Source organism: Bradyrhizobium sp. WSM1253, from assembly GCF_000244935.1.
Taxonomy (GTDB): Bacteria; Pseudomonadota; Alphaproteobacteria; order Rhizobiales; family Xanthobacteraceae; genus Bradyrhizobium; species Bradyrhizobium canariense.
This window is the reverse complement of the sequence record NZ_JH600073.1, coordinates 4,675,562-4,729,192: the sequence shown is the minus strand read 5'-3', so window position 1 is coordinate 4,729,192 and position 53,631 is coordinate 4,675,562. Positions and strand designations below refer to the sequence as shown.

Here is a 53,631-nt window from a genome sequence, read left to right as displayed (position 1 = left end):
ATCAGCTTCATCAATGCCGAGCTCGACCGGATCAAGCGCCCGGCGATCCCGCGTGAGCGGTTGGTCGATACGCTGCTGCTGGCACGGCGTAAGCATCCCGGCGTGTCGAACCGGCTCGACGATCTCTGCTCGCGCTATGCGATCGACAATTCACGCCGCACCAAGCACGGCGCGTTGCTCGACGCCGAGCTGCTTGCGGAAGTCTATGTGGATCTGGTCGGGGCGCGGCAATCGCAGCTGCTGCTGGCCTCGGAATCCGAGGAGACTCGCGCCAACGGGGCTGCTGATGCGCCACGGCGGCAGCGGCCAGCGCCGCTCGCGCCGCGGATTTCAGACGCCGAGCGCGAGGCCCACCGGGCCTTCATCGCAACGCTCGGCGACAAGGCGATCTGGAACGAGTTCTTGCCCGCTCCAGCTGTCGCTTCGGCCGGTTAGGCCTGACCGCTCGGCTGAGCGGCCATTTGCCGCTCCATGTTCTGACGATAGAGGCCGACGAAGTCGACCGGGTCCAGCATCAAAGGCGGGAACCCGCCGTCGCGCACGGCCGTGGCGATGATCTCACGGGCGAACGGGAACAGCAGGCGCGGGCATTCGATCATTACCAGCGGATGCAAATTGTCCTTCGGCACGTTGGAGATGCGGAACACGCCGGCATAAGCGAGCTCGAACGAGAACATGATCTTGCCGGCGGTCTCGGCCTTGCCCTCGACCGACAGGGTCACCTCGAACTCCTGTTCGCTGAGGTTGTTGGCGCTCACATTGATCTGGATGTTGATCTGGGGCGGTTGGCTCTGCTGCTGGAGCGAGCTGGGCGCATTCGGATTTTCGAACGAGAGGTCCTTGGTATATTGCGCCAGGACGTTGAGCTGGGGAGCCTGGGCCGCCTCGGGAGGGGTGCCGTTACCGTTGGTCATAAGAGTGTCTCCTTACCCGATTGGGCTGAATTTCGCGGCGGTTGGCTAACATAGGGCTACCTCGTTCCACAAGGACGAACGGTCCCGGATGGGGAATTCCGGCCACGGCCACAACTGCGGCGTTCATCCCGCCGATCCAGCGCAACTGCGCCTTAAACGATTGAAGATGCGCGATTTCCGGCCAGGATCGGGTTTCCCCTTAAGCATAAAACGCGCTACACTCGGTGCTGTGCCAAAAGGCGCCATTGGCCGGGCAAGATTTCGTGCCTACATCCCACGGACCTGACGCGCGGACCCGAAATGGTGATGTGGACTTGCCGTTCCGGTATGGAACGGTCTACTGGCCGGATCGATTTTCCCGGCACGATCCTTTCGAGACGGCCCCTTCTACAGACGACCAGAAAGCGAATACGACGTGGACATCTACACCATCATCTTCCTGGCGCTGGCGGTCTTCATCTTTCTGAGGCTGCGCAGCGTGCTGGGGCAGCGCACCGGCAACGAGCGGCCGCCGTTCGACCGTAACGCGCTCCAGGGTGCCCAGGACAAGAACGTCGTCACCATGCCGGGCAAGGTCATCGACCAGGCTCCGTTGGCGCCGACGGCCGAGCCGGCCCCGCCCTCCGACCGCTGGAAGGGCCTGACCGAGCCGGGCACCGTGCTCGCCCAAGGTCTCGATTCCATCGTCGAAAAGGACTCCACCTTCGATCCGCGCCATTTCATCTCCGGCGCCCGCGGCGCCTATGAGATGATCGTGCTGGCCTTTGCCAATGGCGACCGCCGCGCGCTGCGCGACCTGCTGTCGTCGGAGGTCTATGAGAGCTTCGATGCCGCAATCAAGGAGCGTGAGAAGAACGAGCAGAAGACCGAGACGCGCTTTGTCTCGATCGACAAGGCCGAACTCGTCGGCGCCGAGCTGCGCGACCGCACCGCCCAGCTCACGATCCGCTTCGTCTCGCAGATGATCTCGGCCACGCGTGACAAGGCCGGCAACATCGTCGATGGCAGCGCCGACACCGTCGCTGACATCACCGACATCTGGACTTTCGCCCGCGACATCACCTCTCGCGATCCGAACTGGAAGCTGGTTGGCACCGGAAGCGCGAATTAAGGCTTTCCTGAAGACCAGCGCGACGGCGCTCTGCGCAGGTGCCGTCGCGCTGTCGTCGTTTTCACTTGGCGCCGAGGCGGCGCGGCGCCACTATCGCAGCCATCACCATCATCTCCCGGAATTGCCTGCCGCGCCGCCGCGCGCCTTGCCGTATCCGCAGCTTCCCCTGCCGTTCGAGATTCCCGGCGCGCAATATCTGCCGCTGGCCTGGGCCGACGTGAAGGGCTGGGGCGACGACAATCATCTCGCCGCCTACCGGACCTTTCGCGCGAGCTGCCGTCCGATCAGCGCCCAGACCGGCGCGCCCGAACCGAAGGCTTTGGGCGCCTCTCTGGCCGAACCCTGCCGGGTCGCCAAATCGCTCGAGCTTACCGACGACGCCAGGGCCAAAACCTTTTTCGAGGAAAATTTTGCGCCGCTACGGATCTCTCGCCTCGGCGAGCCGGATGGTTTCGTCACCGGCTATTACGAGCCGGTGCTGGAGGGATCGCGCACGCAGACCGACGTCTACAACGTCCCGGTCTATCGCCGCCCGTCGAACCTGTTCGTGCGCGGCTACAAGCAGGATTCGGTCAGCCTGCCCAACAAGGGCCCGGTCTATCGCAAGATCGGCCGCCGCAAGCTGGTCCCCTATTACGACCGCGCCGAGATCGAGGACGGCAAGATCGCCGGCCGCGGACTCGAGATTGCCTGGCTGAAGGACCCGACCGATCTGCTGTTCGCCCAAATCCAGGGCTCGGCGCGGATCAAGTTCGACGATGGCGGCACGGTCCGGCTCAACTACGACGCCTATAACGGCTATCCCTATACAGCGGTCGGTCGCATCCTGATCGAGCGCGGCATCATTCCGAAGGAAGAGATGTCGATGCAGAAGATCAGGGAGTGGATGGCGCAGACACCAGACGGTGCCAAGGAGCTGCGGCGCCAGAACCGCTCCTACATCTTCTTCCGCGAGGTCAATCTGTCCGACAAGGAGGAGGCCGTCGGCGCGCAGGGCATTCCGCTGACGGCCGGCCGCTCGATCGCGGTCGACAAATCGCTCCACGTCTACGGCACGCCGTTTTTCATCGAAGGCGAGTTGCCGATCGATTCCGAACGCGCGAAGACGCCGTTCCATCGGTTGATGATCGCGCAGGACACCGGCTCGGCCATCATCGGTCCGGCGCGCGCCGATCTCTATTTCGGCGCGGGCCAGGAGGCCGGCCGCGTCTCCGGGCGGCTGCGCCATGCCATGCATTTCGTGATGCTGGTGCCGAAGGGTCTCGATCCCACGGCGCGTGCCGCGCGGCTGCCGGTGCCGGACCCGCGGCCGTCGGAGAAGATCGCGAAGCTGTTTCCGCAAACAGAGCCCGCGAAGGACAAGCCGGCGGCAGCCGAGGCGCAAAGCAGGAGCGAGACGGTCGCTGTCGCCGGTCCAGTCCCGCTGCCGGTGCCGCGTCCCGTGATCGAGCCGGTTCAGGAGCCGCGGCGGCCGGTGAAAAATCGTTCCCATCGGCAGCAATGAAGCGATCGTCCCGTCCGCCCGTGCTGGAGCCTCGTCCCTCGCCGCGCCGTCGCGCGCTGAGCGAAGAAGAGCGCGCGCTGTGGGATACGGTCGCAAAGCAGGTCAAGCCGCTGAGGAAGCCTCGTGCGGTGAAGGCGCAAGCTGCGCCGCGCACCGAGCCTTCCCCCGCAGCGCCCCCCACGCGGCCTGCGCCATCACCACGTCCGATTGCCGCTGCCCCGGCACTGCGTGCAGCGAAGCCGGCGGTGCCGCCGCTGGCGCCGCTCGGCAAGCGCGAGCGCACAAAGTTGTCGCGCGGGCGCAGCGAGATCGAGGCGCGGCTCGATCTGCACGGCATGACCCAGATGCGCGCGCATCGCGCACTGACCGGATTTCTGCACCGCGCTCATCATGACGGCCTGACCTTCGTGCTCGTCATCACCGGCAAGGGCCGAAGCGGCGGCGAAAGCGGCGTGCTGCGCCGCCAGGTGCCGGAATGGCTGAGCCTGCCGGAATTCCGGGCTTTTGTGGTCGGCTTTGAGGAAGCCGGTATCGGCCATGGCGGCGAGGGCGCGCTTTACGTGCGGATCAGGCGGGCGAGATTCTAACCGCGGGCTCGCTGCAACCTCTCCCGCGTGCCTTGCGGGTGAGGTTTCGGAGCCCGCGGGACGATCGTCTGCTTCACTATTCTGCTGAAGACGTAGCGACCAACCCATCACTCCCGAATGCTGCACCGCGAACGGAGGACGCCGCTCGCGGCATTCGCCTATTTGACGGCTTCCCTTTTGCCGCGCTTGCCGCTTTCGTTTCGGCCGCTTACACAGTCATGTGAACGTCATATGGCGCTGCTAGCGCAAGCGATCATTTTTGACGGCCCAAGAGAACGGCCAAGGGAGGTTTACTTGATGGCTCTTAGACACTTTGGAGCGGCTGCCGCTATTGCGCTCACGGTTGGACTATCGGCCTCGCCGGCCTTGGCCGTGACCGAAATCCAGTGGTGGCACGCGATGACCGGCGCCAACAACGACGTCATCGTCAAGCTCGCCACCGATTTTAACGCGTCGCAGAGCGACTACAAGGTGATCCCGACCTACAAGGGCAACTATCCCGATACGATGAACGCCGGCATCGCGGCGTTCCGCGCCGGCAACGCCCCGCACATCATGCAGGTGTTCGAAGTCGGCACCGCGACCATGATGGCCGCGACCGGCGCCGTGAAGCCCGTCTACAAGCTTATGGCGGACGCCGGCGAAAAGTTCGATCCCAAGATCTACCTGCCCGCCATCACCGGCTACTATTCGACGTCGAAGGGCGAGATGCTCTCATTCCCCTTCAACTCGTCCTCGACTGTGATGTGGGTGAACCTCGACGAGCTGAAGAAGGCGAACGTGGAGATTCCGAAGACCTGGCCCGAAACGTTCGAGGCCGCCAAGAAGCTGAAGGCTGCGGGTCACGACACCTGCGGCTTCTCCGGCTCCTGGGTCACATGGGTCAATCTCGAGCAGCTCTCGGCCTGGCACAACGTGCCGCTCGCCAGCAAGGCCAACGGCCTCGACGGCTTTGACACCGTGCTCGAGTTCAACGGACCGCTTCAGGTCAAGCATCTCGAAACCCTTGTCGAGCTGCAGAAGACCAAGACCTATGACTACGCCGGCCGCACCAACACCGGCGAAGGCCGCTTCACCTCCGGCGAATGCCCGATCTACCTGACCTCGTCGGCGTTCTTCGGCAACGTCAAGGCGCAGGCCAAGTTCAACTTCACCGCCGTGCCGATGCCGTATTATCCCGACGTCAAGGGCGCGCCGCAGAACTCGATCATCGGCGGCGCTTCGCTCTGGGTGATGGGCGGCAAGTCGGCCGAGGAATACAAGGGCGTCGCGAAATTCCTGACCTTCCTCTCGGACACCGATCGCCAGGTCTATATCCACAAGGCGTCAGGCTATCTGCCGATCACCAAGGCGGCCTACGCCAAGGCAAAGGAAGAGGGCTTCTACAAGGATCAGCCCTATCTCGAGACCCCGCTGCTCGAGCTGACCAACAAGGAGCCGACCGAGAACTCGCGCGGCCTGCGCCTCGGCAACATGGTGCAGCTGCGTGACGTCTGGTCGGAAGAGATCGAGCAGGCGCTGGCCGGCAAGAAGACCGCCAAGCAGGCGCTGGATTCCGCCGTCGAGCGGGGCAACACGATGCTGCGGCAGTTCGAAAAAACCGCCGTCAAGTGAGGCAATGAGCGGCAGGCCGCGACCCGGCCTGCCGCTCTGCTGGCATCATGCAAAAGCAAGCCATTTTCCAGTCAAGGCTGTTACCGTACGCGCTGGTTGCGCCGCAGCTCGCGATCGTCCTGATTTTCTTCTATTGGCCGGCCCTGCAGGCGGTGATCCAGTCCTTCCTGCTCCAGGATGCGTTCGGTCTGTCGACCACCTTTGTCTGGTTCGAGAATTACATCGAGCTGTTCAAGGACGCGGCCTATTTCGAGGCGATCGCCCGAACGTTCTTCTTCTCGTTCGCCATCGCCGTCTCGTCGCTGTCCTTCGCGCTGCTGCTCGCCGTGATGGCGGACAAGCCGCTGCGTGGCTCGATGCTCTACCGCACGCTCCTGATCTGGCCCTATGCGGTGGCGCCGCCCGTGGTCGGCGTGCTCTGGATCTTCATGCTGCATCCCTCGCTCGGCGTGCTCTCGCGCTATCTGCGCAACGTGGGCATCGACTGGAATCCGCTGCTCGACGGCGACCAGGCCGCGGCGTTGATCATCCTCGCCGCCGCGTGGAAGCAAATCTCCTATAATTTCCTGTTCTTCCTCGCAGGCCTGCAAGCGATCCCCAAGAGCGTGTTCGAGGCCGCCGCGATCGATGGCGCCCGTCCGATGCGGCGGTTCTGGACCGTGACTTTCCCGCTGCTATCGCCGACCATCTTCTTCCTGCTGGTGGTCAACATCGTCTACGCCTTCTTCGACACGTTCGGCATCATCGACACTATGACCCGCGGCGGACCCGGAACGTCGACGGTCACGCTGGTCTACAAGGTCTATTCCGACGGCCTGCTTGGCGGCAATCTCGGCAGCTCGGCGGCGCAGTCGGTGATCCTGATGGTCATGGTCATCGTGCTCACCGGAATCCAGTTCCGGTTCGTCGAACGCAAGGTGACCTACTGATGGTCGAGGAAGAGGGCTTCCGGCGCTACATCGCCCATATCATCCTCTGGATCGGGATCGCGATCGTCGCTTTCCCCGTCTACATCGCGTTCGTCGCTTCGACCCAGGACAACGCGCTGATCGCCAACGGACAGATGTCACTGCTGCCGGGCGGTCATTTCTTCGAGGTTTACTACCAGACCATTTTCGTCGGCACGAGCGGATCGACCCGCGAGCCCGTCGGCAACATGATGCTGAACTCGCTGGTGATGGCCTTGCTGATCGCGGTCGGCAAGATCGCAATCTCGATCATCTCGGCCTACGCGATCGTCTATTTCCGCTTTCCGTTCCGGATGCCGATCTTCTGGATCATCTTCATCACGCTGATGCTGCCGGTCGAGGTCCGCATCTATCCGACCTACAAGATCGTCGCAGATCTGCACATGCTCGACAGCTATGCGGGCCTGTCGCTGCCGCTGATCGCCTCGGCCACCGCGACGCTGCTGTTCCGCCAGTTCTTCATGACGGTGCCGGACGAGCTGCTGGAGGCCTCGCGCATCGACGGCGCCGGTCCCCTGCGCTTCTTCTGGGACACGCTGCTGCCGTTGTCGCGCACCAACATGGCGGCGCTGTTCGTGATCCTCTTCATCCTCGGCTGGAATCAATATCTCTGGCCGCTGCTGATCACCACCCGCGACGACATGCAGACCATCCAGGTCGGCATCCGCAAGATGATCACCACCACTGACGCGCTGACCGAATGGCCGATCGTGATGGCGACCGCCGTGCTCGCGATGCTGCCGCCGGTGTTCGTCGTCGTCGTAATGCAGAAATTGTTCGTGCGCGGACTCGTGGAGACGGAAAAGTAAATCCCATGGCTAACGTCACTCTGCGCAACGTCCGCAAAACCTATCCCGGCGGCTTCGAGGCCATCAAGGGCGTCAACGTCGATGTCGGCGACGGCCAGTTCTGCGTGCTGGTCGGTCCCTCCGGCTGCGGCAAGTCGACATTGCTGCGCATGGTCGCGGGCCTCGAGACCGTCACCGGCGGCGAGATCGACATCGGCGGCCGCATCGTCAACCAGATCGAGCCCGCCGACCGCGACATCGCGATGGTGTTCCAGAACTACGCGCTCTATCCGCATATGAGCGTCTTCAACAACATGGCCTACGGCCTGCGCAACCGCGGCATGAAGGAGGCCGAGGTCAAGACCCGCGTCGACGAAGCCGCGCGCGTGCTCGAGCTCACCTCGATGCTGGAGCGCAAGCCGCGCCAGCTCTCCGGCGGCCAGCGCCAGCGTGTCGCCATGGGCCGCGCCATCGTGCGTCAGCCAAAAGTGTTTCTGTTCGACGAGCCGCTGTCCAACCTCGACGCAAAACTCCGCATCGCGATGCGGGTCGAGATCCGCAAATTGCAGCGCCGGCTCAACACCACGTCGATCTACGTCACCCACGACCAGCTCGAGGCGATGACTCTCGCCGACGTTCTCGTGGTCATGAATGGCGGTCAGGTCGAGCAGGTCGGCAATCCCCTGGCGATCTACGAAAAGCCGGCCACGACCTTCGTCGCCTCCTTCATCGGCGCGCCGCCGATGAACCTGATGTCGATTCGCGCCGATGAAATCAAATCGCAGCTCGGCAGCACTAACGCCGGCATCCTCGGCATCCGCCCGGAAGACTTCGTGATCACCGACCAGACCCCGGCCGGCGGCGTCACGCTCCCGCTCACCGTGGAAGCGATCGAGCGCGTCGGCGCCGAAACCTTCGTCTACGGCACGCGGGCTCAGGACGAGCAGCGCATCGCTGCCAATCCCGGCGAGCTGCCGGCCGGCGAGGTCATCGTCCGCATTCCCGGCTCAGAGGCACCGCCGATCGGCGAGAAGATCCGCGTCGCAGCGACGCGCCAAAAGCTGCATCTGTTCAGCGGCGACGGCCGGACGCGGATTGAGGCCTGACCGGGTTCCGCGGGGCCGCCGATTAAAAAACGCGAAAACAACCCCATGCACCATAGAAGGGGGTTTGTTTTCGTTGAGAAAAATCGCGCCGCAATTTCGTCGTGCCGGGCTTGTCGCAGGCGTTTCGCGCCATGACGACAAGTCGGCATTTGTGCATGGCAGAGTAAGTGAGCTGCCAATCCACAGCCCCCGGCTACGTCCTTGAACCTACAAGCGGATATGCCCATATTGCTGATCAAGGGGTGCCTGTACGGGGCCCTGATGCACCAAAGTCGCTTCGAGAGGACTTTGTAAACTATGTCTCGTGTTCCCACGCTTTCCAGTCCGTTCCTTCTGGGCTTCGACGAGATCGAGCGCGTGCTCGATCGGGTCGTCAAAGGCGCCGACGGTTACCCTCCCTACAATATCGAGAGGTGCGACCGGTCGGAGGGCCAGCCCGAGCGGTTGCGGATCACGCTGGCGGTCGCCGGATTCACCCGCGACCAACTCGATGTAACCATTGAGGAAAACCAGCTCGTCATTCGCGGACGGCAGCAGGACGACAAGACCCGGCAATACATCCATCGCGGCATTGCCGCGCGCCACTTCCAGCGCACTTTCGTGCTGGCGGAGGGGATGCTGGTGCTGGGTGCGGATCTGAAGAACGGATTGCTGGCGATCGATCTTGCCCGGCCGGAACCGGAGAGGATCGTTAAGACAATCGCTATCAATGAGCACGAATAATGGAACGAGTAGCGGACTCGACCGCTTAGTTTCTGTGAAGGAGTCGAGACCATGAGTGAAGGTCACGTTGCGTTCGAATACGAAGCCAAGAACGTCTCGCCCGAGACGCTGGCAACCCTCGGCGAAGGCCATATCGCCTATGTGAAGCAGATCCGCTCTGAGGATGTGCCGGGCCTGTTTCCCGAAGCGCCGAAGATCGCGCCGGGCCTCAAGCTCTTCGCGCTCCACGCCGCCGACGGCACGCCGATCATGCTGACCGACAGCCGCGAAGCCGCGATCGCCAACGCCTGGAGCAACGAGCTGCAAGCGGTGAGCGTGCACTGAGCACGCGCGCGTCGCACGAATAGAGTTTCAAGCGGGCATGCCTTCGAAGGAAGGGGTGCCCGCTTTGCTTTTAACGTACACTTGGTCCAAGTCCGGGGTCGCTTTAGATTGGCTCGATCGAGCCACGCGCTCCCTCAACCTCTCCCGCTTGCGGGGGAGGTCGGCGCGAAGCGCCGGGTGGGGGCTTTCTCCTCGCGGGGGTACTCTCCACCATCTCAACAATCCCAACGCGGAGACACCCCCACCCCAGCCCTCCCCCGCAAGCGGGAGAGGGAGCACACTGTCTTCGCAGCAGAGATTGAGCTTCATCAGATCACAACGACGACGGAGATCGCGGAATGCCCAAACCCGAAGAGATCAATCAAGATTGGGCACAAGCGATGGCTGCCGACTCGAACAGGATGTCGACGTCACCAAACCTTAGCGATCCAAATGCTCAGCCGACCGGTGGAGATATTGTCGTTGCACTCGCGAATTCGCCACTCGTAGGGATCGAAATTGCTCGACTATCCATTCGACCCACGGTGCGATCAGAACCACGAGATATGGACGAGTGGTTTTAAGTTACGCCGCAGTCGCCGGCGGCAGCGCGAGCACCGAATAGATCGCCTGGGCATCGCGCGAGGCGCGGAGTTTTTTCGCGATGTCCTGGTCGCGGAGCAGGCGGGCGATGCGGGCTAGTGCCTTCAAATGATCGGCGCCGGCGCCTTCGGGGGCGAGCAGCAGGAAGACGAGATCGACCGGCTGGCCGTCCATCGATTCGAAATCGATCGGACGATCGAGGCGCGCGAACAGTCCGAAGATCTTTTCCAGCTTGGGCAGCTTGCCGTGGGGAATGGCGACGCCGTAGCCGACCGCGGTGGTGCCGAGCTTCTCGCGTTGCAGGAGCACTTCGAACACGGAACGCTCGTTCTGCCCGGTCAGCTCGGCGGCCCTGGCCGCGAGTTCCTGAAGCGCCTGCTTCTTGCTGTTGACTTTCAATGCCGGGAGAATCGCCTCGGGCGCGACCAGATCGGTAATCGGCATGGAAGTCTTCCGAGGTGAATGAAAACGTCAGGTTCCGAATTGGCCAGCCTGGACAAAGAACCTGGGCGGGCCGACGTCAAGAAGATGAAGCAGGAGGCGGACTTAGCTCGCCCCTGATGTGGGGGGCTTCTACTCCAACGCAATCCCGGTGCCAACTCCCGCGTGCAGCTTTGCCCCGGTCATTGTTAAGGCGGAAAGGAGCCCCCGCGCCGGGCCGCAGGGGCGTCGTCCGACGGCCTCAGGCCTTGCCAGCCACCTTGCCGTCCGCCTTGACCCCCGGGGGGTCGATCCAGCCGACATTGCCGTCGGCCCGGCGGTAAATGATGTTCACCCGGCCCGAGGAGCCGTGCTGAAACACCAGGCAGGGCGCCCCGCTGAGGTCGAGTTCCATGACTGCTTCGCTGACGGACAGCGGCTTCAGCGAGGTGGTGGCCTCGGCGATGATGACGGGGCTGTAGCCGGTGATTTCGTCCTCGTCCTCACCTTCGCCCGGCGCCTCCAGCACGTAGCTGGTGGCATCCATGGCGGCCAGCGCCGCGGAGGCGACATGGGCCTTGCGGGCGGAGCGGTCCTTGAGCCGGCTCTTGTAGCGCTTGAGCCGCTTCTCGATCATCAGCAGCGCCTGGTCGGCACTGGCATAGGCATCCGGTGCGTTCGAATCGGCCTCAAGCGTAATTCCCGAATCAAGATGCAGCGCACAGTCGGTGCGGAAGCCGAAGCCGTCCTTGCTCAGCGTGATGTGGCCGGAATAATTACCGTCGAAATATTTGCGCAGGACCTCTTCAGTCCGGTCGGTGACGCGGCCGCGCAGGGCCTCGCCGACGTTGACGCTCTTTCCCGAGATGCGGAGAGTCATGTGAACCTCGCTTGGTTCGTGCCTGGCCAGGATCGGGCCCGATAGCGGATCGAGAGTAGCGCGATTTGGCGCCGACGCAATCAGGCCGGTTCGGGATTGCGGGAGCGATCGGCCATGGCGGTGGAGAGGACGTTACCAAGAGCGCTCTGCTTGTCGCGACGGCGTTGCACCGAGGAAGGAATGCGCATGGCTTCGCGGTACTTCGCGACCGTGCGGCGGGCGATATCAATGCCCGAGCCGCGCAAGCGTTCCACGATGGTGTCGTCGGATAGGATCGCGGACGGCGCCTCCGCATCGATCAGCAGCTTGATGTGGTGACGCACGGCTTCGGCCGAATGCGCCTCGCCGCCATCGGCCGAGGCGATCGAGGCCGTGAAGAAATATTTCAGCTCGAACGTGCCGCGATTGGTCGCCATGTATTTGTTGGCGGTGACGCGCGACACCGTGGATTCATGCATCTGGATGGCGTCGGCGACGGCCTTCAGATTCAGCGGTCGCAGATGCGCCACGCCATGGGTGAAGAAGCCGTCCTGCTGGCGCACGATCTCGGTTGCGACTTTCAGGATGGTGCGAGCGCGCTGGTCGAGCGCACGCACCAGCCAGGTCGCGTTCTGAAGCGCGTCGGTGAAATACGATTTGTCGCCGTCCTTGCCGATCTTCTTCGAGAGCTGCGAATAGTAGGTCTGGTTGACCAGCACGCGCGGCAAGGTGTCGCTGTTGAGCTCGACATGCCAGCCGCCATCGGGGCCCGGGCGGACATAGACATCGGGCACCATGGTCTGGAGCCGGGCTGTACCGAACTTCATGCCGGGCTTGGGATTGAGCCGGCGGATCTCGCCGATCATGTCGGCGATGTCCTCGTCGTCGACGCCGCAGAGCTTGCGCAAGGCCGCGACGTCGCGCTTGGCGAGGAGATCGAGATGCTCGACCAGGGCCTGCATCGCGGGATCGTAGCGGTCGAGCTCGCGGAGCTGGATCGCCAGGCATTCGCTCAAATTGCGCGCGCAGACGCCGGGCGGATCGAATTTTTGCAGCACGGCAAGAACGTTCTCGACATCCTGCTGCGATGCGCCCAGCCGTTCGGCGGCCTGGCCGAGATCCGGGGGCAGATAGCCGGCCTCGTCGACGAGGTCGATCAAATACTGGCCGATCATGCGCTGCGCTGCGCCGGTGAAGGCAACCGAGAGCTGCTCGGCGAGATGGTCGCCGAGCGTGGTCTCCGCGGCGACGAAGGCTTCGAGATTGTAGTCCTCGTCACCGGAGGCGCCGCCGCCCCATTCGGTATAGGTGGTCGGCGCCGCATCCTGGGCGTTGCGCGCGGCCGCTTCGGCGGGTTCCTCGGAGAAGACGTTGTCCAGCCCGGTGTCCATGGTCTGCTCGATCTCGGCGCGGGTGCCGAGATCCTTGCTCATCCACTCTTCCTGGCCGGGCTCGAAGGCTTCGCCCGGGCCGCCGCCCGGCTCGTCGTTGTGGCCGCCATCGCTGTCGTTGAACTGGCCGGTCTCGGCCGGGCCCTCGCCCACGGGCGGCTCGTCGTTGGCCCGTTCCAGCAACGGGTTACGCTCGAGTTCCTCTTCGACGAACGTCGTGAGATCGAGGTTGGACAATTGCAGCAGCTTGATCGCCTGCATCAACTGCGGCGTCATGACTAGCGACTGCGATTGCCGGAACTCTAATCTCTGCGAAAGCGCCATGAAGCAAGAACCGATCCCAAAAAGTTGGTCCGATTTTTGCTTATCTTAGTCCGAGCCCGATGTACACGTCTTGACGAAATGGAAAAACGGGCTAGAGGCGGAATTCCTCGCCAAGGTAAAGGCGGCGCACGTCCGGATCGGCGACGATCTCATCCGGGCTGCCCTCGGTCAGGATTTCCCCGGCATAGACGATGTAGGCGCGATCGGTGAGGCCGAGCGTCTCGCGCACATTGTGGTCGGTGATCAGCACGCCGATGCCGCGGTTGGTGAGATGGCGGACAAGGTCCTGGATGTCGCCGACCGCGATCGGATCGATGCCGGCAAAGGGCTCGTCGAGCAGCATGTAGTTCGGACGCGTCGCCAGCGCGCGCGCGATCTCGACGCGGCGCCGCTCACCGCCGGACAGCGCGATCGACGGCGATTTCCGCAGGCGCGTGATGTTGAATTCGTCGAGCAGCGAGTCGAGCTGCTGCTCGCGCTTCTTGCGCGAGGGCTCGACCACTTCGAGCACGGCGCGGATGTTCTGCTCGACGGTGAGACCGCGGAAGATCGAGGCTTCCTGCGGCAGATAGCCGATGCCGAGCCGTGCGCGCTGATACATCGGCAGCTTGGTGACGTCGTGGCCGTCGAGCTCGATGGCGCCGCGATCGGCCTTGATCAGGCCGGTGATCATGTAGAACACGGTGGTCTTGCCGGCGCCGTTGGGCCCGAGCAGGCCGACCGCTTCGCCGCGGCGCACATAGATGCTGACGCCGCGCACGACTTGGCGGCTGCCAAAACTCTTTTCCACGCTATGCACAGCCAGGAAGCCCGGCCGCTTCAAGAGCTGAGGCCCGCCGGAACCGTTGGCCCTGCCGGCGGCCCTCACGGGATGAACCGCCTGGGCCCGGGGCGGCTCGGCCTCATAGTCGCCTTGGAACTGATCGGGCGCATGCATCGGCTGGTTCCGGGCGATCGGCGGCGCGTCCCTGACTGGGCTGGCCACGAGGCCGCCGACGCTGTCACCGAGCGCGGTGATGTCCTGGCGTGCAAATCCTGGCCGGCCGCGTTTGGCGGGGTGCCGACGGAACATGCTGAAGAGATCGACCATCCCCGCCTTCTAGCCTTTCGCGACGATCCTGCGCGATCTTCGCGCGATCTGCCGCGCCGGCCTCAGGATTCGCCGACGCAGCATGAATGAAGGCATGTCTCATGCCCAGTGAAACACGCCCGAAAAGCGGCGAACCCCGCTTCGAAAGCCCTTCGCGCTAGATACAGTCTCGGCGGGCAAGCTTCAACCTCGGATCGGGATCATCCAGATCAAGGCGTTGAAATCGCGAACGGAATTTACTTTGGCTTGTTCCCGCCGGGCAACTGCAAAGGCGGGGCCGTGCCCGGGGCCACCGGCGTCCCGCATTTGCCGTTCTGTCCGCCCTGGGACTGGATGAACAGGCCTTGCACCCTTCCGCTGTCCGACTCCACCCGGGAGACGCCGGTGGTCATGTCGACCAGGAGGCGGTCGCCGCGCAGCACGTTCTGGCACTGCGTCAGCACGACCTGGCTCCCAGCTCCGCCGAGCATGGTGATGAGATTGGTCTTCGTATCGAACACCGCGGTCTCGCCGGTCACCACCTGGTCCTTTTGGGTGACCACGACATTGCCGCGTGCCTCCAGCCGCTTGATCGAGGAGCTACCGCCCGGGCCCGGTGTCGCCGACTGGATCGGCGCGGCCTTCGCACCCTTTGCTGCCGCAGGCTGCGGCGTCGCCGGCTTGTCGCCGCCCGAGTCGTAGAACACCACCAGCGTCTTCGAGGTCATGGTGGTATCGCCCTGCACGACCTTCACGTTGCCCGAGAAGGTCGCCTCCTTTTTCTTATCGCGCATCTCGAGCGATGCAGCGTCGATCTGGATCGGCTGATCGCGGTTCTGCGAAAAACCCTGCATCGCGTTGGGCACGCTCGCCGAGCTCTGTGCGTGCGCCGCATCTGCAGTGAGCAGCAAGAGACCGGAGACAAGCGTCGCTACACTGACAGCAATGCGACGCTTGCTCAGATGAAGATGGGTCATGAGAATCATTTTGAATTCGCGGATTTGTTCTTGGACTTCGCCGCCGGCGGCGGCGTGGGCTCGACCGGCGCGGGCGCGCTGGCGGCGGGATCGTCCAGCTTGTCGAGGTGCATCACCACATTGCCTTCGAAGCGGATGACGTCGCCGCCCTCCGTGATCCGCAGCCGATCGGCGGTCAGCGTTCCGTTGGTCAGCTTGACGTCGACATGCTCATCAGAGGAGACCGTGCCCTTGCCCATGTCGACGAAGGCCGAGTTCAGCCGCGCCTCATAGCCGGTCGAGGTGCGCAGGAAGATGTCCTTGTGCAGGTCGAGCTGCTGCTGCTTGTTGTCGAATCTTCCGGTGCGGGCATCGAGAAACAGGGTCGATTGGTCTTCCATCAGCACTTTCGCGCGCAAATCATGGAGATCGACATGATCGGGATCGGTGATGTCCTGGGTCGCGGTCTTGGCCCAGAGCTCGTAGGGCCGTTGGTCCGGAGTAAAGCCGGACATATGCGGCGATTCCATCGTGATCTTGGTGCCTGTGACCACGAGATTTCCGGAGTCGAGCTTCACGGGGATCTGGAACGGGTTGAAAATGGTCGAGATAAGGACGAGCAGACCCATTGCCGCAGCCACTGTCGCCGGCACCGCGACGCGCAGAATCCGCACCAGGCGGCTGTGGCGCGCCGCGCTGGCGAACTTCGCCGCAAGCGCGGCATCATAGGTGACATTATGGGCCGAATTCACCTGGGCTCCTGAGGTGTCGCTCGCCTGGTCCGGCTGGCGGGCGCCCCATTGTAGCCGGCAACGCCAAAATATGCAGCCAGCGACAGGCCGTTACGAAAGTGTCTGAAACGGGGCGACCGCCCCAACCCGGCCGCGACGCGAAACGCTAGGAATGCGCGAAAATGTCCTCTTCGGCCCAGCCCTGGAGATCGAGCAAAGCACGGGTCGGCAGGAAGTCGAAACAGGCCTTGGCCAGCGCGGTGCGGCCTTCCCGCGCCAGCATGGCATCGAGCCGCTCGCGCAAGCCGTGCAGATGCAGCACGTCGGAGGCGGCGTAGGCGAGTTGCGGCTCGGTCAGGCTGTCGGAACCCCAATCGCTCGATTGCTGCTGCTTGGAGAGGTCGACATTGAGCACCTCGCGCACGAGGTCCTTGAGGCCATGGCGGTCGGTATAGGTGCGGATCAGGCGGGAGGCGATCTTGGTGCAGTAGATCGGCCCGGTCATGACGCCAAACGTCTGGTACAGCACCGCGACGTCGAACCGCGCAAAGTGGAAGATTTTCGTGTTCGCGGGATTGGCCAGCAGGGCCTTCAGGTTCGGCGCGTCGGTATGCCCCTTGGGGATCTGCACCACGTCTGCGCTGCCGTCGCCGGGCGAGAGCTGCACCACGCAGAGCCGGTCACGATGCGGGTTCAGGCCCATGGTCTCGGTGTCGATCGCCACCGCTCCGGTGTAGCGGGACAGATCGGGCAGGTCGCCGCGGTGCAGGCGTACGGTCATGGCGTTTCAAACCTCAATCGAATCGGTGCGCTTTTGCAGGCTAATCCCCGGGACAGATGCTGGCGAGGGCCGGCCGCGATGTATCCGCTGGCAGCCGCCGGCGCAAGCATCAGGCGCGGCTAGTAATTCAGGCGCACGAGCACGTCGTTGGTGGCGAACGGGCTGGCGGGCGCATCGCAAGCGCCGCGCCGCGCGAAGACGCAGGCCGGCTTGTCATCGCTCATCATCGCGCAACTTCGTTGCGAGAAATCCGCCGGCAATTCGCTGGCCACGCTCGCCGGCCCGATGATGCGGTTGAACCCGGCCCGGTGCGTCTGCACCATAGCTGGAAGACGCCCCTTGGCCAGGGGGTCGTCCCGATAAAAGGAATAGATCGGCCGGCGGGCCGCGAGCTGCCCACGTCCGGGCACAAAGGGATAGTTGATCGCGTAGAGGGCCAGACCGCAGGCTTCAGGATCGGCCTCGAGCTCCGCCATCAACTGGGCCACGCCGATGCCGCGCATCCAGTTGTCACGCATGATGAGCGTAGCGCCCGACAGACCGAGCGAGAGCAGCAGCCAGCCGCCACATACGACGGCGAGTGCCCGGGAGCGCCACGCGCTTTGCCGGCGCATCATCTCGACCCAATCGGCGGAGCCAAGCGCCGCCGCGATGATCAGCAGAGCGATCGACAGGAAAATGAAACGGTATTCCTTGTGCACGATCATGCTGTGAAACGCGACGTTCACGACGGCCGCGACGATCAGCAGGGGGGCATGTCGCCAGCCGCGCCAGAGCGCCAGCAGCATCAGCAGCGTCGCGCCCGACCACAGAATTGAAGCCTGCAGAACGTACGCGGCCGCCGGCGCGTCACCGAATTCCGATGCCCGGTCATGCAGGAGGTTTTGCTGAATATTCCGGACGAGCCACGCAAACGGCGCTGAGCCGTGGGCCAGGTCGAGGGCGCCGGACAGCGCCAGGACGATGCAAGCGCCCGCGACCAGCGCAATCGCGTTTCGCAGGTCGCGCCAGCACGCCGCCAACGCAAACACCGCACAAGCCGGTACATATTGAAAGCGCCAGACACAGGCGAGAGCAAGCAGTGCGCCTGCGGTGAAGAGCCGGTTTCGCGCGAGTTCGCCCGTCAGCAGATAGGCCGCCGGCAGGATCACGGCCGTCGCCAGCGGTTCGCTCAGCGTGTGGGGCGCGTAGTAGACCAGCTCAAACCAGACCGCGGCGGCAAACGCCGCGACGACGGCATGCGATCTGGAGATGCGTTCGCCGAAATGCCAGGCCGTCACGACGATCGACAACGAGGCAAGCCCGACCACCAGGCGAGGCACGACGAAGGCGCCCCACCCGCCCGGCGCAAGCCAGTCCCCCAGAGCGACCGGCCCTGCGAACAAGGTCGGCAGAAACCAGCTCCGGATACCGTCGCGCCATTCCCAGGTGACGACCCCCTGGTGACCAAGCAGGCGCCAGGCCGGCTCGAGATATTGATACAGCTCGTCGACGTGAACGATGTTCGGCCAGAAGGCGAGCGGCAGCCGGACTGCCGCAGCCAGCAGCAGCAATGCGCACAAGGCACCGTACCGCATCGCGAAGCTCTCGGCTCTGACGGCGGGCGCGATGTCGGGCAGAGCCGCGGCGCTGGTGGTCATTGTCGTTTGGTGTCGCCGGCCAAACCGGAGTGGGGCCTGACGTAAACGGTCTCGTAAGCGCCGGTGTATTGCTCGCGCCAGCCTCGCCGCTTCACCAGAAACTGCCGCAGCTGTTCGTGCGCCTTGACCCACAGCACGGCGTCGATCCGGTATTTATCGAGCACCATGTCCCACGCGGCTTCGTCGATCTCCCAGCTCACCAGCTTGAAATAGTCGCGCAGCAAATCGTCCGGATAGGCGGTCGCGGCGCGACCATCGACGAATGGGGAGACCGTGCCGTGCGTCGCGAAAATCAAGTAGCCGCCGACGTTCCAATTGTTCAGGACCCGCCGACCTGCGAGATGCTCTCGCAGGTAGCCGGCATCTTCGCTCGACAGCATCGGCGGAAGCGCGAGCGCCGGCGCAACGCGCAAATAGACAATCGGCAGGGTGCCGAGACCGACGATGCCCGCGGCCAGCAACGGTCCACGCACGTCAAGCGCAGTGAGACGCCGAGGCAGCAAGCGGCTGAGGTGAAGCGCCATCGGTGCGGTCGAGAAGATGAAGAAGAAAGCGATGTACCTGAACTGATACAGCCCCAGAATCAGGAACAGCCAGGACATCAATCTCGGCTCGAGCGGGATGGGCCTGGAGTTTCTGTAGCGGAGCTCGAGCGCGACAAAGGCCAACATGTACAGGATGCCGGGAATGCTGCCCGGCATTTCCATGTTGTGATAGTAAGACAGCCATTCGCCGATATTGCCCTGGACGAAGTGCCCCATCGTTGCGGCGGCACCGGCATAGATATTCCAGCCGAGCGGATTGACGAAGGTCGCGGCAAGGCACGCGATGCCCGCGAGAGCAAGGATCCTGAGGTCGGCCCAGGCCCCTCTAAGCACGGCGGCGCCGCAGAAGACGCCGATCACGAAAAAGCCGAGCAGGAAACCGCCGTGCAGATTGGCCCAGAGCACCATCAACAGGGGAAGCACGAACCATCGCGTTCGTCTCAGGCATTCGCGATAGAAGACGACGCAGAACAACATCGTGCATGTATTCGGCGAGACCGCGAGATACATGTTCGGCGAGGCTTCGTATGCGGGATAGAGCAGGCAGGCCAAGAAGACCGAAACGCAGACGGCGATCGCCGACGCGCCGTAGCCGAGAGAGATCGCGGTCAGGATGCCGACGATCGCCGCGCCGCAGGCCACCGTCAGCAGGACGAGGCCGCCAAAGCCTGCGTATTGAAATGTCGCACTGGCAAGCGCGTCCCAGAGCCAGGACAGATTGAGCCATGGCTTGTCGCCATGGGTGAACGACCATGGGTCCTCGAGCGGGAGTGCGTTGCGTTCCCGGATGAGATCTCCGGCCGCCAGATGCCAGCCCAAATCGTAGTGACCGAGCAGAAGCGGCGCGTTCAAGACGTAGAACAGGCAGATGAAGGAGATCAGGAACAGATAAATCCCCGACCTCAGGAAAAACGGGCTGATCGCGTTCGCAACCTTGTCGAATGCCGGCTCGTGCCAGACTTGGTGCTGATCCACCGCTTCCCTCACGACAAAGCGAGCCCGATGGCTCCGCGCTCGCCGACGGCCGGATGCGAGCCTGCCGGCTGACTTAGGGCCAGTTTGTCTAAAGTGGGGTAAATTCGGATCGTGCAATCGAGGGGTTTGGCGGAATAAATTCGGCTGGAGGGCGGGCTTCCGAAGCTTTCAAGCAGCTGTTTAGACTTGAAAATTCCAGCGTCCAATAATAGTTATTAGAGGTCGAACGGAGGTTCCGGTATGGCTGTGAGCGCCGATTTAGGAGAGACGCTCGAGAGCGTGATGAACGAGCTCGTGGCGTCCGGTCGATACCATTCCAAGAGCGAGGTGCTGCGTGAGGGCGTACGCCTCGTCCAGGAAAGAGAGGCCAGGCTGGCCGCCCTGGACGCTTCGATTGCACGCGGACTCTCAGATGCCGACGCAGGCCGGACCAGAGCGGGCTCTGACGTGTTCGATCGGCTCGAAGCCAGATTGGCGGTCCAGACGGACGGCAAGTGATCCTCACCGTCAGCGCCGAGGCAGAGGCCGATCTCGAACAGATCGTGGCGTATGTCGCGGAGCAAAGTCCTGCGAGCGCCCTCAAGCTCGTTCGCACGCTGCGAGAAAAATGTGAGTCTTTGCTGGACGCCCCACGCGCCTATCCCTTGGTGCCGCGCTACGAGCAATTTGGCGTGCGCAGGCGTCCGTTCGGTCAATTTCTGATTTTCTATCGTGTGGGTGACGACGCGGTTGAGATCATTCACATCCTCCACGGCGCGCGCGACTACGAGGCGTTGCTGTTCCCTGAGGAGTAGTTCGCGATCGCCGCTTGCTCAACGTCGGGCAGATAGCCCGACAAGCAATTTCAATCGCTTAGGGAAAAGATGGTGCCCAGGAAAGGACTCGAACCTTCACGGCCGTTAAGCCACTGGCACCTGAAGCCAGCGCGTCTACCAATTCCACCACCTGGGCATGCCGGTTAGGCACGGAGGCGGTTACTACGGTTCGGTGACGCGGTTGTCAATTCATGCTTGAACCCCGCTTCGGGATGCGGATTGCGCATCGCAAACCGGCCCGATACAAGCCTGACGAGACGCACTCTTCCCGCAGGAACGGACCCCAGGAATGGATCCCATGGCATCGAATCTGGACACGCTCGTCACGGTTTTCGGCGGATCGGGGTTTTTGGGCCGGAATGTCGTCCGCGCGCTGTGCCGGCGCGACTACCGGATCCGGGTCGCGGTGCGGCGGCCGGAGCTGGCCGGGTACCTCCAGCCCTCCGGCAAGGTCGGGCAGGTCCACACCGTGCAGGCCAACGTGCGCTATCCGGCCTCGATCGAGGCGGCGCTGCGTGATTCGCATGTCGTGATCAATCTGGTCGGCATCCTCGCCGAGGGCGGCGCGCAGAGTTTTGATGCCGTCCAGGCCAAGGGCGCCGAGACCGTCGCCAAGGCGGCCGCGGCCGCTGGGGCAGACCTGATCCATGTCTCGGCGATCGGCGCCGACGCGGAATCGCCCTCGCGCTATGCCAGGGCCAAGGCGGCTGGCGAAGCGGCGGTGTTGGCCGCGGTGCCGTCGGCGACGATCTTCCGCCCCTCCGTGATGTTCGGCCCCGAGGACCAGTTCACCAACCGCTTCGCGGCGCTGGCGCGGATGTTGCCGGTGGTGCCGCTGATCGGCGGTGAAACCAGGATGCAGCCGGTCTATGTCGGCGACGTCGCCACCGCGGTCGCGGATGCCGTCGACGGCAAGGCCAAGGCGGGCGCGACCTACGAGCTCGGCGGACCGGAAGTGCTGACCATGCGCGAGATCATCGAGGCCATTCTCGAGATCGCCGATCGCAAGCGAATGCTCATGCCGCTGCCGTTTGGCCTCGCCCGCTTCAAGGCCAATTTCCTGCAATTCGCGCCGGGCGCGCTGAAGCTGACGCCGGACCAGGTCACGCTGCTCGCGCGCGATAATGTGGTGTCGGACGCGGCGAAGGCCGCTGGGCTAACGCTGGAAGGCCTCGGCATCACGCCCGACTCGCTTGAAGCGATCGCCCCGCAATATCTCTGGCGCTTCCGCGCCGCCGGGCAATTCCAGCGCAAGAGCGCGTAGGTATTTTTCACCTCTCCCCGCTTGCGGGGAGAGGTCGGATCGCCCTTGCGATCCGGGTGAGGGGGTACAGGTCCCACCGCGATCTCACGTGTGGAGAGAGGCCCCTCACCCCAACCCTCTCCCCGTAAGAACGGGGCGAGGGAGTGCACCGCGGGCTTGGTGCGAATCTCACAGTCGCGAGAATCTCCGCTTCTTAGCGCGTCGACGTCCTCGGAAGTTTACCGCCCCAGCGCCAGCGCGATCAGGCCGAGCGTGCCGACGATCACGCGCCACCAGGCGAACACCACGAAGCCGTGGCGGGTGACGTATTCCAGGAACGTCTTCACCACGATGATCGCGGTGACGAACGACACCACGAAGCCGATCGCGACGATGCCCATGTGGTCCATCGTCATCTCGGAGCGGTTCTTGTAGAAATCGTAGGCGAACGCGCCAATCATGGTGGGAATGGCGAGGAAGAACGAGAACTCCGCCGCCGCGCGCTTGTCGGCCCCCAGGAACATCGCCGCGACGATGCTGGCACCGGAGCGCGATACGCCCGGGATCATCGCGATGCACTGCGCGATGCCGATATAGAGATACATCAGCAGCGGAAACCGGGTGGCGTCGTGCTCGCGCGCCTTGAGATCGAGCTTATCGACCCAGAGCAGGATGGCGCCCCCGACGATCAGCGAGAAGCACACCACCCATGGATTGAACAGCATGCTCTTGATGTATTTGCCGGCGACGAGACCGACGACGACCGCGGGCAGGAACGCCACCAGCACGCCGAGCACGAAGCGGCGTGCATAGGCGTCGCCCGTGAACATGCCGATTGCGACGTCCCACAATTTCTTGAAGTACAACACGACGATCGCGAGGATCGCGCCGAGCTGGATCAGGACCGTAAACGAATCCCAGAACGCGCCTTCGCCGAGATGGAAGAAGCGTTCCGCGAGCAGCAAATGGCCTGTCGAGGACACGGGAAGGAACTCGGTCACACCCTCGATGATGCCGAGGATCACTGCCCGGATTGCATCTGACATATTTACGGTCCATTTCGGCTGGAAAAGCGGGGATCTTCTCGCCCATCCGCTCCCTTGCTGCAATCGCAAAATGCGGCGTCGCGCCCTTGCTTCGCGGTTTTGAATGACTAGTGTGGCGCCGCACAAAACATTGATGGATTCTTAAGCACCATCACATAGTCAAAGGCTTCATGTTTACGCTGTTTCATCATCCGTTCTGCCCGCACTCGCGGTTCATCCGCCTGATCGCGGGAGAATACGGGCTTGAGCTGAAGTTGATCGAAGAGCGCAGCTGGGAGCGGCGCGAAGCATTTCTGCTGCTCAATGCGGCGGGCACGACGCCCGTCCTGGTGGACGACGAGCAGCCGCCGATCCCAGGCGCGGCGATCGTCGCCGAATATGTCGACGAGGCCTATGGCTCCGAGATGGGACTGAAGCGCCTGATGCCGGACACGATCGGCGAGCGCGTCGAGGTCCGCCGGCTGATGGCCTGGTTCAACGAAAAGTTTTTCGAGGAAGTCTCTCACCCGCTCGTCACCGAGCGCATCTACAAGCGCTTCATGAGCGAGGACAACGGCGGCGGACCGCCCTCGGCCGACGTGATGCGCGCCGCCAAGGCAAATGTGCGCTATCATCTGGCCTATATCGGCTGGCTGGCGCAGACGCGTAATTTCCTCGCCGGCGACCGGCTCAGCTACGCGGATCTCGCCGCCGCGGCGCACCTCTCGGCGATCGACTATCTGGGCGACGTGCCATGGAGCGAGGACGACGCGGCAAAGGCGTGGTACGCACGGGTGAAATCCCGCCCGTCGTTCCGTCCGCTGTTGAGCGAATGGCTGGCCGGCGTGCCGGCGTCGCGGACCTACGTGGACCTCGACTTCTGAATTCCGATCCGACCGAACTGAAGACGGCGCTTGCAAACGAGGCACGTGCGCTCGGCTTCGATTGCATCGGCATCACGGAGCCCGGCACGATCGAAAGCGCCGGAAAACATTTCCTCGAGTTCATCGCATCCGGCGGCCATGGCGACATGGACTGGCTCGCCGCGCAGCCGGAGCGCCGGGTCGATCCGCGCGGGCTGTGGCAGGACGTGCGCAGCGTCATCATGCTCGGCGTCAACTACGGCCCCGACCAGGATCCGCTCGCGATCCTGCAACAGCGCACGCGCGCGGCGATCTCGGTCTATGCGCAGGGCGACGACTATCACGACCTCATCAAGAAGCGCCTGAAGGCACTGGCGCGATGGCTGGTCGCGACCTCAACTTGTGAGGTGAAGCCTTGCGAAGTGAAGGTGTTCGTCGACACCGCGGCCGTGATGGAGAAGCCGCTGGCGCAAGCCGCGTATCTGGGCTGGCAGGGCAAGCACACCAATCTGGTCTCGCGCGAATTCGGCTCCTGGCTGTTTCTCGGCGCGATCTACACCACGCTGGAACTGCCGCGCGACGATTCCGAGATAGATCATTGCGGCTCGTGCCGGGCGTGCCTCGACATCTGCCCGACCGCCGCCTTCCCCGCGCCCTACAGGCTCGATGCAAGGCGATGCATCTCGTATCTCACCATCGAGAACAAGGGACCGATCCCGCGCGAATTTCGCAAAAACATCGGCAACCGCATCTATGGCTGCGATGATTGCCTCGCCGCCTGCCCCTGGAACAAGTTCGCGCAGGAGGGCCGCGAGGCCAAGCTCGCCGCACGTGACGTTTTGCGCGCGCCGGGTCTCGCCGAGCTCGCACGGCTCGACGACGCTGCGTTTCGTGCGCTGTTCACGAAGTCTCCGGTCAAGCGCATCGGCCGCGAGCGCTTTTTGCGCAACGTGCTGATCGCGATCGGCAACTCCGGCGATGCGGCACTGGCGGACGAGGCGCGGCGATTGCTGGAGGATGAGAGCGCGCTGGTGCGCGGGGCTGCGGTGTGGGCGCTAGGGCAGTTGATGCCGCGGGATGAGTTCGAAACGATCAGGACGAATGCGATTGTTGGCGAGCGCGACGAAAGCGTGCATGAGGAGTGGCGCACCGCCTCCTAGTTCCTCCGCTGTCATGCTCCGCGAAAGCGGGGCATCCAGTACGCCGCGGCGTCTCGACTGAACCACAGCCGTCTCGGAGTACTGGATCGCCCGGTCAAGCCGGGCGATGACACCGTTGTTGTGATGAGAGCGCTTCGCGCCTCCTCACCATGAGGATTGAGCATCTTGATTTCCCCGCAGCTTCCCGCAAAGTCGCGCGTCATGACAAACATGCCTTTCTTCACCCGCGACGGCGACACATTCCATCCGACGGAAGTCGCCAACGGCCCGTGGGATCCGAAATCGCTGCACGGACGCGTCATCATCGGCCTGCTCGGCTTCGCCATCGAGGAGCGCCATTCCGGCCCCGAATTCGTGCCGGCGCGGCTGACCGTCGATATGTTTCGGCTTCCGACCATCGACAAGCCGATCGAGATGACGACACGTCTGGTGCGCGACGGGATGCGCATCCGCGTCGTGGAAGCAGAGTTCTTATCCGGCGGCGTCGGCATGGCGCGCGCTTCGTGCCAGCTGTTGCGGCGAACGCAGAATCCGGACGGCAATGTCTGGTCGCCGCCGAACTGGGACGTGCCGAAGCCGGCCGACATTCCCAAGCCGACCGATCCCAGGCTCGGCATGAACGGCAAATGGACCACGCGACCGATCGTCGGCCACATGGGCTCGCTCGGGCCACGAAAGCTCTGGATGAGCGAGGTGCGCGAGCTGGTCGCGGGCGTGCCGATGACGCCGTTCGTCCGTGTCGCTACCGGCGCGGACTTCGCCAGTCCGTTCGCCAACGCCGGCGACAAGGGGCTCGGCTACATCAACAGCGACGTCACGATCTATCTGCACCGCCTGCCGGTGACGAACTGGATCGGCTTCGACGTCGTGAACCACCAGGCCACCGATGGTGTGGCGATCGGCGAGTGCTGGCTGTACGATGAAGCGGGCCCGATCGGCACCGCCACAGTTGCGGCGCTGGCGCAGCGCAAGCCGATGGTAAACCCGTCGAAGCGGTAGGTGCGCAACAACGACGGTTAACCCAAGTGCCGCTGCATTTCCGGCCGCGCCTTGAGTTCCGCGCCCTGCCTGGCGACGATCTTCGCGATTCTATCAGGTGCAAACTTCAAATCGACAAACGCCGGCGCGGTGTTCGCGACCTCGTGATAGCTGACGATCCTGCCGTCTCGAAGCGTCATGATCGCCACGCCCTCGAACATCGCCCGCGCGCCATTCGCCTCCGGCAAGGTCGAGCGATAGCTGAACGTGTAGCGCGCATAGAGCGTGGTGCTGTTCGATACCGGGTCGTGCATGTCCCAGCGGAAGTCGGTCGCCGTGCGGTAGAACCAGTCGTCGATCATCGCGGCGATCTTCTCGCGGCCGGCGAAGGCGCCATAGAACACGTCGTGATAGACGCCGTCCTCGGTGAAGAGATCAGCGAAGGCTTTTCCGTTGCGTTGTTCGACCGCGTCGCAGAAGGCGCGCAGCATGGCGGTGGTGGTCATCGGCGATTCTCCCCTCCCATTCTCAGTCATGCCCGGGCGTGACCGGGGCATCCAGTACGCCGCGGCTTCTCGGCTTGAGCACGAGCGCCTCTGGAATACTGGATCGCCCGATCAAGTCGGGCGACGACACCGAGTGCTAGGTCGCGATTTCACCCGATCTCGGCCACCGCGGCAAGAATGCGGGCGATGTCCTGCGGGCGCGAGAGGCGGTGATCGCCGTCCTGGATCATGGTCAGCACGACATCGTCGGCGGGCAGGCGATGAGTCAGCGCGAACGCGTGCTGCCAGGGCACGTCAGGATCCTGCGCTCCTTGCAGGATGCGAACGGGACAGCCGAGGTCGATGGCGCTGCCGAGCACGAGATGGTTGCGCCCCTCCTCGATCAGATTCCGCGTGATCGGATAGGGCGAGCCGTCGCCATAATCCGATGGTCTCAGCCAGACGCCTTTGGTCTCGATCTCCTTCTTCACCGCGGCCGAAAAATTCTTCCACATCAGCTCCTCGGTGAAATCGGGCGCCGGCGCGATCAGCACCAGGCCCGCCAGCGAGGCTTTGGCTTGCTGTGTCTCTTGCCGCTTTTTGATTTCGCGCGCGAGCAACAGCGCCATCCAGCCGCCCATGGACGAGCCGATCAGGACTTGCGGGCCGGCGCAGAACCGCTCGAACACCGCGACGCTTTCCTCGAGCCAGCGCCCGATGGTTCCGTCGGCGAAATCGCCACCGGATTCGCCGTGGCCGGAATAATCGAACCGGACCAATGCACGGCCGTGATCCCGGGCCCATTCGTCCAGCGCCACGGCCTTGCTGCCCCGCATCTCCGATTTGAACCCGCCGAGCCAGACCAGCCCCGGTCCTTGAGCAGATTCTTGACCAGATTCTTGCGTCGCGCGGCGGCGCACTGCGATCCGGCGTGCGGACGGGCCCTCGCCCACATCGATGAAGTCGAGCACGGCATCGGGAATTGCAGGGGTCATGGAACGTTTACTCTGGCTGTGCAGTTTGAGCTGTCCGGACGCGCTCCGCAGCGCAGCCGGACGTCGGCATTTGCCCTTTGGGACGCTTGCGGAACGGAAGCAAGGTGTCTATGTCCCTCTGCGTGCCCCGCCGTGGCCAAAATGCCTCGCATTTGAGGCTTTTTCGACCGCCGCACGAGCGATTGCTTGCCGGCAACCGTATCTTCCTGCAAAATAGCCGCCTCTTTTCATAACTTTGGAGAACCACCCATTCGCCGTCCCAATAAAGCCCCGCCCACTGCCGCCAAAGACGGGCCGCGCATCAATGACGACATTCGCAATGCGCAGATCCAGCTGATCGATCAGACCGGTGACAACAAGGGCACCATCGAGACCGTCGCGGCTATCCGCCTGGCCCAGGAAGCCGGCATGGATCTGGTCGAGATCTCGCCGAACGTCAGCCCTCCCGTCTGCAAGATCATGGACTACGGGAAGTATAAGTATTCCGCGCAGAAAAAAGCCGCCGAAGCCCGCAAGCGGCAGAAGATCGTCGAGATCAAGGAGATCAAGCTCCGCCCGATGATCGACGACCACGATTACGAAGTGAAGATGCGCGCCATGCAGCGGTTCTTCGAAGAAGGCGACAAGGTCAAGATCACCCTGCGCTATCGCGGCCGCGAAATGGCGCACCAGGAGATCGGCACCAAGCTGCTCGACAAGATCAAGACCGACGTCGCCGAGCTCGCCAAGGTGGAGCAGGACGCGCGGTTCGAGGGCCGTCAGGTCGTCATGGTGCTGGCGCCGCGCTGACGCGAGTTGTTCAGGATTGAGAGTTCAACGGCCCGTCCGGCCTTCCGGCGGGCCGTTTTGTTTTGGCCGAGGAAGAAGGGGAGGGAGCGCATCGAATGCTTGGCGACTAACTCCTCGTCGCCTGCCAGGTGCCGCTGCACTGATCGCCGGAGATGATACCCCTCCACGAACCGGCGCCGTTCACGCCGGCAAGCCGACCGCCGCCGCTGGCATGGGACGCCCCGACCGAGACCTGGACCGCGACGGTACCGCTGCGATTGACCTTGCCGGAGACCCGGCCACCGCCGGCGGACGACACCCGGCTGCCGGCGACGGTGAAGGGAACGCTGTAGCCGGAGCTGCAATTGCCGCGGGTGGTGGCGAAGGTGACGTTCCAGACTCCGTCATAGCCGCGGATGCGCGCATCGGCAGTCGAGGGAAACGCAGCCATGGCGAGCACGGCCAACAGCGCCAGGCGGCGCGGACGAGCGAAATCAGTCAAAGACGGAAGCGATTGGGAAAAATGGGGCATTCTGGTCCTGCTCCGGGCGACACGGCCCGGACATGAAGATAGCAATTCCGGATAGTCGGCGGCTAGGTTCCGCCGGTTCATCGTTGCCAATTCGCCCGTCCTCTGTCATAAGCCCAGCCTTCATTGCCCGGCTGATTAAGGGCTGCCGTGGCGGTGTCCGTGCGGGTTTCGCGCTTGTTCGTAAAACCTGAGCACAATCAACGCTCTAACGAGCATTTTGACGGCCAGCCGCCTTTGCGGGCGGATTTCTATGGCCATTAGGAGAGCCAAATGCCCAAGCTGAAGACCAAATCGGGCGCTAAAAAGCGCTTCAAGGTGACTGCCACCGGCAAAGTGATGTTCGCGCATCGTAGCAAGCGGCACGGCATGATCAAGCGGACGAAGAAGCAGATCCGGCAGCTGCGCGGCACCGCCGTGCTGTTCAAGACCGACGGCGACAACGTCAAGAAGTACTTCTTGCCGAACGCCTGATCGCGTCCACGATCATTGCCACCCGCGCCGCAGCTTTCGCGGCGATCCGAACATCAAGTCACTTCTGAAGGATATTTGTCATGGCTCGCGTCAAACGCGGTGTGACCGCCCACGCCAAGCACAAGAAAGTCTACAAGGCCGCCAAGGGTTTCCGCGGCCGCCGCAAGAACACGATCCGCACCGCCAAGCCGGCGGTCGAGAAGGCTCTCGTGTATGCCTTCCGTGATCGCAAGCGCAAGAAGCGGACGTTCCGCGCGCTCTGGATCCAGCGCATCAACGCCGCCGTGCGTCCGTTCGGCCTGACCTACAGCCGCTTTATCGACGGCATGGCCAAGTCCGGGATCACCGTGGACCGCAAGGTGCTGTCGGATCTCGCGATCAACGAGCCCGCGTCGTTCCAGGCGATCGCCGAGAAGGCCAAAGCCGCTCTGGCGGCCTGAAGCCTAACGGCCGGCTCCGCCGGCCTTCAGCGCGCGTTGCGAGTAGCGCTGGGCGATCTCCGCCCGGCAGAATGCGGTGAATGACAGATACATGGTGCCGGATTTATTCCGGTACTTCCGGTCGCACACGCGCAAATCGCGTTGGTAAGCCTGTTTCCGCGCACTGTTGAGGCTGGGCATGAAGTCCGCCTCGCATTTCTTCTCGACGGCGGCGCCGAGCTGGACATCGCCGCTCGCGGTCAATTGGCAATCCTGAAACACTTTCATCGCGCTTTCGCAGCCCTTCTGGGCACCGATGGTGTCGACGACCTCGTCCAGCGTCATGGATTTCTCCATGCAGACCATGGCGCGCGCCGGGGTGCTCGTGACAGAGAGAACGACAGCGAGAGCAGCCAGACCGGATCTTGAGAGCATCGCGAAAGTCTCCTCATATCCTCCTTGGTGCCAGCCTCCCGCGCGAGGTTCAACCCAGCCGCTCGTCAGCCCGAATCACCGGCTTTTCGCTTGACGTTACGGCCTTCGGGCGGCGACAACCCAGCCGAATTTGGCAGCAGGGATTTGACCGTGTCCGACCTCGCAATGCTCGAAACATCCATCCTCGACCAGATCGCCGCCTCCGGCGACGAGGCCGCCCTCGAAGCGGTGCGCGTCGCAGCCCTCGGCAAGAAGGGTTCGATCTCGGCGCTGCTTGCCACGCTCGGAAAAATGTCGCCGGACGAACGCAAGACCCAAGGTGCTGCGATCAACCAGGCCAAGGACAAGGTCACCGAGGCACTCGCCGCGCGGCGCGACGTCTTGAAATCGGCGGCGCTCGACGCGCGGCTTGCGTCGGAAACCATCGACGTCACCCTGCCGCTGCGCGATGCGCCGGCTGAAGCCGGCCGCATCCATCCGCTGAGCCAGGTCTGGGACGAGCTGACCACGATCTTCGCCGATATGGGATTCTCGGTCGCCGAAGGCCCGGATATCGAAACCGACGACTACAACTTCACCAAGCTGAATTTTCCGGAAGGCCATCCCGCGCGCGAGATGCACGACACCTTCTTCTTCCATCCGAAGGAGGATGGCTCGCGCATGCTGTTGCGCACCCACACCTCGCCGGTGCAGGTGCGCACCATGCTGAGCCAGAAACCGCCGATCCGCGTGATCTGCCCGGGCCGCACCTATCGCATCGATTCGGATGCGACGCACACGCCGCAATTCCACCAGGTCGAAGGCCTCGTCATCGACAAGCACTCGCATCTCGGCCACCTCAAATGGATCCTGCACGAGTTCTGCAAGGCGTTCTTCGAGGTCGACCATATCAACATGCGTTTCCGGCCCTCGTTCTTCCCGTTCACCGAGCCGTCGCTGGAAGTCGACATCCAGTGCCGCCGCGACAAGGGCGAGATCCGCTTCGGCGAGGGCGAGGACTGGCTCGAGATTCTCGGCTGCGGCATGGTGCATCCGAACGTGCTGCGCGCCTGCGGCATCGATCCCGACGAGTACCAGGGCTTCGCCTGGGGCATGGGCATCGACCGCATCGCCATGTTGAAATACGGCATCGCCGATTTGCGCCAGCTGTTCGACAGCGACGTCCGCTGGCTCTCCCATTACGGCTTCAAGCCGCTCGAAGTGCCGACGCTGGCGGGAGGGCTGAGCTCGTGATGGGCTTGCCCGGACGCACGTACGCAAAGACTCTCTCCGTTCCCTCCCCCCTTGTGGGGGAGGGTCAGGGAGGGGGGTAGCCGCGGATGCCGCACGCAGTTGTGAGCGAACGTCAGCGCAGCCGGGCGAAGCAGCTTCGCCAAGCGATGACGCGCGCCGAAACACTGCTGTGGCGGTATTTGAAAGCTAACCGGATGGATGGTGTCGGCATCCGACGTCAGACGCCGATCGGAAACTACATCGCCGATTTCGTTTGTTTCTCATCAAAACTCATCATCGAGGTCGATGGGGAATCTCACGATTTCGAAGAGCGCCAAAAGGCGGATCAACGGCGCGATGCGTTCTTTGCTGCCGAGGGTTTTCAGGTTCTGCGCTTCACCAACGAGCAGGTGATGACAAATCTGGAGGGCGTTGTTGAGGCAATCCGCCAGGCGGCATCCGCCGGAGCCCGCGGCTTACCCCCCTCCCTGACCCTCCCCCACAAGGGGGGAGGGAACATTGACACCGACAAAAGCAACTCAGTGAACACCGACAAGAGCCGAGGCACACAGCCATGAAATTCACTCTCTCCTGGCTGAAGGAACATCTCGACACAAACGAGCCGCTGGATAAGCTTGCCGAGAAGCTCACCATGATCGGGCTCGAGGTCGAGAACATCGAGGACAAGGCGAAGGCGCTGAAGCCCTTCACCATCGCGAAGGTGATCTCCGCCGAGCAGCATCCGAATGCCGATCGGCTGCGCGTCTGCATGGTCGACACCGGCGACGGTGGCGCGCCGGTGCAGGTGGTGTGCGGCGCGCCGAATGCGCGGACGGGTCTTGTCAGCGTGTTTTCGCCGCCCGGCACCTACATTCCCGGCAAGGACATCACCCTCGGGGTCGGCACCATCCGCGGCGTCGAGAGCCGCGGCATGCTGTGCTCGGCGGCCGAATTGCAGATTTCCAACGACCATGACGGCATCATGGAATTGCCCGCGGATGCGCCGATCGGCGCTGCTTACGCTGCATGGGCCGGCCTCGGCGATCCCGTGGTCGAGATCAATCTGACACCGAACCGGCAGGACTGCACCGGCGTGCACGGCATCGCGCGCGATCTTGCCGCCGCCGACATGGGCAAGTTCAAGGACCCCACCATCAAGCCGATCAAGGGCGAATTTCCTTGCCCGGTGAAGGTCACGGTCGAGGACGCGACGTTGTGCCCGGGTTTTGCGCTGCGGCTGGTGCGCGGCGTGAAGAACGGGCCGTCGCCGGAGTGGCTGCAGAAGCGGCTGACCGCGATCGGGCTGCGTCCGATCAACGCGCTGGTCGACATCACCAACTTCATGACTTACGACCGCGCGCGGCCGCTGCACGTGTTCGACGCGAAGAAAGTGAAGGGCCATCTCGTGGTGCGCCGCGCCCGTGACGGCGAGACGCTGCTCGCGCTGGACGGCCGCACCTACAATCTCGATCCCAACGTCTGCGTGATCGCGGACGAGCACGGCGTCGAATCGCTCGCCGGCATCATGGGCGGCGAGGCCTCGGGCTGCGACGAGACCACCACGGACGTGCTGATCGAATCGGCGCTGTGGAACGAGATCAACATCGCCCAGACCGGCCGCAAGCTCGGCATCAATTCGGACGCGCGCTACCGTTTCGAGCGCGGTGTCGATCCGGCTTTCATGGTGCCCGGGCTAGAGCTCGCGACCAAACTCGTGCTGGAGATGTGCGGCGGCACGCCGTCGGAGAACGTCGTCGTCGGCAAGACCTTCGGCGACGACCGCGTGATCGATTTTCCGGTCAACGAGGTCAAGCGGCTGTCGGGCATCGAAGTGCCGATGCCGGAGATGAAGCGCATCCTGACCCATCTCGGCTTCATGATGGCGGGCCCGGGTCCGGTCGTGAAGGTCGCCGTGCCGTCGTGGCGTACCGACGTGCACGGCAAAGCCGACATCGTCGAGGAAGTCGTCCGCATCCACGGCGTCGACAAGGTGCCGATGACGCCGTTCGAGCGCGGCGAGGACGCACGCAAACCCGTGCTGACCCCGCTCCAGCTCCGCACCCGCCGCGCCAGGCGCGCGCTGGCGAGCCGCGGCATCATCGAAGCGGTGACCTGGTCCTTCATCACCAAGTCTGCCGCAAAGCTGTTCGGCGGCGGCCAGCGCGAACTCGAGGTAGCCAACCCGATCGCGTCGGATTTGTCCGACATGCGCCCGACCCTGTTGGCCGGCCTGATCGCGGCGGCGCAGGTCAATGCCGATCGCGGCTTTGGCGATGTCGCGCTGTTCGAAGTCGGGCAGGTGTTCAAGGGCGATCGCCCGCAGGATCAGTTCATGGCGGCAAGCGGCGTCCGCCGCGGCTTTGCGTCATCGCAGGGTCTCGGACGGCACTGGTCGGGTTCGGCGCCGGCTGACTTGTTCGACGCCAAGGCCGATGCGCTCGCGGTGCTCGCTGCCGCCGGCGCACCGATGCAGGCCCTTCAGATCGTCGCGGGCGGCCCGTCCTGGCTGCACCCCGGGCGCTCCGGTACGATCCAGATCGGGCCGCAGAACGTGCTGGGTTATTTCGGCGAGATGCATCCGCGCGCGCTCGAGGCGCTCGGCGCCGGTGGCCCGCTGATGGTGTTCGAGGTGATCCTCGACCGCATCCCCGAGGCGAAGAAGAAGCCGACCCGTGCCAAGCCCGTGATCGAGCTGTCGGCATTTCAGCCCGTGTCGCGTGACTTCGCCTTCATCGTCGACCGCACCGTGAAGGGCGGCGACATCGTGCGCGCGGCCCAGAGCGTCGACAAGAAGCTGATCACCGCTGTGAACGTGTTCGACGTCTACGAAGGCAAGGGCATCGACGACGGCAAGAAGTCGATCGCAATCGCGGTGACGATCCAGCCGCGCGAAAAGACCCTGACCGACCAGGAGATCGAGGCCGTTGGCGCGAAGATCGTGGCGGAGGTGACGAAGAAGACCGGCGGCACTTTGAGAGCATGATCATGCTCGAGAAATCATAGAGCATGAGTCTCACTGACTTTCTTCCGAAGGACGTCAGCCTCACCATTGCGATGGCGCTCTGCGCCGTCGCTTTCGTTTCGGGCACCGCGCGCGGCTTCTCCGGCTTCGGCTCGGCGCTGATCTTCATGCCGCTGGCGAGCAGCATCGCGGCGCCGCGTCTGGTTGCCGCGCTGCTCCTCGTGATCGATTTCGTCGCGGCCGCGCCGCTGCTGCCCGACGCCTGGCGCAAGGCCGACCGCAAGGCCACCGCCGTGATCGTGCTGGGCGCGCTTGTCGGCGTGCCCGTCGGCACCTATTTCCTCAGCGTGCTCGAACCCGTCACGACGCGATGGATCATCTCCTGCTTCGTCGCCGCGCTGTTGCTTCTGCTACTGTCGGGCTGGCGCTATCGCGGCAAGGACCATGCCTGGCTCTCGGTCGGCATCGGCAGCCTCTCCGGCTTCTGCAGCGGCCTCGCCCAGACCGGCGGCCCGCCGATCGTCGGCTACTGGCTCGGCCGTCCCATCGCCCCGATTGTCGCGCGCGCCAACATCTTGCTGTTTTTTGGCGCGTCGGATTTTTTCTCGATGGTCAGCTATGCGACGACCGGCCTGATCTCGCGCGAATCGCTCGTGCTCTCGCTCATCGTCGGTCCGGTCTATGCGATCGGCGTCGCCTTCGGTGCGTCGCTGTTCGGCCGTGCCAGCGAAAAGGTGTTTCGCGCCATTTGCTACGCGCTGATCGCGATCGCGGTGGTCGCGGGACTACCGCTGCTGGATGGGATTTTGCGGTAAGCCATCCATTGTCGTCCTGGCGAAAGCCAGGACCCATTACCCCGGTCAGCGTTTGTAGCGCGACTGACAACCACAACTCTTCGCCAAACGACTTCCTGGGGTAATGGGTCCTGGATCTGCGCTGCGCTTGTCCAGGACGACGGCTGAATCAATTGCCCTATTGCCGCGGCGCCCTGCGCTTCTTCGTCGGCACGTCGGCCGGCTCATCCTTCAGCGCGCCGATCTTGCGCAAGGCTGCGTCCGCGGCGCGCTCGCCGCTTTCCCAGGCGCCGTCGACAGTGCCCCACAGCGTCTCGTGCGTGGCTTCGCCGGCGAGGAACATGTTGCCGATTGGCTCCGCGAGGATTCTTCGCGAGAGCTGACCGCCGGGCGAGGCCGCCGACATCGCACCCATCACGAACGGCGAGGCGTTCCAGCGCGTCACGCTCGCTTTCTGCACGGCCGCGGCGACTTCGCTGCCGAACAGCTTCGTCATCCATTCTCTGGCGAAGGCCGTCATCGCCTTCTCGCCTTGCTGAGTGAGATCGCGGCCGAACGAGCCGCCGACATCGATCGAACACAGCGAGGAGCCGCCGATATTGGCGAACATCAGCGCCGTGCGCGTCGAGTTGCTCTGCTCGATCAGGATGTCGTCGCGCGACAGGCCGAGCGGATTGCCCGGCAGTTGCAGCACGATGTGATCGTAGCTTCCGAGCGTGAGCTTCGATGCAGCATCGAGCGTGCGCTTGGGAATGTCAGGCCCAAACTTGATCGCGCCCGAAATCAGCACATTGGTCGAGACTGTGATGATGGCGGCGCGTGCGGCGATCCTGCCGGCCTGTGTCTCCACGCTGACGTCGCGATTGCTCCAGACGATCCGGCTCGCCGGCGTCGACAACGCGACCGGCGCCTGCTCACCGAGTTTGGTGATCAGGGTCCCCAGGCCCTGGCGGCAGGCGATCGCGGCGTTGCGATCCTGTGCCCGCGCCTTGTCGATCGCAGACAGCTCCTTCAGGTCCTTGCCGGCGAAGCTCGCGCCCAGCATGAACTCGGCCGCGCCGGCCCAATCACCGAGATCCTTCGGCAGCACCGAGGCGCAGGCGGTATCGAGCTTGCCGCGCGCGGCCTCGTCGATGGCGCGGTTGGCGCGCACCAGCGCCGCCAGGAACTCCTCGGTCTCGCCGGCCCGTGCGTTGCGGCGGCCGATGCGCATCTTCTGGCCTGACGGCGCCGGCAGAACGTCGAGCCCGGCGCTGCGCGCCAGCCGGATCATCGGATTGGTGTCGGGATTGTGCATCCAGCGCGCGCCGCGATCGAACGGCGTGTCGAAGGTCGTCGTGTCCGTGATGCAGCGGCCGCCGATCTGCGACGCCGCTTCCACCACCACGACCTTGCGATTGGCCGCCATGATGCGCCGCGCCGCGGCAATTCCGGCCGCGCCCGCGCCGATCACGACAATGTCAGCCTCGCGCGGCAGGGTCGCGGCGGTTGCGCGCAGGACCGGCATCGCGGCAAGGCCCGCCGACGCCGATAGGAAGCTGCGGCGCGTGATTGTCATGGCATGGTTTCCGGAGACTTGCAGCAAACGGGAACAGCTAGCGAACCTTGCCGTATCTGATGTTGCGCGGCAACCATCATGGTGAATCAATCGTGCTTGATGTCACGGAGCGATGAACCGAATTGCAACACGTTCCGACCATGGTAGAGAAGAGAAAAAGACGGCCGGAAAAGGCCGTGGGGGAGTTTTGAAATGGGGACGGTCCTGGATTCAGTCGGCAAGCTGATTGCCGCGTACCTCTCGAAGGAGGTGCCGGGCTATGAGCCGTTCACGCCGAGCGACCCCGAGCATCTGCGCGGCATCATGGAGCCCGGCGACGTGCTGCTGGTCGAGGGCAACAACCGCATCTCCGGCATCATCAAATATCTGACGCAGTCGACCTGGTCCCACGGCGCACTCTATGTCGGCCCGATCGAGGGCGCGGAAGAGCCCGACGGCGAGCCGCACGTGCTGATCGAGGCCAATATCGGCGAAGGCGTCACCTCCGCGCCGCTGTCGAAATATTTCCCCTATCACACCCGCGTCTGCCGCCCGGTCGGGCTGTCCTATGAGGACCGCACCACGGTCTGCCGCTATGCGATCAACCGCATCGGCTTCGGCTACGACACCAAGAACATCGTCGACCTGATGCGCTTTCTGTTTCCGCTGCCGATCCCGCAGCGCTGGCGGCGCCGCATGATCTCGATCGGCTCGGGCGATCCCACCAAGATCATCTGCTCGGCCCTGATCGCGCAGGCGTTCGACGCCGTGCGCTATCCGATCCTGCCGAAGATCACCAAGGCCGGCAGCCGTGCTGCCCGCCGCGAGATCCTGCATATCCGCGATTCCTCGCTCTACATGCCCCGCGACTTCGACATCTCGCCCTATTTCGAGGTCGTCAAACCCACCATCGTGCACGGCTTCGACTACACCGCCTTGCACTGGGCCGACAAGCAGAAGCCGCTCGAGGAGGTAGCCGGCACATTCAGTGTGTTTCCAGAAACGTTCAGTGCGCCGCCGCTCGTTCCTGAAGCGCTTGACGAAGAGGCGCCGCTTCCGGCTGAAGAAGTGAGCGCGCATCCAGCGGAGAGGGTCGATCGCATCACCGTCTCGGAGCGCTTCCGGCGGCTGAAGAAGCTGGCCATGGACCGCCCAAGGCGGCGCGGTCGGGCGCGCGAAAGGGCGGCGTAGCCTCGACTGCCCTGCGTCGTCCTGGCGAAAGCCAGGACCCATTATCCCAGAGAGACGTTTGGCGAAGATTCGTCGTTCGGTAGGGCTACCTGGCAAGCTCGATGGATTCCGCGGTATGGGTCCTGGCTCCCGTGCGCAATTGCGCACTAGGCCAGGACGACGCCAGAGGAAATATCGCGCATCCCTCTCCGCAATTGTGCGAGCGTCGCAAGGGAGCGACGAGCAGAACCTACCGCTCCGCCCGCCCGATCACCGCCATCAGCTCCGCGATCTTCTCGCGCTGGTCGGCCTTGTCGCCGCTCGCGATCGCATGCTCGACGCAATGGGCGACGTGATCTTTCAGAACCTCTTCCTCGACCCGGCGCAGCGCGGCGCGCACCGCCGAGATCTGCGTGACGATGTCGATGCAATAGCGGTCTTCCTCGACCATCTTCGAGAGGCCGCGAACTTGCCCCTCGATCCGGCCGAGACGTTTTCCGACAGATGCCTTGATGTCCTTGCGCATGCGGACTATATACCCCCCTGGGGTATCATTTGCAAGGCCGGAGCGTGGCAATGAACGACGCGGAACACGAGCACCATCACAAGCCGGAAACACATTCCGGATGCGGCTGTTCCAGTAAGGGTGCCCCGGTCGACAAGCCCGCGGCTGCGTCCTGCTGCGGCGCGCACGGCGATCACGCGCATGACCACGGCGCCGCGGCAAAAGTCCGCGATCCCGTCTGCGGCATGACGGTCGATCCCGCGACGTCCAAGCACCGCTTCGACCATCATGGCGAGACCTTCCATTTCTGCTCGGCCGGCTGCCGCGCCAAATTCGCCGCCGACCCCGCAAAATATCTCGCCAAAGAGAAGACACCCCAGCCCGAGATGCCCGCAGGCACGATCTACACCTGTCCGATGCATCCGCAGATCCGCCAGGCCGGACCCGGCACCTGCCCGATCTGCGGCATGGCTCTGGAGCCGGAAGTGGCAAGTTTGGAGACCGGCCCCAATCCTGAGCTTGCCGACATGACGCGGCGGTTCTGGATCGGCGGCGCGCTGGCGCTGCCGGCCGTCGTGCTGGAGATGGGCGGCCATCTCGCGGGCCCGCACAACTGGATCGATGCGACGCTGTCGAACTGGATCCAGCTCGTCTTCGCCACGCCCGTGGTGCTGTGGGCCGGTTGGCCGTTCTTCGTCCGCGGCTGGCAGTCGCTGCTGACGCGCAACCTCAACATGTTCACGCTGATCGCGATGGGCACGGGCGTTGCCTATGTCTACAGCCTGATCGGCACCATCGCGCCGCAGATTTTCCCGGCCACCTTCCGCGGCCACGAAGGCGCGATCGCGGTCTATTTCGAGGCGGCGGCGGTCATCACCGTGCTGGTGCTGCTCGGGCAGGTGCTGGAGCTGCGCGCCCGCGACGCGACGTCGGGTGCGATCAAGGCGCTGCTGCAGCTCGCGCCGAAGACCGCGCGCCGGGTCGATGCTGACGGCGGCGAGCACGAGGTCGAGATCGACGCACTTCATGCCGGTGACCGCTTGCGCGTGCGTCCTGGCGAAAAAGTGCCGGTCGACGGCGTCATTCTGGAAGGTCGTTCCTCGCTCGACGAGTCGCTGGTCACAGGCGAATCCATGCCGGTGACCAAGGAGACGGACGCGAAGGTGATCGCCGGCACGCTCAACCAATCCGGCAGCTTCATCATGCGCGCCGACAAGGTCGGGCGTGAGACGCTGCTGTCGCAGATCGTGCAGATGGTTGCGGACGCGCAGCGCTCGCGCGCGCCGATCCAGCGTCTCGCCGACCAGGTCGCGGGCTGGTTCGTGCCGGCAGTGATTGCGGTCGCGGTCGCTGCTTTCGCGGCCTGGGCTTGGTTCGGGCCGGAGCCGCGGCTGGCCTTCGGCCTCGTCGCCGCCGTCAGCGTGCTGATCATCGCCTGCCCCTGCGCGCTTGGCCTGGCGACTCCGATGTCGATCATGGTCGGCGTCGGCCGCGGCGCGCAGGCAGGCGTGCTGATCAAGAACGCCGAGGCGCTGGAGCGAATGGAGAAGATCGACACGCTGGTGGTCGACAAGACCGGCACCCTGACCGAGGGCAAGCCGAAGGTGGTCGCGATCGTGCCGGCCACCGGCTTTGCGGAAGATGATATCCTCCGCATGGCCGCCAGCGTCGAGCGCGCCAGCGAGCATCCTCTGGCCGATGCGATCATGCGCGCCGCAAAGGAGAAGCAGCTCGCGCTGGGCCAGGTCGAGCAATTCGATTCACCGACGGGCAAGGGCGCGACCGGCAAGGTCGACGGCAAAACCATCGTGCTCGGCAATGCCAGATATCTGACGTCGATCGGCATCGACACCCAAGCACTCGATGGCGAGGCCGAACGGCTGCGCGGCGATGGCGCGACCGTGATCAACATGGCGGTCGACGGCCGGCTTGCCGGCCTGTTCGCGATCGCCGATCCGGTCAAGGCTTCCACGCCCGAGGCCCTGAAGGCACTGGCAGCCGAAGGCATCAAGGTCATCATGCTGACCGGTGACAACCGCACCACGGCCGAGGCCGTCGCACGCCGGCTCGGCATCGCCGATGTCGAGGCCGAGGTGCTGCCGGATCAGAAGAGCGCGGTGGTGACAAAGTTGCAGAAGGCCGGCCGCAGCGTCGCGATGGCCGGCGACGGCGTCAACGACGCGCCGGCGCTGGCCGCAGCCGAAGTCGGCATCGCCATGGGCACCGGCACGGACGTGGCGATGGAGAGCGCCGGCGTCACGCTGCTGAAGGGCGATCTCACCGGCATCGTGCGGGCGCGAAAACTGTCGCAGGCGACGATGAGCAACATCCGGCAAAACCTGTTCTTCGCCTTCATCTACAACGCCGCCGGCATTCCGATCGCGGCCGGAATTCTCTATCCGACCTTCGGCGTGCTGCTCTCACCGATCATCGCCGCGGCCGCGATGGCGCTGTCCTCGGTCAGCGTCGTTGGAAATGCGCTGCGGCTGCGGGCAACGCGGCTGTGAGCGAGCGCCCTCTCTCTCGCACCGTTCACGAAACGAGGTAAGATGCGCGTAGCCCGGATGGAGCGGAGCGAAATCCGGGATCTGTCCACGTATCGAAGCCGCCACGGATTGCGCTTCGCTCCATCCGGGCTACCACATCATCGCCGAACGCGGCGTGCGTTATGGCCGCGTGGTGATGATCCCGACGGGGACAGCAAGCAGGCGAAGGCACGGAAGCAGGCGCACCGGCATGAGTAGATTTGCCGCGCAGGCGGTGCGTTCCCCTCTCCCCTTGTGGGAGACGGGTGAGGAGTATGTGTCCGCGACTACTCCGCTTCGAGCTCGCGGAGAGCCACCCCTCATCCGGCGCTTCGCGCCACCTTCTCCCACAAGGGGAGAAGGGAAGAGCGTTCCACCCTGCGGATTTAAGCCGCCTTCGCCGCGCTCCCACCCGGCAATCCCGCCCGGGCGAGGCCGCCGTAGAGCTGCTCATTCGGCATTTCCTCGCGCAGGATCCTGCGCACCGCGATCAATTTCTCCAAATCGATGCCGGTCGCAAAGCCCTTGCTCTCGCACAGGAACACGAGATCCTCGAACACGACATTGCCGGTCGCGCCGGGAGCGAAGGGGCAGCCGCCGAGGCCGCCGAGCGAGCCGTCGAGGATACGCGCGCCTTCGTCGAGCGCCGCGGCCGCGTTCGCGATGCCCATGCCGCGGGTGTCGTGGAGATGGATGCAGATCGGCTTTGACCCCGCGAGCTTCACCGCGGCGCGCGTCAGCTCCGCCACCTGCTTCGGCCCGGCATAGCCGACGGTGTCGGCGATGCCGACGAAATCGACACCGGCCTCCAGGCATTTGTCGACCAGCCGCAGCACTTCTGCAGGGTCGACCGCCCCGGTGATCGAGCAGCCCAGCGCCATCGAGATCGCCGCGTTGACCAGCGGCTTGTGGCTGGTGCCATCGCGCATCTCGCACAGGCGTTTCAGATTGGCGATCGCGGACTCGCGCGAGCGGTGCGCATTGGCCTGGCTGTGCTCTTCCGTTGCCGAGACCACGGAGGCGATTTCGCCGACGCCGGATTCCAGCGCCTCGTTCACGCCGCGTTCGTTGAGCGCAAGCGCGATGCCATGCGCGCCGGACAATGAAGCGACGGTCGCGACGACATCACGAACATCGATAAATTGCGGAAACGTCTTCGCCGGCAGGAACGAGCCGACCTCGAAATGCCGCACACCGGCGGCATATTCCTCGCGCACCCAGCGTTGCTTGGCTTCGGTCGACGGAATTTTCTTCACGAGCTGGAGCCCGTCGCGCAGGCCGACTTCGCGCAGGCTGACGCGTTCTGCGGGGTAAATCTCCTGAATCCGGCTCATGCGCGCCTCCCTGTTGTTTTTGACGTGGCGTCTTCATTTTCGGTGTTGATCTCGGCGCGAACGGTCGCGGTGTCGCCCCCGAGCGGCGCGACCCTCAGGCCTTCGCCTATATGGCTGCCGTTCCACTCGATCGGCAGCGCCGGCACCCGGAACGGCTTGCCGTCGGCGGTGACATTGTTGACGAGGCCGCCCGGCCGCAGCACATGCGGATCGGTGAAGAGATCCTCGGGCCGGTTGATCGCAGAAAAGCAGATGTTGAGCGCATCGAGCCTCTGCGACAGTCTTGCCACGTCCCACTGCCTGATGATCCCGGCCGCGCGCGGAATGATCCGCCCACGCGCCAGAATGCGATCGGTCGTGGTGCGCAAGGCGGGATCATCGAGGAATTCAGTCAGGCCGAACTCGCGGCAAAAGCTCTGCCAATGGCCTTCGGTGACGACGCCGATGAAGATGCGCTCGCCGCCGGCGGTCTCGAAGATGTCGTAGATCGGCCACGCATGCTCGCGCTCCGGCATCGAGCGCGGCTTGTTGCCGGTCATCTCGTATTCGACCATGTGCTGGGCAACCAGAAACAGGCAGTTCTCGAACAGGCCGATGCGGATGTCGGCGCCGTCGCGTTGTCCCCCGCGCTTCTGATAGAGCGCAGCGAGGATCGCGATCACACCGAACATGCCGCCCATGATGTCGTTGGCGGACGAGCCGACACGCTGGGGCTTTTCGCTGGTGCCGGTCATGGCGGCAAGCCCCGCCATCATCTGCACGACCTCGTCGAGCGCGGGGCGGTGCTCGTAGGGACCGGAGAGGAAACCCTTGTGGCCGGCGATGATCAGCTCCGGATGCCGGCGGCGCAGTTCGTCGGCGCCAAGCCCCTGCTTCGCGAGCTGGCCGTCGCGAAAATTCTCCAGGAACACGTCGGCCGTCGCCAGCAGCCGGTGCATGGTGTCGAGATCCTCAGGCTTCTCGAAATCCAGCACCACGCTGCGCTTGCCGCGGTTGAACAACGGGAAGAAAGCGGTGCCCATGCCTCCCAGGCTCCGGGTCTTGTCGCCCGCGGGCGGCTCGACCTTGATCACGTCGGCTCCGAGCTGCGCCAGGATCATGCCGCAGGTCGGGCCCATGACCATGTGGGTCATCTCGATGACGCGCACGCCTGCAAGCGGCAATCCGGCCACCGATTCTTCCGTCGCCATATGCGCCTGTTCCTTTGCCCGGCTGGTTCCGCTTGTTGTCAAGCGGGTTGGTGAAGCAACGGTCTTGCCGAATTCATCGTGGCTTCGTTGATGCGGGCGGTCAATCCGGCCATAAGCGGTGCCGCCGATCTCCCTTGCCGAAGTGGCCCGGGGTGTCTACCTCTCGCGGGTGATTTCGTGAGAGGTACTCCCATGCTGGATGCCGCCGTCAAGGCGCTGTCGCAAATGATCTCGCCGCCGATGCGCTCGATCCTGTGGCGGTCGATCGGCGTCGCACTGGTGCTGATCATCGTGCTGGCGATCGGCTTGCAGCGGCTCCTGAGCTGGTTTGCGACCTATGGCGAGGCCTGGCTGGAAGGCCTGCTCGGTCCGGGCTGGCACTCATCGCTCGAGGTGTTGTCCTGGATCATTTCGATCGCCGCGGGCTTCGGCGTCGTGTTCGGGGCTGTGTTCCTGATGCCCGCCATCACCTCGCTGGTGGCGAGCCTGTTCGTCGACGACGTCGCCGACATCGTCGAGCGCGAGCACTATCCGGCGGAGCGGCCGGGCGTCGCGCTGCCGTTCAGCCAGGCGATCTACGAGGGCGTCAAGACCGCGCTGCTGACGATCCTGGTCTACCTGATCGCGTTGCCGCTGGTGCTGTTCGCCGGCGCCGGTTTCCTGGTCTTCTTCCTCGCCACGGCCTGGCTGCTCGGCCGCGAATATTTCGAGCTCGCGGCGATGCGGTTTCGCTCGCCGGAGGAAGCCAAGGCGATGCGGCGCGACAATGCCGCGACCATCTTCACCGCGGGCCTGTTCATCGCAGCCTTCGTCTCGATCCCGATCGTCAATCTGGCGACGCCGATCTTCGCCATGGCCTTCATGGTCCACATGCATAAGCGGCTCTCAGGCCCGCGGCCCGAGCTGATCGAGCCGGCGCGACAGATGCGGTGAGGGGACGCTCCCTCTCCCGCTTGCGGGAGAGGTGACCAACCCCGTCGCGCGATCGGGCGAACCAACCATCGTCGCATTCAGGCGACCTTCACTCCGCATCTGCGCAACAGCATCCTGGCGAAGCCGAACGGCGCCGGCGTGAACGGGCCGGGCGGGGCACGGGTAACAAGCGCGACGACGCCGAGCGCGGCCATCGCCACCCAGAAGCACAGCCAGAAGCCGTCGATATAGGCGAGCACATTGGCCTCGCGCTGGACGAAGCCCGCGAGCGTACCGACCGCGCGTGCCTGTGCCGAGCCGGCACCATGGGCCGCAAAATGGTCGGCGAGCTGTTTCAGCATGCGGACCACATCGACGTCGCCGACGCCGAGATTCTGGCCGAGATAGAAGGAATGGATCTGCTCGCGGACGCGCAGCCACGTCCCCATCAACGCCACGCCGATCTCGGCACCGCCGAGCCGCATGATCTGGATATAGGCGGCAAACGAGGTCGCGCGGCTCGGATCGGAATTGGACAGCAGCGTGATGATCAGCGGCAGCAAGGTCAACGACTGCCCGATCGCCTGGAGCAGCACGATGCCGGCGAAATCCTCACGCGCCCAATCATGACTGAGCTGCGTGCCCCAGAGATTGGCGGCGGCGAAACAGGCAAATCCCACGACCACCACTGTCCGCGTATCGAAATGCCGCAGCAGCCAGATCGAGAGCGGCACCAGCACGAACATCGGCAACGCGCCGTAGGTGAGCAGCAGCAAGCCACTCTGCTCCGGCCTGAGCAGGGCGATGTTGGCGAGGAAATTCGGCACCAGCGACGCGTTGGACAGGCTGGTCAGCGTGTAGAGCAGGATCAGGACCAGCCCCAGGCCGATATTGCGCGAGAACAGGACGTTCACATGCGCCCAAGGCTGCCGCACCAGGGATTCGTTGACGAGAAAACCCGCGACCAGCACCGCGCCGGCAATGATCAACGCCATCACCGTTCCCGACCCCAGCCAGTCCAGCCGATTGCCTTGGTCGAGCCCGGCATAGATCATCGAGACGCCGGCGCCGAGCAGCAGCATGCCGCCCCAATCGGCCTCACGCAGCAAAGCGCGATTCACCGGCTCGTTCGGCGTGCCCCAATAAACCATCAGGCCCATCAGCGGCGCGATCACGACGCTCTGCCAGTACAGCCATTGCCAGCCGAGATGGTCGACATAGAAGCCGACCAGCGAGCTCGAGGTATCAAGCGCGAAGCCGACGCGGATCGAATAGATCGAGATCGCTGGGAGCCACCAGCGGATCGGCAAATTGCGGAACACGATCATCAACGTCGCCGGCACGAAGGTGCCGAGCAGGAGGCCATGCACGACGCTGAGCGCGAGCAATGTCGGATAGTCGTGCACGAACGGGATGATCAGCGAGACCGCGGCATAGACGAGGCTCGGGATACCGAGCACACGTCGCAGGCCGAATACGGTGGCAAGCCAGGCCACCGCGGGTGCGATGAAGATCTGCGAGCCGATGCCTGCTGTGGAGAGCCAGGCGCCCTCGTCGAACGAGAGCGAGAACGCGCCGCGCAGGTCCGGCAGGCCTATTGTGGTCAGGCGGCTGTCGAAATTGGCGAGGAACGAGCCGAGCAGCACCGCCGTCACCGCAAACAGCGGCTGTGGCGCGACGCCGCCGCGCGAGAGCGGTCCGCGACTGGAATCGTCATTTTCCGCCATTGCCGGCCTTGGTGTCGATGCTGGTGACGACCGACATGCCCGGCACCAGCCGCGCCAGCAGTGGCTGGTTGTCGTCGAACTGGATGCGCACGGGAATGCGCTGCACGACTTTGGTGAAGTTACCGGTTGCGTTGTCCGGCGGCAGCAGCGCGACCTGCGCGCCGGTCGCGGGCGCAATGCGCTCGACCCGGCCGCGCAGCTTCTCGCGCGGGAAACTGTCGACAGTGATCTCGACTGGCTGGCCCGGTGCGACGTGGGTCAGCTGGGTCTCCTTGTAGTTCGCGATCACGTAGACCTTCGGCAACGGCACAACGTTGATGAGATTGGTGCCGATGTTGACGTAGTCGCCAGGCTGGACCTGCCGCTCGCCGACGACGCCGTCGAACGGTGCCGATATCTTGGTGTAGCCGAGCTTGAGCTTCGCACTCGCCAGTGTTGCCTTGGTCGCTTCGAGATCGGCGGCGCGCTGCTTCCTGGTGCCTTGCAGCACCTCGAGCTGGTGCTGCTGGGCCGCGATCACGGCGCGGCTCGCGCGCACGTCGGCCTGCGCCTTGGCATAGCCTGCGACCGCCTGCTCGAACCGCTGCCGCGTGCCGGATTCGGTCTGCGACAGCGACTGCTGGCGCTCCTGCTCCTGCCGCGCCTCGACCTCCACGGCTTCGGCCGAGAGCCGCGCGGCCTGCGCCTGTGCAATCGTCGCATATTGCAGCTCGATCTGATTGGCCAGATTGTCGAGCACGGCTTGCGCGGCGGCGACCGCCGCTTCGGACTGCGCGACTTGCGCCTCATAGTCGGCAGGATCGATCTGGATCATGAGATCGCCGGCCTTGACGCGCTGGAAATCGGTGACCCCGACGGTCAGCACTTCGCCGGAGACGCGACTGGCAAGCCGCGTCAGCTCGGCGCGCACATAGGCGTCGTTGGTGGTCTGGACCGCCGAATTGCCGACCCATTCGTCGAAGCGCTGCGTGGCCAGCGCGACGAAGCCGAGCGCGACGATCACCGCGAACAGCGGAATCGCGAGCCGGCTCCACAGTGAACTCGCTGGTCGCTGCGTTGGCTTCGGTGGCGGCGCCGGTGTGGCAGCAGGTGGTGACGGCGAGATTTGTTCCTGCTGACTCACGCTAGACTCCAAAAACCACTTTCCCGAACGCTATTTTCAGACCGTCTTTTCCGGCCACCGGCAGAGATCGTTGATCAGGCAAACCTCGCAGCGCGGCTTGCGCGCGAGGCAAGTATAGCGGCCATGCAGGATCAGCCAATGATGGGCATGCAGCATGAACTCGGCCGGGATCACCTTTTCGAGACCGAGCTCGACCTCCAGCGGCGTCTTGCCGGGCGCAAGTCCGGTCCGGTTGCCGACGCGGAAGACATGCGTGTCGACTGCCATGGTGTGCTCGCCGAAGGCCATGTTGAGCACGACATTGGCGGTCTTGCGCCCGGCGCCGGGCAGTGACTCGATCCCGGCGCGCGTGCGCGGCACCTCGCCGCCGAACTCGCTGAGCAGCTTCGCCGACAGCGCAATGACGTTCCTGGCCTTGGTGCGATAGAGCCCGATGGTCTTGATGTACTCGCGCAGGCGTTCCTCGCCGAGGTCGAGCATCTTCTGCGGCGTGTCGGCGATCGCAAACAGCGCGCGCGTCGCCTTGTTGACGCCGGCATCGGTCGCCTGCGCCGACAGCACCACGGCGACCAGCAGCGTGAACGGATTGACGTGCTCAAGCTCGCCTTTGGGCTCCGGGTTGGCTTTGCGGAAACGGCTGAAGGCCTCGCGGACTTCTGGCGGCGTCCAAGGCCTCATGGCCTTGAGGGATTTCTTGCCGGGGGCCTTGGGCTTCGCGGCGGCCGCCTTCGCCTTTTTCTTCGGCACGGACGTTTTGCGCGGGGCCGGCTTGCGGGTGATTTTCGCCATGATCGGGATATACTGAGGGACGATGAGCACAGGCAATGAAATTGCGCGCGAACGATCGGGAAGCGAGGCTGAGCCTCAGATCTTTTCCGCGCGCCTGACGCCGCACCGCTCGCTGAACCGCACCGGCTTCCTCGCGGTGATGCTGTTCCTGAGCGCCGTCAGCTTCGTCACCGGCCTCGTCTTCCTGATGATGGGCGCGTGGCCGGTGTTCGGCTTCTTCGGCCTCGATGTGCTGGTGATCTGGTGGGCCTTCAAGGCCAATTTCCGCGCGGCGCGGGCCAGCGAGGAGATCGTGGTCACGCCCTCTGAATTACGCGTGCGGCGCGTCAGCCAGCACGGCCAAATCGTCGAATGGACATTCAATCCGCTCTGGGTCCGGCTGGACATGGAAATCGACGAGGATTTTGGCATCGAGCACCTCTATCTGATCTCGCGAGGTCACCAGATCCAGATCGCCCGCTTCCTCGGACCGGATGAAAAAGCAAGTTTTTACAAGGGTTTGGTTGAGGCATTAAATGCCGCCAGGCGCGGTCCGACCTACAATCCGGTGACCTGATTTGCGGATCGGAAATCGGGTGGTTTCGCACCCTGCCCTCTCCTACATTTGTCGTCATGATGACACTCGCGATACATGACCAGCGCCTGGCCGGGCCGGGCTCCCAGAACGCCGCGATGCGCGACTATGATTCCGTGCGCCGGGCGATCGCCTTCATTTCGGAAAACTGGCGCGCGCAGCCGACCATCGAGGCGATGGCGGATGCGGCCGGCGTCACCCCGGACGAACTGCACCATTTGTTCCGCCGCTGGGCCTCGATCACGCCGAAGGCGTTTATGCAGGCGCTCACGCTCGATCACGCCAAGGGCTTGCTCAGGGATTCCGCGAGCATCCTCGATGCGGCGCTCGACTCGGGCCTGTCGGGTCCGGGGCGCTTGCACGATCTCTTCGTCACGCACGAAGCGATGTCGCCGGGCGAATGGAAGAACGGCGGCGCGGGGCTGATCTTGCGCTATGGCTTTCATCACTCGCCGTTCGGCACTGCGATCGTGATCGCGACCGATCGCGGATTGTCGGGACTTGCTTTCGCCGATCCCGGTGAGGAACAGGTGGCGCTTGCCGATATGACGCGGCGATGGCGGAACGCAACTTACGTCGAGGATCACGAAGGCACCGCACCGCTGGCGCAGCGCATCTTCGACACAAAGCTCTGGCGGCCGGACCAGCCGCTGCGCGTGGTGATGATCGGCACCGATTTCGAGGTCCGGGTGTGGGAGACGTTGCTGAAGATCCCGATGGGCCGCGCGGTGTCCTATTCGGACATCGCCTGCAACATCAACAGCCCGAAAGCCTCACGCGCCGTCGGCGCCGCCGTCGGCAAGAACCCCGTGTCCTTTGTCGTGCCCTGCCACCGCGCTCTCGGCAAGAGCGGTACGCTCACCGGCTACCACTGGGGCATCACCCGCAAGCAGGCGATGCTGGGCTGGGAGGCCGGGCAGCTGGGGATGCAGTAAGACTGTCATCGGCAAAGTTTCGTAGGGTGGGCAAAGGCGCGCACTTCGCGCGCCGTGCCCACCATCGTTCCGCAATCGCTGCTGCATGGTGGGCACGCTACGCTTTGCCCACCCTACAATTCTGCGTGCTTAGCGCGGCCTAGCCGCCCCTCATCTTCAGCCCGCCAGATCCAGCTTCGAGGCCACCGTCGAATCCGCATTGAGGCGGTAGATGATCGGCACGCCGGTGGCGAGCTCGCGCTTCAAAATGCCTTCGGGCGAGAGCTTTTCCAGCACCATGATCAGCGCGCGCAGCGAATTGCCGTGGGCGGCGACCAATGTGCGCTTCCCGTTGAGCACGCCGGGCAGGATCTCCTGCACGTAATAGGGCAATGCGCGCGCGAGCGTGTCCTTCAGGCTTTCACCGCCGGGCGGTGGCACGTCGTAGGAGCGGCGCCAGATCAGCACCTGGTCCTCGCCCCATTTCTTGCGGGCGTCGTCCTTGTTGAGCCCCGAGAGATCGCCATAGTCGCGCTCGTTCAGCGCGAGGTTCTTCGTCGTCGGCAGGCCCTTCTGGTCGAGCTCGCCGAGAATGAGATCGAGCGTGTGCTGTGCGCGCGTCAACACCGAGGTGTAGGCGACGTCGAACACGAGGCCCTGCGCCTTCAGCTTGCGGCCGGCTTCCGAGGCTTCCTTCACGCCGAGCTCGGTGAGATCAGGGTCCTTCCAGCCCGTGAACAGGTTCTTCAGATTCCATTCGCTCTGACCGTGCCGCACCAGCACGAGAAGACGTTCGCTCATTGATTGCTTTCCGTTTAGTTCAAATGTCAGACAGGCCGAGCACGTCGGCCATGGAATAGTGCCCCGGCTTCTTGCCGTGCGCCCAGAGCGCGGCCTTCAGCGCGCCGTGGGCGAACAGCATGCGATCCTCCGCGTGATGCGACAGCGTCAGGCGTTCGAACGGGCCGAGGAAGCTCACGCTGTGATCGCCGGCCGCGGTGCCGCCGCGCAACGACGCAAAGCCGATATCGCCGGGCTTGCGCGCGCCGGTGATGCCGTCGCGGCCGCGATCTGCATGCTCGTCGAGCGCGATGCCGCGGCCGGTCGCCGCCGCCTGGCCCAGCATCAGCGCCGTGCCCGAGGGCGCATCGATCTTCATGCGGTGATGGGTTTCGACGATCTCGATGTCGAAGCTCTCGTCGAGCGCCTTGGCGACGCGCTTGACCACGGCGGCGAGCAGATTGACACCCAGGCTCATATTGCCGGACTGCACCACGACGGCGCGGTTGGTGACGCTCTTGATCACGGCGTTGTCGGAGCCCGATAGGCCGGTCGTTCCGACCACGTGCACGAGGCCGCGCTCGGCGGCGATCGCGACATTGGCCAGCGTCGCCGCGGGCACGGTGAAGTCCAGAATGCCGTCGGCGTCCTTCGACAATGCCCAGAGATCGCCGGACAGTTTGACGCCATTGGCCGGCAGGCCTGCGAGCACGCCGGCATCCTTGCCGAGCAGCTCCGATCCCGGCGCCTCCAGCGCACCGGCCAGCACCGCGCCTTTGGTCTCGGCAATCGCCCGCGTCAGCGCTCGGCCCATCCGGCCGCCGGCTCCAGCAACGATCAAGCGCATGTCGGACATGGTGCAATCCTCTCGCGGTCGTTGTAGCGGGGGGATGCAGTTCCGGCAACCAAGGGGGATTGGGGGCAGGCGGGCTTCCACCCTCCCCTGGAGCGCGGTCGCTTGCGGCCATCCTTCGAGACGCCCGCCTACGGCGGGCCCTCAGGATGAGGTCGGAATCCGTGGCAACAAATTCGACGGGCGCCGATACTGCTTAGCCTCATCCTGAGGAGACCGCGGAGCGGTCGTCTCGAAGGACGAGGCGCGCGCGCAGACCCAGCCTCAGCCGTCCGACGGCTGCGGGCCGTCATAGCCCTCGATGATGATGAGGTCGGCGACGGAGTGCGGCTGGCGCACCTTGATGTTGGCCTGGTATTCCGGCGAGTTGTAGCAGGCGATCGCGGTCTCGTAGTCAGGGAATTCGATCACGACGTTGCGGGTGCGGCTACTGCCTTCGACTGTGGTGAACTTGCCGGCGCGGACGACGAAGCGGCCACCCCATTTCTTGAAGATCGGACCATTGGCGACGGCATAGGGCTTGTAGCCCTCGTCGCTGCTCACGTCGACACGTCCGATCCAGTAGCCTTTTGCCATTGTTCTTCTCCCTGTGTTGTTGGGCTTCTATTTGAGCATGATCTGATCGGAAAACCGCTGCACACTTTGCGCTAACGCGGCCCTTCGGGTCCGGATCATGCTCCGAGTGCCTCGGCGATCTCGCTCTGGATCGCCTCCGCGATCGCCTTGGGGTCCGTGGCTTCCACCACCGGCCGCCCGACGACGAGATAGTCCGCGCCGGCCGCAATCGCGCGGCCCGGCGTCATGATGCGTTTCTGATCGCCGCTCGCCGCGCCCGCCGGCCGGATGCCGGGGGTGACGAGGCTCATCTGGTGGCCGACGATCTTGCGCAAGGCTCCGACTTCCTCGGGCGACGACACCAGCCCGTCGATGCCGAGCACCTGCGCCTGCTGGGCGCGCGCTTCGACGAGCTCGGAGACGCCGAGCCGGAAGCCTGCCGCGTGCAGATCGTCCTCGTTGTAGGAGGTCAAAACAGTGACGGCGAGGATCTTCAGGTTCGAGCTGCCGCGACCTTCGACGGCACCTTTCATGGTCTGCGGATAAGCGTGCACGGTGAGGAAGGTCGCGCCGAGCCTGGTGATGCTGTCGACGCCCTGCGCCACGGTGTTGCCGATGTCGTGCAGCTTGAGATCGAGAAAGACCTTCTTGCCCTTGTCGGCGAGCTTGCCGACCAGCGGCAAGCCGCCGGCATAAGCCAGCCGATAGCCGATCTTGTAGAAGGTGACGCTGTCGCCGAGCCGGTTGACCATCGCTTCCGCGGCGTCAACGCCGGGCAGATCGAGCGCGACGATCAGGCGGTCTTTCGGGGCGATCTCGGCTGGCGTCATGTCACCTCACATCATGCGTTGGGAAATGTCGATCAACTGCCGCACCAGGTCCTTCAACGCGGCGAGATCACCCTCGTGCTTCAGCCTGTCCATATCGTCATAGGCCTGGTCGGCAAAGGCGAGCGTGAGCTGGCTGGCAATCACATTGGCGTGGCAGGAGGTCAGGATCAGCCGCAGCGCCTGCAGCGCGCGAGCCGCGCCGAGCCGGCTCTGCGAGGCGCCGGCGAGCGCGAAGACGCGGTTGCGGAACACCTCGCCACGCGGCTCGTGCAGCTCATGCACGCGACTGACCCAGTCGATCGCGTTCTTCAGCAGCGGCGGCACCGAGGCATTGTATTCGGGCGAGACGATCAGCACGCCATGATGCGCGCCGATCATGCGCTTGAGATTGATTGCGTGTTTGGGCACACCGGACTTGGCCTGCAGGTCGCCGTCATAAATCGGCAGCGGAAAATCGGCGAGCGAGACGCGGGTGACGTCGACGCCGGCCTGGTCGAATGCATAGGCGGCGACCGCTGCCAGCTTCGCATTGTGCGAGCCGGTGCGCAGGGAGCCGGGAATGATCAGAATTTTCGGTGCGGACATCCGCTTCCATGCGTTCGGCGAAACGAGCCCGCCACGCAAACAGCAATGCCGGCGGAATTAGTCCTTGCGATACACCCAGACGCGGGCCGGCGGAAGGTTCATCCAGATCCGTTCGGAGGCCTCTGTGGACACGCCGGGCAGCGATTTCGGAATCGGCGGCACCACCGCGTAGGTGAACTGGACGAAGGGCGCACCGGGCGCCAGGGCCGTGAAGGCGTCGCGGATCAGCCGCAGCCGCGTCAGCATCGGTTTTGTGACCAGCGGCAGGCCCGAGACGACCGCGGAGGCCGGCGCGCTCAGCACGTTCCACAGCGTGTCGCGCAGGCGATAGGCATCGCCCTGCACCACCTTGGCCTGCGGATAGCGGTCGCGCAGCAGGGCGCAGAAGCCCGGATTGTATTCGACGAGGACGAGACGCTTCTGGTCGACGCCGCGCTCGACCAGGGCCGAGGTGATGGCGCCGGTGCCGGGGCCGAGCTCAACCACCGGTGCGTCCGAATTGACGTCGACGTAATGGGCCATGGTCCGGGCCAGCAGCTTGCCCGACGGCATCACCGCACCCATGTGGAGGGGCTTTTCGATCCATGACCGGAGAAAACGCACCTCGTCATCGAGACGGGGCTTCTTCAACGCACGCGCGGACGATGGCAATGGCATGT

Annotated in this window: 56 protein-coding genes and 1 tRNA gene (1 of these 57 running past the window's edge); 28 read left to right on the top strand and 29 right to left on the bottom strand. The window is 64.3% G+C overall.

Annotation, left to right across the window (positions count from 1 at the left end; translation table 11 throughout):
- Positions 1–435, top strand: the 3' portion of a protein-coding gene (dnaQ, locus tag BRA1253DRAFT_RS23830) for a DNA polymerase III subunit epsilon (RefSeq protein WP_007598597.1). Its footprint begins 282 nt before the window's first position; the window shows 435 of its 717 coding nt (coding positions 283–717); the start codon falls outside the window, past its left edge; its stop codon occupies positions 433–435.
- On the opposite strand, the gene secB is transcribed toward dnaQ, so the two are convergent.
- On the bottom strand, positions 432–914 hold the full coding sequence (gene secB / locus BRA1253DRAFT_RS23825) for a protein-export chaperone SecB (RefSeq protein ID WP_007598595.1): 483 nt from the start codon (positions 912–914) through the stop codon (positions 432–434). The two genes, dnaQ and secB, sit on opposite strands and share 4 nt — an antisense overlap.
- Before the next feature lie 415 nt (positions 915–1,329).
- Between secB and BRA1253DRAFT_RS23820 the strand changes: the two genes are divergently transcribed.
- The 9 genes from BRA1253DRAFT_RS23820 (at position 1,330) to BRA1253DRAFT_RS23780 (ending at position 9,639) form a co-directional block, all read left to right on the top strand.
- Positions 1,330–2,025, top strand: coding sequence for a Tim44/TimA family putative adaptor protein (locus tag BRA1253DRAFT_RS23820; RefSeq protein WP_007598593.1), 696 nt, complete (start codon positions 1,330–1,332; stop codon positions 2,023–2,025).
- The gene (locus BRA1253DRAFT_RS23815) at positions 2,003–3,529 is read left to right on the top strand and encodes a murein transglycosylase A (protein ID WP_007598591.1); all 1,527 of its coding nucleotides are present in this window, start codon (positions 2,003–2,005) and stop codon (positions 3,527–3,529) included. Before BRA1253DRAFT_RS23820 ends, BRA1253DRAFT_RS23815 begins: the two co-directional genes overlap by 23 nt.
- Positions 3,526–4,116: a Smr/MutS family protein gene (locus BRA1253DRAFT_RS23810; RefSeq protein WP_007598590.1), complete on the top strand. Its 591-nt coding sequence runs from the start codon at positions 3,526–3,528 to the stop codon at positions 4,114–4,116. Before BRA1253DRAFT_RS23815 ends, BRA1253DRAFT_RS23810 begins: the two co-directional genes overlap by 4 nt.
- A 297-nt stretch (positions 4,117–4,413) precedes the next feature.
- Positions 4,414–5,730 (top strand): sn-glycerol-3-phosphate ABC transporter substrate-binding protein UgpB, encoded by a 1,317-nt coding sequence (gene ugpB / locus BRA1253DRAFT_RS23805; protein WP_007598589.1) that lies wholly within the window; start codon positions 4,414–4,416, stop codon positions 5,728–5,730.
- A gap of 47 nt (positions 5,731–5,777) precedes the next feature.
- Positions 5,778–6,659 (top strand): sn-glycerol-3-phosphate ABC transporter permease UgpA, encoded by an 882-nt coding sequence (gene ugpA, locus BRA1253DRAFT_RS23800; protein WP_007598588.1) that lies wholly within the window; start codon positions 5,778–5,780, stop codon positions 6,657–6,659.
- Complete coding sequence (gene ugpE / locus BRA1253DRAFT_RS23795; protein WP_007598587.1) at positions 6,659–7,507, top strand: sn-glycerol-3-phosphate ABC transporter permease UgpE; 849 nt, start codon at positions 6,659–6,661, stop codon at positions 7,505–7,507. The genes ugpA and ugpE overlap by 1 nt, the downstream gene beginning before the upstream one ends.
- A 5-nt stretch (positions 7,508–7,512) precedes the next feature.
- On the top strand, positions 7,513–8,592 hold the full coding sequence (locus BRA1253DRAFT_RS23790) for a sn-glycerol-3-phosphate import ATP-binding protein UgpC (protein WP_007598585.1): 1,080 nt from the start codon (positions 7,513–7,515) through the stop codon (positions 8,590–8,592).
- A 297-nt stretch (positions 8,593–8,889) separates the two neighbouring features.
- The gene (locus BRA1253DRAFT_RS23785; protein ID WP_007598583.1) at positions 8,890–9,315 is read left to right on the top strand and encodes an Hsp20 family protein; all 426 of its coding nucleotides are present in this window, start codon (positions 8,890–8,892) and stop codon (positions 9,313–9,315) included.
- Between the two features lie 51 nt (positions 9,316–9,366).
- The gene (locus BRA1253DRAFT_RS23780) at positions 9,367–9,639 is read left to right on the top strand and encodes a DUF1150 domain-containing protein (RefSeq protein WP_007598581.1); all 273 of its coding nucleotides are present in this window, start codon (positions 9,367–9,369) and stop codon (positions 9,637–9,639) included.
- A 564-nt stretch (positions 9,640–10,203) separates the two neighbouring features.
- On the opposite strand, the gene ptsN is transcribed toward BRA1253DRAFT_RS23780, so the two are convergent.
- From ptsN to BRA1253DRAFT_RS23735, 9 genes are all read right to left on the bottom strand, one after another.
- Positions 10,204–10,665, bottom strand: coding sequence for a PTS IIA-like nitrogen regulatory protein PtsN (ptsN, locus tag BRA1253DRAFT_RS23775; protein ID WP_007598573.1), 462 nt, complete (start codon positions 10,663–10,665; stop codon positions 10,204–10,206).
- A gap of 238 nt (positions 10,666–10,903) precedes the next feature.
- Entirely contained in the window at positions 10,904–11,521 is a 618-nt protein-coding gene (gene hpf, locus BRA1253DRAFT_RS23770) for a ribosome hibernation-promoting factor, HPF/YfiA family (RefSeq protein WP_007598572.1), read from the bottom strand.
- A gap of 80 nt (positions 11,522–11,601) precedes the next feature.
- On the bottom strand, positions 11,602–13,215 hold the full coding sequence (gene rpoN, locus BRA1253DRAFT_RS23765; protein ID WP_007598570.1) for an RNA polymerase factor sigma-54: 1,614 nt from the start codon (positions 13,213–13,215) through the stop codon (positions 11,602–11,604).
- Between the two features lie 91 nt (positions 13,216–13,306).
- Positions 13,307–14,305, bottom strand: a complete 999-nt coding sequence (gene lptB, locus BRA1253DRAFT_RS23760; RefSeq protein WP_007598569.1) for an LPS export ABC transporter ATP-binding protein — start codon at positions 14,303–14,305, stop codon at positions 13,307–13,309.
- 236 nt (positions 14,306–14,541) lie between these two features.
- A complete protein-coding gene (locus BRA1253DRAFT_RS23755; protein ID WP_007598568.1) occupies positions 14,542–15,270 on the bottom strand; it encodes an LptA/OstA family protein in 729 nt (242 codons plus the stop codon).
- Positions 15,267–15,992, bottom strand: coding sequence for an LPS export ABC transporter periplasmic protein LptC (gene lptC / locus BRA1253DRAFT_RS23750; RefSeq protein ID WP_007598567.1), 726 nt, complete (start codon positions 15,990–15,992; stop codon positions 15,267–15,269). The genes BRA1253DRAFT_RS23755 and lptC overlap by 4 nt, the downstream gene beginning before the upstream one ends.
- 145 nt (positions 15,993–16,137) lie before the next feature.
- Positions 16,138–16,752 carry a ribonuclease D gene (locus tag BRA1253DRAFT_RS23745; protein WP_007598566.1) on the bottom strand — a complete coding sequence of 205 codons (615 nt, stop codon included), beginning with the start codon at positions 16,750–16,752 and terminating at the stop codon, positions 16,138–16,140.
- 119 nt (positions 16,753–16,871) lie between these two features.
- Complete coding sequence (locus BRA1253DRAFT_RS23740; protein WP_007598564.1) at positions 16,872–18,392, bottom strand: 4-amino-4-deoxy-L-arabinose transferase; 1,521 nt, start codon at positions 18,390–18,392, stop codon at positions 16,872–16,874.
- Positions 18,389–19,912 carry a hypothetical protein gene (locus BRA1253DRAFT_RS23735; protein WP_007598563.1) on the bottom strand — a complete coding sequence of 508 codons (1,524 nt, stop codon included), beginning with the start codon at positions 19,910–19,912 and terminating at the stop codon, positions 18,389–18,391. Before BRA1253DRAFT_RS23735 ends, BRA1253DRAFT_RS23740 begins: the two co-directional genes overlap by 4 nt.
- 240 nt (positions 19,913–20,152) lie before the next feature.
- On the opposite strand from BRA1253DRAFT_RS23735, the gene BRA1253DRAFT_RS23730 reads away from it, so the two are divergent.
- The gene (locus tag BRA1253DRAFT_RS23730; protein ID WP_007598561.1) at positions 20,153–20,410 is read left to right on the top strand and encodes a type II toxin-antitoxin system ParD family antitoxin; all 258 of its coding nucleotides are present in this window, start codon (positions 20,153–20,155) and stop codon (positions 20,408–20,410) included.
- Positions 20,407–20,706: a type II toxin-antitoxin system RelE/ParE family toxin gene (locus BRA1253DRAFT_RS23725; protein ID WP_007598560.1), complete on the top strand. Its 300-nt coding sequence runs from the start codon at positions 20,407–20,409 to the stop codon at positions 20,704–20,706. Before BRA1253DRAFT_RS23730 ends, BRA1253DRAFT_RS23725 begins: the two co-directional genes overlap by 4 nt.
- Positions 20,707–20,776: 70 nt before the next feature.
- Here BRA1253DRAFT_RS23725 and BRA1253DRAFT_RS23720 read toward each other — a convergent pair.
- Positions 20,777–20,863: transfer RNA gene (locus BRA1253DRAFT_RS23720), tRNA-Leu, on the bottom strand.
- Positions 20,864–21,025: 162 nt separating this feature from the next.
- Between BRA1253DRAFT_RS23720 and BRA1253DRAFT_RS23715 the strand changes: the two genes are divergently transcribed.
- Complete coding sequence (locus BRA1253DRAFT_RS23715) at positions 21,026–21,991, top strand: complex I NDUFA9 subunit family protein (protein ID WP_007598555.1); 966 nt, start codon at positions 21,026–21,028, stop codon at positions 21,989–21,991.
- Between the two features lie 218 nt (positions 21,992–22,209).
- On the opposite strand, the gene BRA1253DRAFT_RS23710 is transcribed toward BRA1253DRAFT_RS23715, so the two are convergent.
- The gene (locus BRA1253DRAFT_RS23710; protein WP_007598554.1) at positions 22,210–23,016 is read right to left on the bottom strand and encodes an undecaprenyl-diphosphate phosphatase; all 807 of its coding nucleotides are present in this window, start codon (positions 23,014–23,016) and stop codon (positions 22,210–22,212) included.
- A 170-nt stretch (positions 23,017–23,186) separates the two neighbouring features.
- Between BRA1253DRAFT_RS23710 and BRA1253DRAFT_RS23705 the strand changes: the two genes are divergently transcribed.
- The 3 genes from BRA1253DRAFT_RS23705 (at position 23,187) to BRA1253DRAFT_RS23695 (ending at position 26,017) form a co-directional block, all read left to right on the top strand.
- The gene (locus tag BRA1253DRAFT_RS23705) at positions 23,187–23,879 is read left to right on the top strand and encodes a glutathione S-transferase family protein (RefSeq protein ID WP_007598553.1); all 693 of its coding nucleotides are present in this window, start codon (positions 23,187–23,189) and stop codon (positions 23,877–23,879) included.
- Positions 23,828–25,018 (top strand): tRNA epoxyqueuosine(34) reductase QueG, encoded by a 1,191-nt coding sequence (gene queG / locus BRA1253DRAFT_RS23700; protein ID WP_007598552.1) that lies wholly within the window; start codon positions 23,828–23,830, stop codon positions 25,016–25,018. The genes BRA1253DRAFT_RS23705 and queG overlap by 52 nt, the downstream gene beginning before the upstream one ends.
- Positions 25,019–25,219: 201 nt before the next feature.
- Positions 25,220–26,017 carry an acyl-CoA thioesterase domain-containing protein gene (locus BRA1253DRAFT_RS23695; RefSeq protein ID WP_035993858.1) on the top strand — a complete coding sequence of 266 codons (798 nt, stop codon included), beginning with the start codon at positions 25,220–25,222 and terminating at the stop codon, positions 26,015–26,017.
- A 17-nt stretch (positions 26,018–26,034) separates the two neighbouring features.
- Here BRA1253DRAFT_RS23695 and BRA1253DRAFT_RS23690 read toward each other — a convergent pair whose 3' ends face one another.
- Positions 26,035–26,502, bottom strand: coding sequence for a nuclear transport factor 2 family protein (locus tag BRA1253DRAFT_RS23690; RefSeq protein ID WP_007598549.1), 468 nt, complete (start codon positions 26,500–26,502; stop codon positions 26,035–26,037).
- Positions 26,503–26,651: 149 nt separating this feature from the next.
- Positions 26,652–27,476, bottom strand: a complete 825-nt coding sequence (locus BRA1253DRAFT_RS23685) for a carboxylesterase (RefSeq protein ID WP_007598548.1) — start codon at positions 27,474–27,476, stop codon at positions 26,652–26,654.
- A gap of 249 nt (positions 27,477–27,725) precedes the next feature.
- Between BRA1253DRAFT_RS23685 and infC the strand changes: the two genes are divergently transcribed.
- Positions 27,726–28,265: a translation initiation factor IF-3 gene (gene infC / locus BRA1253DRAFT_RS23680; protein WP_085349942.1), complete on the top strand. Its 540-nt coding sequence runs from the start codon at positions 27,726–27,728 to the stop codon at positions 28,263–28,265.
- 106 nt (positions 28,266–28,371) lie between these two features.
- Here infC and BRA1253DRAFT_RS23675 read toward each other — a convergent pair whose 3' ends face one another.
- The gene (locus BRA1253DRAFT_RS23675; protein WP_007598546.1) at positions 28,372–28,776 is read right to left on the bottom strand and encodes a hypothetical protein; all 405 of its coding nucleotides are present in this window, start codon (positions 28,774–28,776) and stop codon (positions 28,372–28,374) included.
- 270 nt (positions 28,777–29,046) lie between these two features.
- Between BRA1253DRAFT_RS23675 and rpmI the strand changes: the two genes are divergently transcribed.
- Both rpmI and rplT read left to right on the top strand, forming a co-directional pair.
- Positions 29,047–29,247 (top strand): 50S ribosomal protein L35, encoded by a 201-nt coding sequence (gene rpmI, locus BRA1253DRAFT_RS23670; RefSeq protein WP_007598540.1) that lies wholly within the window; start codon positions 29,047–29,049, stop codon positions 29,245–29,247.
- Between the two features lie 80 nt (positions 29,248–29,327).
- Positions 29,328–29,687 carry a 50S ribosomal protein L20 gene (rplT, locus tag BRA1253DRAFT_RS23665; protein ID WP_007598538.1) on the top strand — a complete coding sequence of 120 codons (360 nt, stop codon included), beginning with the start codon at positions 29,328–29,330 and terminating at the stop codon, positions 29,685–29,687.
- Positions 29,688–29,690: 3 nt separating this feature from the next.
- On the opposite strand, the gene BRA1253DRAFT_RS23660 is transcribed toward rplT, so the two are convergent.
- Positions 29,691–30,101 carry a hypothetical protein gene (locus tag BRA1253DRAFT_RS23660; protein ID WP_007598536.1) on the bottom strand — a complete coding sequence of 137 codons (411 nt, stop codon included), beginning with the start codon at positions 30,099–30,101 and terminating at the stop codon, positions 29,691–29,693.
- A gap of 150 nt (positions 30,102–30,251) precedes the next feature.
- Here BRA1253DRAFT_RS23660 and pheS point away from each other — a divergent pair, with 150 nt between their 5' ends.
- The 4 genes from pheS (at position 30,252) to BRA1253DRAFT_RS23640 (ending at position 35,090) form a co-directional block, all read left to right on the top strand.
- A complete protein-coding gene (gene pheS, locus BRA1253DRAFT_RS23655; protein ID WP_035995359.1) occupies positions 30,252–31,334 on the top strand; it encodes a phenylalanine--tRNA ligase subunit alpha in 1,083 nt (360 codons plus the stop codon).
- Between the two features lie 86 nt (positions 31,335–31,420).
- Positions 31,421–31,891, top strand: a complete 471-nt coding sequence (locus BRA1253DRAFT_RS23650) for an endonuclease domain-containing protein (protein ID WP_007598532.1) — start codon at positions 31,421–31,423, stop codon at positions 31,889–31,891.
- Positions 31,888–34,296 (top strand): phenylalanine--tRNA ligase subunit beta, encoded by a 2,409-nt coding sequence (gene pheT / locus BRA1253DRAFT_RS23645; RefSeq protein ID WP_007598528.1) that lies wholly within the window; start codon positions 31,888–31,890, stop codon positions 34,294–34,296. The genes BRA1253DRAFT_RS23650 and pheT overlap by 4 nt, the downstream gene beginning before the upstream one ends.
- Positions 34,297–34,319: 23 nt before the next feature.
- The gene (locus BRA1253DRAFT_RS23640; protein ID WP_007598526.1) at positions 34,320–35,090 is read left to right on the top strand and encodes a sulfite exporter TauE/SafE family protein; all 771 of its coding nucleotides are present in this window, start codon (positions 34,320–34,322) and stop codon (positions 35,088–35,090) included.
- A 157-nt stretch (positions 35,091–35,247) separates the two neighbouring features.
- Here the strand turns inward: BRA1253DRAFT_RS23640 and BRA1253DRAFT_RS23635 are convergent, their stop codons facing one another.
- Positions 35,248–36,627 (bottom strand): FAD-dependent oxidoreductase, encoded by a 1,380-nt coding sequence (locus BRA1253DRAFT_RS23635; RefSeq protein ID WP_007598524.1) that lies wholly within the window; start codon positions 36,625–36,627, stop codon positions 35,248–35,250.
- Between the two features lie 192 nt (positions 36,628–36,819).
- On the opposite strand from BRA1253DRAFT_RS23635, the gene BRA1253DRAFT_RS23630 reads away from it, so the two are divergent.
- Positions 36,820–37,797 (top strand): YiiX/YebB-like N1pC/P60 family cysteine hydrolase, encoded by a 978-nt coding sequence (locus tag BRA1253DRAFT_RS23630; RefSeq protein ID WP_007598522.1) that lies wholly within the window; start codon positions 36,820–36,822, stop codon positions 37,795–37,797.
- Between the two features lie 229 nt (positions 37,798–38,026).
- On the opposite strand, the gene BRA1253DRAFT_RS23625 is transcribed toward BRA1253DRAFT_RS23630, so the two are convergent.
- A complete protein-coding gene (locus tag BRA1253DRAFT_RS23625) occupies positions 38,027–38,302 on the bottom strand; it encodes a metal-sensitive transcriptional regulator (protein ID WP_007598521.1) in 276 nt (91 codons plus the stop codon).
- 50 nt (positions 38,303–38,352) lie between these two features.
- On the opposite strand from BRA1253DRAFT_RS23625, the gene BRA1253DRAFT_RS23620 reads away from it, so the two are divergent.
- Positions 38,353–40,788: a heavy metal translocating P-type ATPase gene (locus BRA1253DRAFT_RS23620; RefSeq protein WP_007598519.1), complete on the top strand. Its 2,436-nt coding sequence runs from the start codon at positions 38,353–38,355 to the stop codon at positions 40,786–40,788.
- Positions 40,789–41,192: 404 nt separating this feature from the next.
- On the opposite strand, the gene BRA1253DRAFT_RS23615 is transcribed toward BRA1253DRAFT_RS23620, so the two are convergent.
- Positions 41,193–42,140 (bottom strand): hydroxymethylglutaryl-CoA lyase, encoded by a 948-nt coding sequence (locus BRA1253DRAFT_RS23615; RefSeq protein ID WP_007598517.1) that lies wholly within the window; start codon positions 42,138–42,140, stop codon positions 41,193–41,195.
- Positions 42,137–43,330 carry a CoA transferase gene (locus BRA1253DRAFT_RS23610; RefSeq protein ID WP_007598515.1) on the bottom strand — a complete coding sequence of 398 codons (1,194 nt, stop codon included), beginning with the start codon at positions 43,328–43,330 and terminating at the stop codon, positions 42,137–42,139. The genes BRA1253DRAFT_RS23615 and BRA1253DRAFT_RS23610 overlap by 4 nt, the downstream gene beginning before the upstream one ends.
- A 192-nt stretch (positions 43,331–43,522) precedes the next feature.
- On the opposite strand from BRA1253DRAFT_RS23610, the gene BRA1253DRAFT_RS23605 reads away from it, so the two are divergent.
- Positions 43,523–44,263: a sulfate transporter family protein gene (locus BRA1253DRAFT_RS23605; RefSeq protein WP_007598514.1), complete on the top strand. Its 741-nt coding sequence runs from the start codon at positions 43,523–43,525 to the stop codon at positions 44,261–44,263.
- A 77-nt stretch (positions 44,264–44,340) separates the two neighbouring features.
- Here BRA1253DRAFT_RS23605 and BRA1253DRAFT_RS23600 read toward each other — a convergent pair whose 3' ends face one another.
- Genes BRA1253DRAFT_RS23600 through nth form a run of 3 tightly spaced genes read right to left on the bottom strand, consistent with a single transcriptional unit; the run spans position 44,341 to position 47,881 of the window.
- A complete protein-coding gene (locus BRA1253DRAFT_RS23600; protein ID WP_007598512.1) occupies positions 44,341–45,969 on the bottom strand; it encodes an MFS transporter in 1,629 nt (542 codons plus the stop codon).
- Positions 45,956–47,092 (bottom strand): HlyD family secretion protein, encoded by a 1,137-nt coding sequence (locus BRA1253DRAFT_RS23595; RefSeq protein ID WP_007598510.1) that lies wholly within the window; start codon positions 47,090–47,092, stop codon positions 45,956–45,958. Before BRA1253DRAFT_RS23595 ends, BRA1253DRAFT_RS23600 begins: the two co-directional genes overlap by 14 nt.
- A gap of 36 nt (positions 47,093–47,128) precedes the next feature.
- Positions 47,129–47,881: an endonuclease III gene (gene nth / locus BRA1253DRAFT_RS23590; RefSeq protein ID WP_007598509.1), complete on the bottom strand. Its 753-nt coding sequence runs from the start codon at positions 47,879–47,881 to the stop codon at positions 47,129–47,131.
- A 22-nt stretch (positions 47,882–47,903) separates the two neighbouring features.
- Between nth and BRA1253DRAFT_RS23585 the strand changes: the two genes are divergently transcribed.
- A complete protein-coding gene (locus BRA1253DRAFT_RS23585; protein WP_007598508.1) occupies positions 47,904–48,437 on the top strand; it encodes a DUF2244 domain-containing protein in 534 nt (177 codons plus the stop codon).
- A gap of 56 nt (positions 48,438–48,493) precedes the next feature.
- Positions 48,494–49,390, top strand: a complete 897-nt coding sequence (locus BRA1253DRAFT_RS23580; RefSeq protein WP_007598507.1) for a bifunctional helix-turn-helix domain-containing protein/methylated-DNA--[protein]-cysteine S-methyltransferase — start codon at positions 48,494–48,496, stop codon at positions 49,388–49,390.
- A 156-nt stretch (positions 49,391–49,546) separates the two neighbouring features.
- On the opposite strand, the gene BRA1253DRAFT_RS23575 is transcribed toward BRA1253DRAFT_RS23580, so the two are convergent.
- The 6 genes from BRA1253DRAFT_RS23575 to BRA1253DRAFT_RS23550 form a co-directional block, all read right to left on the bottom strand.
- Positions 49,547–50,170 (bottom strand): 2,3-bisphosphoglycerate-dependent phosphoglycerate mutase, encoded by a 624-nt coding sequence (locus BRA1253DRAFT_RS23575; RefSeq protein WP_007598504.1) that lies wholly within the window; start codon positions 50,168–50,170, stop codon positions 49,547–49,549.
- Positions 50,171–50,189: 19 nt separating this feature from the next.
- Positions 50,190–51,005, bottom strand: a complete 816-nt coding sequence (dapB, locus tag BRA1253DRAFT_RS23570; RefSeq protein ID WP_007598502.1) for a 4-hydroxy-tetrahydrodipicolinate reductase — start codon at positions 51,003–51,005, stop codon at positions 50,190–50,192.
- Between the two features lie 261 nt (positions 51,006–51,266).
- Complete coding sequence (locus tag BRA1253DRAFT_RS23565; protein ID WP_007598500.1) at positions 51,267–51,578, bottom strand: DUF1330 domain-containing protein; 312 nt, start codon at positions 51,576–51,578, stop codon at positions 51,267–51,269.
- Positions 51,579–51,673: 95 nt separating this feature from the next.
- Entirely contained in the window at positions 51,674–52,387 is a 714-nt protein-coding gene (gene pyrF, locus BRA1253DRAFT_RS23560; protein WP_007598498.1) for an orotidine-5'-phosphate decarboxylase, read from the bottom strand.
- 6 nt (positions 52,388–52,393) lie between these two features.
- Positions 52,394–52,972 carry an NADPH-dependent FMN reductase gene (locus BRA1253DRAFT_RS23555; RefSeq protein ID WP_007598496.1) on the bottom strand — a complete coding sequence of 193 codons (579 nt, stop codon included), beginning with the start codon at positions 52,970–52,972 and terminating at the stop codon, positions 52,394–52,396.
- 57 nt (positions 52,973–53,029) lie between these two features.
- On the bottom strand, positions 53,030–53,629 hold the full coding sequence (locus BRA1253DRAFT_RS23550; RefSeq protein ID WP_007598495.1) for a class I SAM-dependent methyltransferase: 600 nt from the start codon (positions 53,627–53,629) through the stop codon (positions 53,030–53,032).
- Positions 53,630–53,631 lie beyond the last annotated feature (2 nt).

Excerpts from the sequence above, each read along its gene's own strand:
- BRA1253DRAFT_RS23810 (WP_007598590.1), top strand. The coding sequence starts at position 3,526 with ATGAAGCGATCGTCCCGTCCGCCCGTGCTGGAGCCTCGTCCCTCGCCG.
- BRA1253DRAFT_RS23550 (WP_007598495.1), bottom strand. The coding sequence starts at position 53,629 with ATGCCATTGCCATCGTCCGCGCGTGCGTTGAAGAAGCCCCGTCTCGAT.
- BRA1253DRAFT_RS23755 (WP_007598568.1), bottom strand. The coding sequence starts at position 15,270 with ATGATTCTCATGACCCATCTTCATCTGAGCAAGCGTCGCATTGCTGTC.
- pheT (WP_007598528.1), top strand. The coding sequence starts at position 31,888 with ATGAAATTCACTCTCTCCTGGCTGAAGGAACATCTCGACACAAACGAG.
- BRA1253DRAFT_RS23780 (WP_007598581.1), top strand. The coding sequence starts at position 9,367 with ATGAGTGAAGGTCACGTTGCGTTCGAATACGAAGCCAAGAACGTCTCG.
- BRA1253DRAFT_RS23715 (WP_007598555.1), top strand. The coding sequence starts at position 21,026 with ATGGCATCGAATCTGGACACGCTCGTCACGGTTTTCGGCGGATCGGGG.
- BRA1253DRAFT_RS23585 (WP_007598508.1), top strand. The coding sequence starts at position 47,904 with ATGAGCACAGGCAATGAAATTGCGCGCGAACGATCGGGAAGCGAGGCT.
- ugpE (WP_007598587.1), top strand. The coding sequence starts at position 6,659 with ATGGTCGAGGAAGAGGGCTTCCGGCGCTACATCGCCCATATCATCCTC.
- BRA1253DRAFT_RS23620 (WP_007598519.1), top strand. The coding sequence starts at position 38,353 with ATGAACGACGCGGAACACGAGCACCATCACAAGCCGGAAACACATTCC.
- lptB (WP_007598569.1), bottom strand. The coding sequence starts at position 14,305 with ATGGTCGATCTCTTCAGCATGTTCCGTCGGCACCCCGCCAAACGCGGC.
- rpmI (WP_007598540.1), top strand. The coding sequence starts at position 29,047 with ATGCCCAAGCTGAAGACCAAATCGGGCGCTAAAAAGCGCTTCAAGGTG.
- rplT (WP_007598538.1), top strand. The coding sequence starts at position 29,328 with ATGGCTCGCGTCAAACGCGGTGTGACCGCCCACGCCAAGCACAAGAAA.
- BRA1253DRAFT_RS23730 (WP_007598561.1), top strand. The coding sequence starts at position 20,153 with ATGGCTGTGAGCGCCGATTTAGGAGAGACGCTCGAGAGCGTGATGAAC.
- ugpA (WP_007598588.1), top strand. The coding sequence starts at position 5,778 with ATGCAAAAGCAAGCCATTTTCCAGTCAAGGCTGTTACCGTACGCGCTG.
- BRA1253DRAFT_RS23650 (WP_007598532.1), top strand. The coding sequence starts at position 31,421 with ATGCCGCACGCAGTTGTGAGCGAACGTCAGCGCAGCCGGGCGAAGCAG.
- BRA1253DRAFT_RS23690 (WP_007598549.1), bottom strand. The coding sequence starts at position 26,502 with ATGACCACCACCGCCATGCTGCGCGCCTTCTGCGACGCGGTCGAACAA.
- BRA1253DRAFT_RS23580 (WP_007598507.1), top strand. The coding sequence starts at position 48,494 with ATGATGACACTCGCGATACATGACCAGCGCCTGGCCGGGCCGGGCTCC.
- BRA1253DRAFT_RS23675 (WP_007598546.1), bottom strand. The coding sequence starts at position 28,776 with ATGCCCCATTTTTCCCAATCGCTTCCGTCTTTGACTGATTTCGCTCGT.
- queG (WP_007598552.1), top strand. The coding sequence starts at position 23,828 with ATGGCTGGCCGGCGTGCCGGCGTCGCGGACCTACGTGGACCTCGACTT.
- ugpB (WP_007598589.1), top strand. The coding sequence starts at position 4,414 with ATGGCTCTTAGACACTTTGGAGCGGCTGCCGCTATTGCGCTCACGGTT.
- nth (WP_007598509.1), bottom strand. The coding sequence starts at position 47,881 with ATGGCGAAAATCACCCGCAAGCCGGCCCCGCGCAAAACGTCCGTGCCG.
- BRA1253DRAFT_RS23575 (WP_007598504.1), bottom strand. The coding sequence starts at position 50,170 with ATGAGCGAACGTCTTCTCGTGCTGGTGCGGCACGGTCAGAGCGAATGG.
- rpoN (WP_007598570.1), bottom strand. The coding sequence starts at position 13,215 with ATGGCGCTTTCGCAGAGATTAGAGTTCCGGCAATCGCAGTCGCTAGTC.
- BRA1253DRAFT_RS23605 (WP_007598514.1), top strand. The coding sequence starts at position 43,523 with ATGCTGGATGCCGCCGTCAAGGCGCTGTCGCAAATGATCTCGCCGCCG.
- BRA1253DRAFT_RS23555 (WP_007598496.1), bottom strand. The coding sequence starts at position 52,972 with ATGTCCGCACCGAAAATTCTGATCATTCCCGGCTCCCTGCGCACCGGC.
- BRA1253DRAFT_RS23740 (WP_007598564.1), bottom strand. The coding sequence starts at position 18,392 with ATGACCACCAGCGCCGCGGCTCTGCCCGACATCGCGCCCGCCGTCAGA.
- BRA1253DRAFT_RS23710 (WP_007598554.1), bottom strand. The coding sequence starts at position 23,016 with ATGTCAGATGCAATCCGGGCAGTGATCCTCGGCATCATCGAGGGTGTG.
- ptsN (WP_007598573.1), bottom strand. The coding sequence starts at position 10,665 with ATGCCGATTACCGATCTGGTCGCGCCCGAGGCGATTCTCCCGGCATTG.
- BRA1253DRAFT_RS23600 (WP_007598512.1), bottom strand. The coding sequence starts at position 45,969 with ATGGCGGAAAATGACGATTCCAGTCGCGGACCGCTCTCGCGCGGCGGC.
- BRA1253DRAFT_RS23705 (WP_007598553.1), top strand. The coding sequence starts at position 23,187 with ATGTTTACGCTGTTTCATCATCCGTTCTGCCCGCACTCGCGGTTCATC.
- BRA1253DRAFT_RS23695 (WP_035993858.1), top strand. The coding sequence starts at position 25,220 with ATGACAAACATGCCTTTCTTCACCCGCGACGGCGACACATTCCATCCG.
- BRA1253DRAFT_RS23630 (WP_007598522.1), top strand. The coding sequence starts at position 36,820 with ATGGGGACGGTCCTGGATTCAGTCGGCAAGCTGATTGCCGCGTACCTC.
- BRA1253DRAFT_RS23685 (WP_007598548.1), bottom strand. The coding sequence starts at position 27,476 with ATGACCCCTGCAATTCCCGATGCCGTGCTCGACTTCATCGATGTGGGC.
- BRA1253DRAFT_RS23625 (WP_007598521.1), bottom strand. The coding sequence starts at position 38,302 with ATGCGCAAGGACATCAAGGCATCTGTCGGAAAACGTCTCGGCCGGATC.
- BRA1253DRAFT_RS23790 (WP_007598585.1), top strand. The coding sequence starts at position 7,513 with ATGGCTAACGTCACTCTGCGCAACGTCCGCAAAACCTATCCCGGCGGC.
- pyrF (WP_007598498.1), bottom strand. The coding sequence starts at position 52,387 with ATGACGCCAGCCGAGATCGCCCCGAAAGACCGCCTGATCGTCGCGCTC.
- BRA1253DRAFT_RS23785 (WP_007598583.1), top strand. The coding sequence starts at position 8,890 with ATGTCTCGTGTTCCCACGCTTTCCAGTCCGTTCCTTCTGGGCTTCGAC.
- secB (WP_007598595.1), bottom strand. The coding sequence starts at position 914 with ATGACCAACGGTAACGGCACCCCTCCCGAGGCGGCCCAGGCTCCCCAG.
- BRA1253DRAFT_RS23610 (WP_007598515.1), bottom strand. The coding sequence starts at position 43,330 with ATGGCGACGGAAGAATCGGTGGCCGGATTGCCGCTTGCAGGCGTGCGC.
- hpf (WP_007598572.1), bottom strand. The coding sequence starts at position 11,521 with ATGACTCTCCGCATCTCGGGAAAGAGCGTCAACGTCGGCGAGGCCCTG.
- BRA1253DRAFT_RS23615 (WP_007598517.1), bottom strand. The coding sequence starts at position 42,140 with ATGAGCCGGATTCAGGAGATTTACCCCGCAGAACGCGTCAGCCTGCGC.
- BRA1253DRAFT_RS23745 (WP_007598566.1), bottom strand. The coding sequence starts at position 16,752 with ATGACCGTACGCCTGCACCGCGGCGACCTGCCCGATCTGTCCCGCTAC.
- BRA1253DRAFT_RS23565 (WP_007598500.1), bottom strand. The coding sequence starts at position 51,578 with ATGGCAAAAGGCTACTGGATCGGACGTGTCGACGTGAGCAGCGACGAG.
- BRA1253DRAFT_RS23660 (WP_007598536.1), bottom strand. The coding sequence starts at position 30,101 with ATGCTCTCAAGATCCGGTCTGGCTGCTCTCGCTGTCGTTCTCTCTGTC.
- BRA1253DRAFT_RS23640 (WP_007598526.1), top strand. The coding sequence starts at position 34,320 with ATGAGTCTCACTGACTTTCTTCCGAAGGACGTCAGCCTCACCATTGCG.
- dapB (WP_007598502.1), bottom strand. The coding sequence starts at position 51,005 with ATGTCCGACATGCGCTTGATCGTTGCTGGAGCCGGCGGCCGGATGGGC.
- BRA1253DRAFT_RS23635 (WP_007598524.1), bottom strand. The coding sequence starts at position 36,627 with ATGACAATCACGCGCCGCAGCTTCCTATCGGCGTCGGCGGGCCTTGCC.